Here is a 57671-nt window from a genome sequence, read left to right as displayed (position 1 = left end):
TTACCGTTCCGGAAGCTTCGTGCGCTGCGATGATGATGTCTTTGCCGTTAGGACTGTCTTCTCGTGATACCGTGATCAGACCTTCCGGAGCCACATCGGTGTCGCGTTGCAACCATTGCAGGAATACCGGGGCAGCCGGGTTGGTCACATCATACACCATCAGGGCGCTTACCCGCTCCAGGCCTATGATTGCGATCTGGCGCTCGCCGGCTATATCCAATATTGCCGTTGACTCCGGCTCGGCACCCTTGTCGTCGCTTCTGCCGTCTTTTTCACCGTCCTGAAGATTGGTTGCGTTGTCTTCATTGTCCAGGTTAAAATACTGGGGTGCAAACTCCAGGTTTTTACGGGCGATGTCATCGCCGCTGTCGTAAACCAAAGTTCCGTTAGTATCCCAGATTGAGAACGAGCGCGCACCGTAGCTGTATAAAGCATCAAAATTCCCGTCGCCATTGGTATCTCCGTTTGCCGTTGTGATTTTTAGACGGCCCAGGTTTTCATTTTCCTGTAGCATCGCAATATCAAAAGCAGCAAAGGCATTAGGATCAAGGGTGATGTCTTTAATACGCTCCTCTTCGCTATACCCGTCGTAATCGCGGGAGTCGCCCTCGTTAGCGGTGATCAGATAGCTCATTCCGTTTGCGGTGAAATGCGATATCGCATCGGGCATATAAATCCCGAACACCGGCCAGTTTTTGAGTTCGTCAACATCATCGCGATTGCTGGCGTCAAGCATGTTTCCGCTTTGCGAAAAGTCTTTAAAGCCTAACGGATAAATGTCTGTAATGCTTGCCGTGGCGATATCGAGTTTGGCTATGCCGTTGTTTTCCTGAAGCGTGATCCAGGCGGTAGCCGAGTCGTCTGAGACTGCGATGTATTCAGGTTCTATATCCTGTGTAAAAGATGCGCCCGGGCCAAAAATACGGAAGCCTTCTGCTTCCAGACTGGCTTGTTGCCCGCTAAATGCGCTAAAACCGGCATTACGCACCGTACCTGTCGCCAGGTCGATCACGCTTACCGATCCTTCCGGATCTACGGTATAGGCATCGTTGGGTTCGCCTTCATTGGCTACCAGAATGTAGTTGCCGTCTGGCGTAAAGGTTACCATATCGGGCAGGGCGCCCACGGTATATTCGGCATCCAGGCTGAGGTCTGCGGTGTTGTACACGGCAATTTTCCCGTTGTTTTGTTTCACCGCATTTTCAATGGCGATGGCCAGTTTGCCGTCTTTTACGGCTACGCTGTTTACCGTTCCCACAGCCAAAAAGGAAGCTTCAAGAAGTACCGGATTTGCAGGGTCTGAAAGATCAACCACCGAAACCCCGTTTTTCTCGGAGTTGGTTACAAACAAACGCTGGGTTTGCGGGTCGTAGGCACTGATTTCGGCAGCGGCCTCGCCACCCAGATCCACAGAAGCGAGGTAGGTAAAATTAACCGTGGTATCTACCACCGGTTGTGTGGTGTCGTCGTCATTTTCACAGCCTGTAAATGCCAGCGCCGCCACGACTAAAGCGGAAAGTATTCTTTTTTTCATGTCTTGTTTGGTTTGAGGACGTGAAAATAGCGCGGTCGCAGGCAAGTATGGGTTTATACAGGATTACGGCTTTGCTAAATAAGCGTTACGCCGGGGCGTAAGTGCCGGTTGGGATAAAGTTTTGGTAACCTTGGGGTAAAGAAGGAGGGGAAGTTAAAGTTGTTTTTGGGCGTGCCCCCGCAAAAGGCGGGGTCGGGCTTTCCGTTTCAAGTCCTCACCCCGATCCCGATAACTATCGGGACGGGACTGCGGGCTTTACACTACAATCCCTCACGCGGGTAATTGTTTAAGATTTAAAGCACTCTTCATTATGGTACTTTAGGAAGTTTTCGTCAGGAAGGAATTTGGAAGGTAAAATGATTTCCTTATTATCATATTTTAAAAAATAGGTGTCAACTAATTTTTGCTCGTGATCATTAAAAATATGGCTAGAAATTTTTATCCTGTAATTAGGTAATATTGTTAGCAGTCCATTTTCAAAAGCTTTATCGTGTAAAGCATTTATAGCTATGCCATTTCTCGGATTTAATCTATTTCTTTCATCAACACTCCATTTCTTTATATGGCCAGCGATGAGCAGTTCAGGTATTTTTAATCCTGTTATACAGCACGTATTGTTATAAGAAGCCAAGACTGCGTTTCGAAAGAATGATTGATTTACTCTGGCTTTAACAAGCTGTTCTCTTACTTTTCCTTCTTTCGGAAGCCATTTTTCTTCTATATTATTTAGAGTTTCAATTGATTTGTTTTCGAGTTTTGCTCTCAGCCTTTCGCTTTCAAAAGCCAACTCGTCCCAATCATAATAGAATTCTCCCCAGATTTCCTTATCTAGTTTACTGGAGTTTGATGCTCCTTTAATTCCCCTTGCTTTTAAACTTGGATCAAGACTTGCAAAATTAACCAATTTATAAGCTACAGAACTTGCAGTTCTATCAATGAGTTCAGCAAGATGAATCACTTCTGGATTTGAGTTGTGCAATCTTCCAAATGGCAATTTGCAATACAGATTTATTGCTAAAATCAATTCATTTCGTGTCCAAAGTCTTTGTCCCTTTTTCATAATCTTATTTGGTAATCAGATTGGGTGACAAACTCTTTAGAACAGGAGATATTAATACAGGCATGAACTTGTGTAGAATATTTTGTGTGGGAGAGGTCTAATAAAATTTTAGTCCTAACTCCACAACGAGGACAGGTGGTAGGCTGGTCACCGTAAATAATTACATCTTCGTAGTTAGGCATAAAGTTTTCTAATAGAACTCATTGAGCATAAAAATACTTAATTCTCATCCAGTTCTATGATGTACATAGTTTCTTTATTTTAAATCTTCGATACCCAGCCTCAAGTAAACTTGGCATAACGTAAATACGTCAAAAAATGCGTTAGGGATAGCAGCGTAAATCCTGTCCCGATCACGATAATTATCGGGATCGGGACAGATTGCAGCGAATAGCCTGACCCCGCCCAAAGCGGGGGAACGCCCAAATTATCTTTACAGTTAATTCAATTTAAAACTAAAGCGTTGCGCATTTAGCTCGTGCAACAGGGCGCTGCTTATTTTTACCTTTTTCTTTCTGCTGGGCATTTGCAAGGCGATTTTTTCGTCGCTTTCAAACACGTAAAAATGCAAATTATGATCGCCGCGGTGGTTAAAAAGGGTTTCGCGAAGCTGCTCTATACGGGCACTTTGCACTTCTTTTAAATCAAGGTTGATCGTGAGTTTTTTGCTAAAGGTCTCCATCACATCCTGCAGCTGCATAAAGTTGTTGAACTGCAAACGCGGTTCACCTTTTTTGCCGGTATCGCGGTTCGTCCATCCCTCGCGTACAAACACACGCATATGCACAAAGGAGTTGGGGATTAGGAAATGCCTGAACTTAAGGTACTCCTCGCCAAACATCCTAAACTCAAAAGACTCGTCAAAATCTTCTACCGTAAAGGCGGCCCAGCCTTTGCCGTTTTTGGAAACCCGGTGCTGCACGTCGCTAATCACCCCGCCAATGGTGAGTTCGCGGTTGAGGTGCTGCTCCAGATTGTTAAAATCACTGATTTTACCGTTGCAAAAGTTTTCCATTTCCAGTTTAAAATCATCGAGCGGGTGGCCCGAAATGTAGATACCCACCACTTCTTTCTCGCGGCGCAGTTTTTCCATCGTGCCCCATTCTTCGCAGGGCGGCACAAGGGGCTCGGGGATCTGCACTTCGCTGGCTTCGCCAAAAAGACTTACCTGAGCCGAGTTTTCATTTTCCTGAAACTTGGCTCCGTATTTTACCGCTTTCTCCAAAAAGGTGATACCGTCGCCCTCATCTTTAAAATACTGTGCGCGGTGGGTCGCGGTAAAGCTGTCAAAGCCCCCGGCAAGCGCGAGGCTTTCAAAGGCTTTTTTATTGGCTGCCCGCAGGTCAATGCGTTTCGCAAGGTCAAAAACCGAGCGATACGGACCGTCTTTCCGGTTTTCAACAATGGTTTGTACGGCATTACCGCCCACACCTTTAACGGCTCCCATCCCAAAACGGATGGCGCCGCGGTCGTTTACGGTAAATTTTCTAAAGGATTCGTTGACATCAGGTCCCAAAACCTCGAGCCCCATACGCTTACATTCTTCCATAAAGAAGGTGACCTGCTTGATGTCGTTCATATTGTTTGACAGTACCGCCGCCATATATTCGGCAGGGTAGTGGGCCTTGCAATAGGCGGTCTGGTAGGCAATCCACGCGTAGCAGGTAGAGTGCGACTTGTTAAAAGCGTAGGCTGCAAAAGCTTCCCAGTCTTTCCAGATTTTCTCGAGGATTTCACGCGGATGCCCGTTTTTCTCCCCACCATCGAGAAACTGGGGTTTTAATTTTTCAAGCAGGGCGAAAATCTTTTTACCCATCGCCTTCCGCAACACGTCGGCATCACCTTTACTGAAGCCTGCCAGACTCTGCGACAGGAGCATCACCTGCTCCTGGTATACCGTGATCCCGTAGGTTTCTTCCAGATATTCCTGCATCGCGGGCAGGTCGTACTGAATCTCTTCTTCCCCGTGTTTCCGCGCGATAAAGCTGGGGATGTATTCCATAGGTCCCGGGCGGTACAGCGCGTTCATCGCAATAAGATCTTCAAACACGGTGGGCTTTAAAGCCTGCATGTGTTTCTGCATTCCGGGCGATTCGTATTGGAATATACCTACCGTATCCCCGCGTTGAAAGAGTTCGTAGGTCTTTTGATCATCAAGCGGGAAGTTATCGGGATCGAGGTCGATGCCGTGCTTGTGCTTCACCAGTTTTACGGTGTCTTTAATCAGCGTAAGGGTCTTCAGACCCAGGAAGTCCATTTTTAGTAGACCCGCTTCTTCCACGACCGAGTTGTCAAACTGGGTGACGTAGAGGTCTGAATCTTTTGCGGTAGAAACGGGAACGAAATTGGTAATATCATCGGGTGTGATGATCACCCCGCAGGCGTGAATCCCCGTGTTACGCACCGAACCTTCCAGTTGGCGCGCCTGGCGCAGGGTTTGCCCCTCCAGGTCATCACCTTCGGCAAGGTTGAGCAGTTCGTTTACTTTGACCAGATCGTCTGAACGGAATTTCTTCTTAAGGTCAGCCTCACTTTGCCCGAATATTTTCGCCAGCTTAGACATATTAGGGATCAGCTTGGCGATGCGGTCTGCATCACCCAGTGGCAGATCGAGAACCCTTGCGGTATCGCGAATAGACGACTTGGCCGCCATGGTACCGTAGGTGATGATCTGCGCCACCTGATTGGCCCCGTACTTATTGATCACATAATCCATAACCCGGCTGCGGCCCTCGTCATCAAAATCGATATCAATATCGGGCATACTCACCCGGTCCGGATTGAGGAAACGCTCAAACAGCAGGTCGTACTTGATCGGGTCAATGTTTGTAATCCCCAGACAGTAGGCCACGGCAGAACCGGCAGCCGAACCCCGGCCGGGACCTACCGATACATCCATATTACGCGCCTCGCGGATAAAGTCTTCCACGATAAGGAAATATCCCGGGTAACCCGTGTTTTCGATAACGCTCAGCTCAAAGTCAAGACGTTCCCTGATTTCGGGGGTGATTTCTTTATAGCGTTTTTTGGCACCTTCATAGGTGATGTGCGCCAGGTATTTGTTTTCCCCGCGCTTGCCGCCATCCAGTTTATCTTCTTCAAACTGAAATTCTTCGGGAATCTTAAAGGCAGGTAAGAGTACGTCGCGCGCCAGTTCAAAGGCTTCGATCTTATCAACCACTTCCGAAACATTGCTGATGGCTTCGGGCAAATCGGTAAACAGGGCTTTCATCTCGTCTGCCGATTTGAAGTAATATTCTTCATTATCAAGCCCAAAACGATAGCCGCGCCCACGACCTTTTGGTGTTGCCACCTTTTCACCATCCTTTACGCAAAGCAGAATATCGTGCGCCGTAGCGTCTTCCTTACTGATGTAGAAGGTGTTGTTTGTAGCAACCAGTTTGACGTTGTGTTTTTTGGAAAACTCCACCAAAGTCAGATTTACCCGGTCTTCATCTTCCTGACCATGGCGCATCACCTCGATGTAGAGGTCGTCGCCAAAGGTTTCCTTCCACCAAAGCAGGGCTTCTTCGGCTTGTTTTTCGCCCACATTCAGCACTTTGCCCGGTACTTCCCCATAAAGGTTACCGGTAAGTACGATGAGGTCCTCTTTATAACGCTCTACAATGCTTCGGTCTATACGCGGCACGTAGTAAAACCCGTCTGTGTAGGCGATAGAGGCCATTTTGGCCAGATTGTGATAGCCTTTTTTGTTTTTGGCCAAAAATACAATCTGATAGCCGTTGTCTTTTTGACTTTTATTGGTGTGGTCTTCGCAGACGTTAAGCTCAATCCCTACAATGGGTTTGATGATGGTTTCGGTGGGTGTTTCGCCCGCTTCTTCCAGTTGTTTGTTTTTTGCAACGGCAGCCTTGTTATGGGCACTGAGTGCTTTCACAAAGTGGAAAGCCCCCATCATATTGCCCATATCGCTCAGGGCAACTGCAGGCATTTTTTGGCTTTTGGCCGCTGCCACCAGATCGTGAACGCTGGAGGTAGACTGAAGGATGGAAAACTGGGAATGGTTGTGCAGGTGTACAAAATCTACCTTGGCCAGCTGCTCCTTGTTTTCCTTAATTTCTTCCCTCGAAATATCGGCCTGATCTGCTTTTTGTAGGGTTTTGCGTATTTCTTTGGAAGCTTTTTTCAGGTTGATGTGCTTCAGCCCGATGAATTCTATAGGCTGTGGATTCTCCCTGTCAAACTTCTCAAAGTATCCCGCAGGAACATCAAGTTGTTCCTGGGTGAAAATGCGACGGCGTACCAGTTCAAAGAAGCAACGCGTGGTTGCCTCAACGTCTGCGGTGGCGTTGTGCGCTTCAGCAAAAGGCTGATTAAACAGGTACTGGTGCAGTTCGGTTAGGGTAGGGAGTTTAAAACGGCCCCCACGCCCGCCGGGAATCTGGCAAAGTTGTGCGGTGGTTTCGGTACAGGTGTCGAGAACCGGCAATTCCTGCAGCTGGTTAGCCACGTCAAGCCGGTGAAACTCTGCACCCATGATATTCACGTCAAAGCCTACATTCTGACCTACCACAAATTTGGTTTTTTCTAAGGCTGTTTTAAATTTTCCCAGGACTTCTCCTAAAGGCAAGCCGTCGCGCTGGGCGAGCTCGGTAGAAATACCGTGTATACGCTCGGCATCAAAGGGAATGTCAAAACCATCGGGACGAATTAAGTAATCCTGATGCTCGATACAGTTACCCATATCGTCGTGCAGTTGCCATGCGATCTGTATGGCGCGGGGCCAGTTATCAGAATCGGTGATGGGCGCATTCCAGTCTTTGGGTAAGCCGGTGGTTTCAGTATCAAATATGAGGTACATCGCTGATTGTGTTTGAGTTGTCCCGATGTTTCGGGGATGAAATTTTTTCGCGAAAGCGAAAACTGCTAAACGTTTAAAATTATAGAAATGCCTTCGCTTTATAAAGGAATCTTCTCAGCAGTTATCAACGGATTTAGACGAAACAAAAAAACAGCCCTGACAAAACTGTCAGAGCTGTTTTTCTGGCGAATTAATCGCCGGCTAATTCAAATATTGGGGCTTTTACGCCATAATCTCAAATGCTTTTACTTCTTCTAAAGCACTCTTGATGTGATCGCGCTGCACCTTTAAAATGGACTCAGTCGTGGGCGGTAAGTTTGGCTCTTCGAGAATGTTATTATATTCTTCGATTGCCATTTTCTCACCTCTGATAGTTTCTTCTAAAATAGCTTCTTCACTATCGTTAGATAAGGTCGACTTTACATTCATCCACACGCGGTGCGCATCGCCGGCTAAGCTGGTTTCCTTATCGGGAGTCTCGCCATATACTTTGATTTCATTTTTCAGCTGATGGCCAAAATCATAACGTTCTTTGGCTCTCGCATTAAAATATTCTTTCAAAGTATTATTCTTTACGTTTTCGGAAGCTAATTTATATCCGGCTTCTGAATCGTAATTCTTGGTTAATAATTCATTTAGTTTATTCGAAATTTTCTCGGTATACTTCATCTTCAATCGTCTTTTAAATTATCGAAACATTTTTGGTTAGTAGTGAACGTGTTTCGTTAACGTTCATAATTAATATAAGGGATTAAGTGTCTGATTCCAAATTAATTAAGAAGCTTTAACGTTATAGCTGAAGCTTTAACATCAATTGGGAAAACACACCTGAAAGTTCTTATTATGCAGTTACTTCCAGAGCTTTGGCTTCGTTTAGTGCCATTTTCACACTGTTGCGTTGGGTAGCCAAAATGGTAGCAGTAGAAGTTGGTAATTCGGTATCTTCAATGATCGCGTTGTATTCTTCTAAGGCTGCTTTTTCACCTCTAATGGCTTCTTCCAAAACAGCTTCATCCTTATCTGAAGAAAGTGCGGTTTTCAGGTCCATCCATAAACGGTGAGCGTCACCGGCAAGACTGGTACCCTTATCCGGTTCCTGACCAAAACCTTTGAGTTCTGCTTTTAGTTCGTGTCCAAAATCGTAACGATCCTGTGCGCGGCTCAGGAGGTAGGATTTAAGCGCTGCGTTTTTTACTTTTTCGGCCGCTTTCTTATATCCGGCTTCTGCATCGTAATTTTTTTCTAACAATTCGTTGAGCTTTTTGCCCATTTCTTCTGAATAACTCATAGCTTGATTTTTTAAATTTCTTCGCCCGATTCTCTCGAACTTTTCATCAAGTTACATTTGATTGGGATTGCTAAAATCATCATTAACAGGATTTAACCCGTTTTAAGGGGAATTAACAGCAGGTTTAAGAGTATTTCTGTTAAAAAAATAACGCGCTGCAAAAGCTGCAGCGCGTTAGGTTTAGTGTACTTAATATTTTGGTATAAATCCTTTTCTAAAATAAATGCATTAGTCAAAAGAATTTCTTTTCTAATATCTATTTGAATTATAAAGGGAAATCCATTGGGTTAGAATACGAATAGTTAGTGATAATTTTCTTTACTTTTCTTTGCTTGTCCAAAGAAAAGTAACAAAAGAAAGGACACTTTTTCTTAGGCATTTTTGCCTTATCAGGCAAAACCGCAAGAAGCCTCTTAAATTTTCTCCAGGGCTTCGAAAATTTTCAACGGAGACTTCTTGCTATGCTGAAGAAAAAGAATGCTAAAGAAGAAAATTAGCCCATCGATTCAAATTTAATTACCAGCATTAGTATTTACAGGTGCTAGCCAGGCAAATCCAAAATTTAGAATGTCATTGATTTTGTTTTAATTATTCTCAAAAGCCAGATCGATACGGGCGATCAAGTCTTCATAATGCAGGCGGGTCATCCCGTCTGAAGTCGCGTTTTTGCGATTTCTTAAATCATTTCGCAGTCGCGAAAGCGTACCGCGCATCAGGGCGCTTACATCTGATTTCAGGATTTCATCATCATTAGCTTTTTCTTTATTGATAAAGTCTGAAGCGATATCGATAAAACTGCGTTGCAGGTTTCGTCGGTAGGCATCGGTCTTTTGACCACGATACAACTCGCTAAAAATTCCTGTACGCAGATCGGTCATCAACTCTAATGGAGTATAAGCAACAGCGCCGTTGTTTTCGGTGTTTTCAGCCATACGGTTTAGGCGGCTTGTGCTCAACAGACCACTAAGTGCCCGCGATTGAAGACTTTCTACTCGCTCAATGGCACCGGTTGATTCAATTCGGTTTAAAAGTTCTTCGTGTAATAGCCATTCCGGAGTGCTAAATGCGTGATCGTTTAAAAAACGCACGGCTCGCTCCTGAATTTCTTTAGGCACCGGCTCATAAACCGCTCCATCCTGATCTGCAGTTTTGATGGTCTCGTAGTAACCGCCCACATTGGTAATGACGTGAAAGATATATCCGCGCCATAAGCCGGTGAGTTCGCCATAGACTTCATCAAGGCTGTCGTAGCCGTAGCCGTCCTTAGTTGTCCAGTCAATCAGGTTAGGCACCACTTTTTTGAGATTAGCCAGGCCGTATTCGCTGGCTTTGATGTTGTCGTCGCCCAGACTTTCGGTTTGGGAGCGCGGGTCAATACCGTCTGCACTGCCAAACTGATACCAGGGGTTGTCTGCCTTGTCCAGAATCCATTGGTCCAGAGTTTCTTTTTCTGTTTCAGGAGAATCCGCTGCGGGTAAGTAGCGGTATCCCCAGTTTACGGCATACATATCGTAAGGTCCCATCATACGGATGTAGCGCACACCGTCGTCACCGGGTTGCGCCACGTAGTTCACCCGGGCATAATCCATAATAGAAGGGGTTAGACCGTACTTTTGAGTAAACGAAGCCACACGCAATGAATCGGTAGGATAGGCCGAGCTGGCTTTCATATTGTGCGGAAGGCCAATGGCGTGGCCTACTTCATGAGCGATCACCATACGCATCATTTCGCCAATTTCCTCTTCGGGAGTGTTTAGCGTGCGGGCATCGGGATTTTGAGCGCCGGCTTCTATCATAAAACGGTTGCGATAGGAGCGCAGGTGATTGTGGTACCAGATTACATCGCTTTCCAGAATTTCACCCGTTCGCGGGTCTGCTACAGAAGGCCCCACGGCATTACGTGTGGTGCTGGCTACATAACGTATAACCGAGTAGCGCACGTCTTCCGGACTAAACTCAGGGTCTTCTTCAGCAGTTGGCGGATCTTTGGCAATGATGGCATTTTTAAAACCGGCACCTTCAAAGGCTTTATTCCAGTCTTCAATACCCTGCTTAAAATAGGGGCGCCACTTCATCGGAGTTGCGGGATCCAGATAATATACAATAGGTTTTACGGGTTCAACGAGTTCGCCGCGCTTATAGGCCTCTATATCTTTTGGGACCAGCCTCCAGCGTTTCAGGATGCGGTAATCGTCAGATTTGAGTTCGTCTGAATCGTAATCGTATTTTCTAAGGGTAAACCAGCCTACGCGGGGATCTGCCAGTCGCGGTTGCATTTTGTCTTCGGGAAGAAGAATCATCGACTGATTCATTAAAAAGGTCAACGTTCCGGCCTGATCACGAGATGGTGGATCTTCGGCCTCATAGGTCATTACGTGTTTAACTTCGATATTCATAGGATAGGCATTTGCCGATTCGATATACGAACGGTCGCTGTCCAGCCTTTTGATGCCGTATTGTTTGCGGCTTCGGGAAGATACCGGGTTGATCGCACTGATATCTTTACTGAAGAAATCGGTGATGTCTACTACGGCAGAAGAATCTTTGGAAAAGGTTTTAATATCTGCGCTAAACAAAATAGGGTAGAAGTTGTTAGCCAAAACCGATTTGGTAATGGGGCTTTCGGCATCGCTTTCATTTTCAAAACTGATGACTTTTATATCAACTTTGTTGCCTCTGCGTTCCCAGCGAACAACCTGCTCATTTACTTTAGAACCGGCATTCACATAACCGCCGCCATATTCTGAAGGTACTTTAGCAATACGGCTTACAAGCAGCATATCTTTATTAAGTAGCGAGTCGGGAATCTCGAAGTACAACTTCTCGTCTACCCGGTGGGTGGTAAAGAGTCCGGCATCAGAAACTGCCTCTTTGGTAATTACCTCACTATAAGGTTTAAATTTTGCGTCTTTCGCTTTAGGCTTTGCGGCATCGGCAGATGCAGCGGCTTTTTGTTGTGTTTTGCAGCCAAAGGTAAGCATGGCGGCAAAACCTATAAGAGTAATACGTTTCAGCATAAATTAATTTTTGCTGCTGAAGTTACTCAATTCGTGTTTAAAATGCCCTTAAAATAAAGGCTAAAGGAGTAATTAGTAGTAGTGTCTCAGGCAAAATGCGTAAGTCTGGGAAAGTTCTCTCAGCTTTCGGCTGAAGTCTTTGTCTAATTCGGACTCGCCCAATTCTTTACCATCACTCTTTTTCGCGCTGTAGCTGTGGACTAGTCGGCTTTTAAAAAGTTCAACTTCTTCCGGTGAGATTTGTGCACGCAGGTTGCAGGCGTATTTTTTGGATTCACCGAAATTTTCAGAGGGTAACTCCAATTTTAGATGGAGCTCCTCTTCATTTTTAAAGCTGAAAGTGATCTGGTCTCCGGGCTGAAGAGCTGTAAGTTCCTGCCGCAGGCCAAAAATGATATAGTGCTGGTCTTTGATCGATTGAAACCCGATATGAATTTGGTTATCGGTTTCGGGGGTAAATTTATTTGATTTTGAAGTACGGCTGCGTACAAAGTAAAGTCCCTTTCCTTCTGATGTTTCTTCGATAACAAGTATAGAATGCCCTCCAAAAATATAGCGCTTTGCCCTGGTAAGTTCTTCGGTGGTGATCAGATAATTAGGAGCAAACAGGAGATGGCGCTCCATGTTTTTATCTAAGGTATCATTTCGTTTAAACAGTTTTGAAAAAAACATAAAAGGAGATTGGATTTAGGATATGCAATTTAGAGACTTTTAAAGTTCTACAGTGCCGGCAATTGAAATTGAATGACATGTCTAAATCCGGAATTTGGCAGGGGCGATCCGGTCTTTAAATTAATTTTTCTCAGTTTTAAGCATTTATTTTTACAAATATACAAAAGCTAGATTTCACGCTAAGTTGTAAACTTTTACATATTTGATAATTTTTAAAACATTAACAAATAGAACAACAAAAAAACCCTCACAATCAGATGATTAAGAGGGTTTTAAGTACTCGGGACGGGACTTGAACCCGTACGAACTAATGTTCATTGGATTTTAAGTCCAACGTGTCTACCAATTCCACCACCCGAGCCGGGCTTTTAAAAAAAAACTCCATTTCAAATGGAGTTTCTACTGGAGCGAAAGACGGGATTTGAACCCGCGACCCTCACCTTGGCAAGGTGATGCTCTACCCCTGAGCTACTTTCGCATATGTGCTAGACCAATTGTCTAATGCGGATGCAAATTTACAAGATTTCTTCAATCTGCAAAGCAAAATTCCTAAAAAAATAAAATTGATTACGAAACCTTGTTTTTTGAATTGCGCACGAGCATACGTTTGATCTCATTGAGTTTCATCAGGGCCTCAACCGGGGTGAGCGTATCTATATCAGTATGAAGTATTTCGTCTTTTATTTCCTCCAAAAGCGGATCGTCAAGATTGAAGAAGCTCAGTTGCATTTCATCATCGGCTGCTTTTTGAAGCGCAGATTTTTGATCTTCTTTCCGGTTTGAATTCTCGAGCTGAAGGAGCATTTTATTGGCGCGGTGTAAAACCTGCTGGGGCATTCCGGCCATTTTGGCCACGTGAATCCCAAAGCTGTGCGCGCTGCCTCCCGGAACAAGTTTTCGCAGAAAGAGCACGTTGTCTTTAAGCTCTTTTACTGAAACATTGAAGTTTTTGATGCGCTCAAAGGTCTTGCACATGTCATTGAGTTCATGATAATGCGTGGCAAAAAGGGTCTTTGGTCTTCCCGGATGCTCGTGCAGGTACTCGCTTATCGCCCAGGCAATGGAAATTCCGTCATAGGTGCTGGTACCCCGGCCAATCTCATCAAGCAGAACCAGGCTGCGCTCGGAAAGGTTGTTTAGAATACTGGCTGTCTCGTTCATTTCTACCATAAAGGTAGATTCACCCATAGAGATGTTGTCGCTGGCTCCCACCCGCGTAAATATGCGGTCTACCACGCCTATGCGTGCAGATTGTGCGGGAACAAAGCTTCCCATCTGAGCCAGGAGTACGATCAATGCCGTTTGCCTCAGGATAGCCGATTTACCAGACATGTTTGGTCCTGTAATCATAATCATCTGCTGCTCCTTACGGTCTAAGTAGGTGTCGTTTGCAATATAGGGTTCTCCCAGTGGGAGCTGCTTTTCGATAACCGGATGACGGCCTTCCTTGATTTCCAGATCAAACGATTCGTCAATTTCGGGTCTGACATAGTTGTTTTCTTTTGCCAGACAGGCATAGGAACGCAGGCAATCCAGGCGGGCGATGGTATTGGCATTGGTTTGTACCGGCTCTATAAACTGGGTAATCCAGGATACGAGCTGCCCAAAAAGTTGTTGTTCTATGCTGAGAATGCGCTCTTCGGCTCCCAGAATTTTAGCTTCATATTCCTTGAGTTCTTCGGTGATATAGCGCTCGGCATTTACTAAAGTCTGCTTGCGGATCCATTCTTCGGGAACCTTGTCTTTATGGGTGTTGCGAACTTCGATATAATAACCAAATACGTTGTTTGATGCGATTTTTAACGAAGTAATTCCGGTGCGTTCGGTTTCGCGCTGAAGCATTTGATCCAGGTAATCCTTTCCGCTGGTGGCAAGACCGCGTAATTCATCAAGTTCAGCGTGAAATCCGGTGGCAATGGTGTCTCCTTTAAGCACATTTACGGGCGCTTCTTCATTAAGGGTTTCCTTGATTTTAGAGCGCAAATGCTCCAGATTGTTTATTTTGTCTCCAAGTGTTTTAAGCGCATCATTTTGAGCCTGAGACGCCAGAGCTTTGATGGGGACCATAGCTTCAAGCGAATTCTTAAGCTGTATCACTTCTCTGGGCGACACTTTCGCAGTAGCAACTTTTGAAATAAGCCGTTCGACATCGCCTATCTTTTTAATGTGCTGCGAAAGCTTTTCGTAGAAATCGGGCTGCTTCAGCATATAGTCTACTACTTCGAGGCGCTCTTCTATTGCGGGTATCGATTTAAGCGGAAGGGCCAGCCAGCGTTTGAGCAGGCGTGATCCCATAGGAGAGATGGTCTTGTCAATAACATCCAGCAGGGTAATGGCTTTTGCCGAAGTGCCCTGATAGAGCTCCAGATTTCTTATCGTAAACCGGTCCATCCAGATGTAGGCGTCTTCTGCAATACGGCTTATGCGGGCAATATGCTGCAGTTTGTGATGCTGGGTTTCACTCAGGTAATGCAGTGCAGCCCCTGCTGCGATAATACCTTCCTCAAGATGCTCAATACCAAAGCCTTTAAGTGTTTTGGTATTGAAGTGCTTGTTGAGACTTTCGTAAGCAAAGTCGGTTTGAAAAATCCAGTCTTCCTGATAAAACAAATGGTAATCTGTGCCAAAATCTTCTTTAAAATCTGCTTTACGCTTTTTGCTGATGAGCAATTCGCTGGGGTTAAAATTTTGAAGCAGTTTATCAATATAGGCTATGTCGCCCTGAGTCGTTAAAAATTCACCGGTTGAGACATCCAGAAACGATAGTCCCAGCAGTCTTTTGCCGTAATGAAGGGCTCCCAGGAAGTTGTTGCTTTTGGCCTGAAGTACCTCGTCGTTTAAAGCAACTCCGGGAGTTACGAGTTCGGTAACGCCCCGTTTTACGATGGTTTTAGTGGTTTTTGGGTCTTCAAGCTGGTCGCATATGGCAACCCGGCAACCGGCTTTTACCAGTTTGGGTAAATAGGTGTTGAGCGAATGATGCGGAAAACCGGCCAGTTCGGTGCGTTCACTGCCGTTATTTCTGTTGGTAAGTATGATGCCTAAAATTCCGGCAGCTTTAACTGCATCTTCACCAAAGGTCTCATAAAAATCACCTACTCTAAACAAAAGCAAGGCATCCGGGTATTTTTGTTTTATCCCGTTGTATTGTTTCATCAAAGGCGTTACCCCTTTGTCTTTGCTTTTTTTAGTCATAAAAACTGCGTGTTTTCCCCGTTAGCGAATGTGCTAAAATTAAAAAATCGGCTTGTTACAACAGGCTTAAGTAGACGTGAGTTATTGTTTTTTTTCAACAATGTAAAGGCTTTAAGCTGTTCTTCTTTTCACTCCTGTATTGTAAACGCGAATAGCTATTTTTGCAGCATGAATCGAAAATTAAAAAACAGCGAACTCGAGCGTAAAACGGTTGCCGAGTTTAAGTCTTCGCGAAAAAGTCCGGTAGTGGTGGTTCTTGACAATATTCGAAGCCTCAATAATATAGGTTCGGTATTTAGAACCGCAGATGCCTTTTTGATCGAAGCCATTTACTTATGCGGTATTTGTGCACAGCCGCCGCATAAGGATATTTCTAAAACCGCTTTGGGAGCTACCGAATCTGTAGCGTGGAAGTATTTTAAAACCACGGCAGAGGCTGTAGCGGAACTCAAAGAGCGGGCTTATACTGTGATTTCGGTCGAGCAGGCTGAAGAAGCCGTTATGCTGAATGAATTTAAGATTGAGCCCGAAAAGCACTATGCTATTATTTTTGGTAATGAGGTAAAAGGTGTTGGGCAGGAGGTCGTAAATCAATCTGATTATGTCATTGAAATACCGCAATCAGGGACTAAACACTCACTCAATATCGCGGTAAGCGCAGGGATAGTGCTGTGGGATTTTTACGTTAACACCGTGCTGAAAGAATAGAGAATAGGTAAATTATTGTTAATAATCATAAAGCTTTGCTAAAGTTTCTTTAAAAACCGTGTAAGTCACAATTTTAAGCCTAAGATTTGCGTTACCAACTTAAATACCCGACTTATGAAAGCTAATGATTTTCACTATGCCTCCTACCAAAGAGGCAGCAAGGATGGCCGCAAGCTGGGCATTGCTGTGGGCGTGCTTATCGCAACTGCGGTAATGATCGTTTTATTGGCCATATTGTATTACAAATAGCAGCTAAATAAATTGCTTCAGGACGCTGAGATAGTCCGCGCGATTTTTTACAAAATCAAGTTCAGAAATGTCAATGATTCTAACGTTGTTTTGAGCTTTGTTTTTTATCCAGTTTAGATAGCCCTGATTTATTTTGAGGAGGTAGTCTTCAGAGATGTTCTGCTCGTAATCTCTTCCTCTTTTTTTAATGTTTTCCAGAAGGCGTTCTGTGTTTTGGTACAGATACACATACAGATCTGGTTTTACCAGTTCTTTATACATGATCTGGTGCAGCTTTTTATAAAGTGCATACTCTTCTTCCCCAAGGGTTACCCGTGCAAAGATGAGTGACTTATAGCTGTCATAATCGGCGATCATAAAATCTTTAAACAAATCGTACTGGCCTATATCGTCAAGCAATTGCTGATAGCGGTCTGCTAGGAATGACATTTCGAGTGGAAATGCATAACGTGCCTGATCTTCATAGAATTTGGGTAAAAAGGGATTGTCTTTAAAGCGCTCCAGAATCAATTTGGCATTAAAATCCTGAGCAATCATCGTAGACAGTGTGGTTTTCCCTGCGCCGATATTTCCTTCTATTGTTATGTAATTAAAAGTATTTAGGCTGTAGTCATCCTGCGGATTTTTGAGCCTTCGGGATTGCTTCTCAGGGTGAGCGGGGTCTGGCGATGCTTTAAGCAAGTCTTCCATACTTTGGCCCAAAACAGGATGTTTCAGTTCTTTGTCTATGTCGCAAAGCGGAAGTAAAACAAAATTACGTAAATGCATTCGGGGATGCGGAAGAATCAGCGAGGGAGTATTGAGTTGCTGGTCTTCGTAAAAAATAAGATCAATATCTATACTGCGATCTGCGTAGCCCGAGTTTTTTTCTCGTTCGCGTCCCAATTCCTTTTCAATCTTAAGGCATGTCTTGATGACTTCTGCTGCTGTAAGGCGGGTTCCCAGATGAAGTGCGCAGTTGAGGTAATCTGCCCCGTCATAGCCCCAGGATTGCGATTGGTAAACCGGTGAAATCTGTTTTATGCTGCCTATTTCCGCAAATAGAGCATCAACGGCTTTTTGAAGGTTTTCAAAGGGATCTCCCTGATTGCTTCCCAGCGATAAATAGATGTTTTGTAGTGAGTTAATAGGAATGGGTGCTTAATATATTTTAAGAGCAATTTAAGTAAAAGCCCTTTACATTCTGCTAATTTTGAACAGAACCAATACGCAAATACGAAGAGATTCATGCAAGAGACCTTAAACCAGCGCGATGCACTTGCAGCTTATCGAATCTATTTTATACTGGGAGCTTTATTTATTTGTTCTCTGGTAGTTTCTAACCTCATATTTCAAAAGTTTTTTTACTGGGATTTTTTCGGCCTGTATACCTTCGAAATATCTGTGGGCATCCTGCCTTATCCCATTACGTTTCTAATAACCGATCTCATAAGTGAAATCTACGGTCAGAAAAAGGCTAATCAGGTCGTGACAGCCGGGATTTTTGCTTCAGTCTTTTCGCTGCTTATCGTGTATACCTCTGCAATAGTGCCCGCAACCGAGTGGTCGCCTGTAGATAATGCGTTGTTTGATAAAGTTTTTGGAGCTACGGTTGTCGCTGTACTGGCTTCTATGATGGCTTATCTTTTTGCTCAGTACATTGACATACAGCTGTTTCACTTCTGGAAAAGGCTCACTAAAGGTAAGCACTTGTGGTTGCGAAATAATTTTTCAACCTTCTTCAGTCAATTTATCGATACGGCTACGGTATTACTCTTGTTGTGTAGCTTTGGTAAAATAGACTGGGCTCTTTTTGGGACACTGCTGCTTAGCGGTTTTCTGTTTAAAGTGCTGATAGCTGTTTGTGATACGCCCTTTTTATACCTGGGTGTTTATTTATTTAGAAAGCGGTTTAAACTGGCGCCCGGTGAGGAGATAGGAAATGATATAAAATACCATCAGCAGATCGAAAACCTTTAAGGCAGAGCCTGGCAAAGGGAGTGTAGATCGTGCAATTTTAATTTAAAACTTATGAAAAAAATACTGAAAATAGTGGCCATTGTTTTGGGTGTACTTATTATCGCCCTTATTGCCGCTCCGTTTTTGTTTAGAAGTCAGCTTGAAGACTTATTAAAACGGTCTATCAATCAAAACCTCAATGCGACGGTTGACTGGGAAGAGTTTGATCTCACTTTGTTTAGCAGTTTTCCCGATGCGACGGTGCAGGTAAAAAACTTTACGGTAATCAACAGGGAGCCTTTTGCAGGCGATACGCTGGCAGCGGGTGAGTTGCTTGAGCTGGAAATGGGCGTAAAGCAACTGTTTAAGACTTCAACCGATAAGCCTATTGCGGTAGATGCGATTGCGCTGGAGCGCGCTTTTATAAATATCAAAATCGACAGTCTGGGTAATGCAAATTATGATATTGCCAAAGAGAACCCAAATGCGGTTAATGATACCCTTTCAGATCAATCTGGGGCTTTTACTTTTGAAGTGCAGGAATATGCAATCACCAACTCGCGTATAAATTATCTCGACGAAAGCACAAAAACCTACCTGCGGCTTAGCGAAGTGAACCACGAGGGGAGTGGTGATTTTTCGGCTGATGTCTCTAATTTGAACACTACTACCAATGCTTTGGCGTCCTTCGATTTTGACGGCGTAAATTATTTAAACCAAAACAAGATCGCTTTAGATGCTGTGATCGAAATGAATTTGTCTCAGCAGCGTTACACGTTTAAAGAAAATGAAGCTTTGGTCAATCAGCTTCCTTTAGTATTTGAAGGCTGGGTGCAGGTAAATGAGAACAACAATGAACTTGACCTGTCGTTTAAAACCCCCTCAAGTGATTTTAAAAACTTCTTACAGGTCATTCCTGAGGTTTACGCGAAAAACCTGGATGGGGTTACTACTACCGGAGATTTTGTGGTAAATGGCCGTATTAATGGAATTGTTGATGAAGAACGTATCCCGATGCTTAATATTGAGATTCAGTCAAACAACGCCTCGTTTAAATATCCTAACCTGCCCAAAACCGTTCAGGACATCATCATCGACGCCCGCATTGTCAATGAAACCGGCAACGTTGACGACACCTATTTAGGCCTTAATAATCTTAATTTCAGAATAGATCAGGATGTTTTTAATGCTAAGGGAACCATTAAACGGCTTACCACAAATCCGCTTATAGACCTTGCTCTTAAAGGCAAACTCAATCTTGCCAATCTGGAACAGGCCTATCCGTTGGAATTGGAGCAGGATATCAATGGGTTACTCACCGTAGATATGACCACGTCTTTTGATATGGAAAGTGTAGATAAAGAGCAGTACCAAAACATCAAGAGCAACGGGACAGCCAGTCTGAAGGATTTTAGATATGTTTCTCCAGAGTTGCCCAATGCGCTTAATGTAGCCGAGGCTAACCTGAGTTTTAATCCCGGGACTATAAGCCTTCAGAATTTGGAAGCACAAACAGGTAAAACCGATCTCAAAGCTAAGGGTAGCATTGAAAACCTGATACCTTTTTTACTGTCTAAGCAGAAGCTTAAAGGCCGTTTTACGGTTAATTCAAACACCGTTGATCTGGCTGATTTCAGCGTGGTTGAAACATCTCCTGCAAACGCTGAAAAGCCTGCTGCAACAACCGCGGCTTCGGCACAGACGGCTATCAAAATCCCATCCTTTTTAGATGCAGGAATTGATTTTTCGGCGGGTAAAGTGATTTACGATAATATTACGCTTAGCAATGTTAAGGGGAATATATCGCTCGCTGACGAAACCGCCCGTTTGAATAACATTCAGTCAGATGTTTTTGGCGGAAGAATTGCACTTACCGGAAATGTAAGTACAAAAACCACAACCCCAACTTTTGGGATGGATTTGAGCCTGAACAGTGTAAATATAAGTGAATCTTTTGAAGGTTTAGAGATGTTTCAGCAACTGGCGCCTATAGCAAGGGCGCTTCAGGGCGCTTTGAATACTAACATAACCTTAAATGGAAACCTGAATGATGACCTTACCCCGGTTATATCGAGTCTTGCAGGTAACGCTTTGGCACAATTGCTAACGGTAGAAGTTGATCCGGATAAGATGAAACTGCTGCAAATGCTTGATACCAATCTCGAATTTATAAATCTCGACAGGCTTGATCTCAGCAATTTAAAAACACAATTCAGCTTTAAGGATGGTCTGGTGACCGTTAAGCCTTTCGATTTTAATATTAAAGGTATACGGGTTGGGGTGAGCGGTACCCATAGTTTAGAAAATACGATGAATTATACCTTAGATCTTGGAGTGCCCGGTACGTATCTGGGCTCAAAACTGGGAGGCGCCCTGGCTGGACTTAGCAATCAAAATCTGGAGCAATACACGGTAGATTTACCCGTAAAACTCACCGGAACTTTTACTAATCCGCAGGTGGTGATTAACACTCAGCAAGCCGTATCCAGTCTTACGCAACAAATTGTTGCGACCCAAAAAGATAAATTGGGGCAGCAGGCCGAATCTAAAATCAAAGATGTTTTAGGCGGAGTGTTGGGCGGTGCTGCAAAACCGGGAGACACAACCCGGAACACCGGTAAGACCACAACGCAAAGGGATTCGGTAATTCAAAATGCAACTTCCAAAGCGGTTAAAGACGTACTGGGTGGTTTGTTTGGAAAAAAGAAAACAGCACAGGACACTACAAAATCAAACAATTAAGCCGTAAGGTTTTAGTTGAAGTAAAAAACGCTTCAGGTTTTATAGCCTGAAGCGTTTTTTTTTAATAATCGATTACGATAAATTCTGAGCGTCTGTTGAGTTGATGTTCTTCTTCGGTACATTCGACGCCGTTAGAACATTCATTTTTAAGTTGTGTTTCACCGAAGCCCTGTCCGCTAATCCGTGAAGGATCAATCCCCCTGCTTACGATATAATTTGCAGTAGCTTTAGCCCGCTTATCTGAAAGAGTCAGGTTATAGGCATCGGGGCCACGACTGTCTGTATGTGCCCGTACTTCGACCACAAGAGTTGGGTTAGATTCCATCACAGCTAAAACCTTCACCAGTTCGAGAGCGGCATCAGGTCTGATGTTGAAGCGGTCAAAATCAAAATAAATAGGATTTAGTTTAAGCAATTTTGCCAGGTCATCACCAGGGTTGATACGCGTTATGCGCGGCTCCAGATTGAGATCAACCGTTATGCTTTTATTTTCCATAGGAGAGGTGACCAGTTCTTCAGCAGAGTAATACTCAGGCTCCTCGGCTCTGATTAAGATTTCGGTATTGCAAAGTGGGTTTAGCTCGTATTTGCCGTTTTTATCTACCTCGGTAGTTTGAAGTACATTGCCATCCAGATCAAGCGCACTCACTGTAGCTGTGGGGATTGGTAAAAGCGTCTGTGCATCACGAATGGTACCAACGATGCTTGTACGGCATTCAGGTATCGGTTTTATAGTGCGGGTGAATCTGAAAATATCATCGCCTCCCATACCAAAATAACGGTTGGTAGAAAAATACCCCACGTTATTAAACTCGTCTACGATAAAGGCAAAATCATCCTGCGGACTGTTTATGGGCTTTCCGAGGTTGATAATGTAAGCGATATCTCCGTTTTTACGGGTTGCTGCAACGTAAATGTCAAGTCCGCCAAGACCCGGTCTGCCGTCAGAAGAGAAGTATAAATTTCCTTTTTTACTGATATAAGGGAAGTTTTCACGACCTTCGGTATTTACTTTAGGACCCAGATTGCGGGGTTCACTGTAGTTGTTGTCTCCCAAAATGTCAACCACCCAAAGGTCAGAAAATCCGGTAGTTCCGGGCATATCTGATGCGAAATAAAGCTTCTTGTTATCGGGGCTTAAGGCCGGGTGAGAAACCGAGTAATTGTCACTGTTGAAGGGTAGTTCTACAGGATCAGACCAGCTGTCGCCGCGCTTTTCAGACCTGTATACTTTAAGTCTGATAGTTCCGTTTTTATCGGTGCGCTTAACGCCCTGGGCATAGTTGTTTCGGGTAAAGTAAATGGTTCTTCCGTCACTGGTAAATGTGGGTGAAGACTCGTGATAGCGGGTATTGAGTTTTTCCGCAAATTTTTCGACCGTACCCAGATCTCCGGTTTCCACATCAATAGGAGCCTGGTAGAAATCTAAAAAAGGCTCGTTATTCCATTTATGCACATATTTTTTGGTAGTTCCGGTATCTCTGGATGATGCAAAAATGAGCTTGTTCTCATAGAACATAGGACCAAAATCAGAATATCTGGAGTTGGTTCTTCGTAGATTTTCAACATCATAATCACTGTCTGAATAACTGATGTCCTCCAGATAATCGGGTTCTTCCTCAAAAAGCTCAGCGCGGCTGTCGCCTCCTTTTGCAATTCTGAAGGCCTCCATGATCTCGTCCGATTTACTGTAATTCTGTAATGCCTTTAGAGCCTGTGCATATCTGAATAAATGTTCGGGAGAGACGGCTTCAGGAAATTTGCTGACCAGTTTGCCGTACCATTGGGCACTTTCTTCGTATTTGGCATTGAAATAATAGGAATCGCCTAACTTTTGAAAAAGTTCGGGAGATTCATAGCCTTCGCCTGCAAGACGTAAATAAATCTTCTGTGCGTCTATAAAGGCGTAGCTTTCGAATTTTTTATCTGCTTTACTTAATTCTTTCTCTTGCGCACTAAGAGTATGTAATCCGCTGAAAATTAACAGCGTAATCAGCAGTATTTTGAAGTTGACCTGCATAGCATTTAAATAGATTCAATTTTAGATTTAGGGGCTGTAAATATCACGAAATTAATGGAATTAATGAGATTTTACACGTAAAAAACGTCTATATGTTAAGGGGGTTTTTCCTGTTTATCATTGTTTTAGACTGAAACAGGAAGACTTTAGAAGCTTTGAATGTAGCATTTAGTAATTTTGACCTAATTATTTAAACCTTTTGAATATTGAAACTTTCTGAGACAATTAAAAATCGCCGTTCTGTTTTTCCAAACCAATTTACGGGCCAAACTGTAAGCAAAGAGCAAATAATAGAGTTGCTCGAGGCTGCAAACTGGGCACCCAGTCATCGCCAGACCAATCCCTGGCGTTTTAAGGTTTTTCAAGATGAGTCTTTAGGGCTTCTTGCGGAAAAAATGAGCGCTGCCTATACCAGAACTACTCCAGAAAAGGCATACTCTGCTTTTAAACTGAAGAAAAGTGTTGAAAAAGTGATGAGCAGCGGTGCTGTAATCGCCATTTGTATGCAGCGTGATCTCAAAGATCGGGTGCCGGAATGGGAAGAGATCGCCGCAACGGCCATGGCAGTACAAAATATGTGGCTGATGACCGGCCAGTTAGGTCTGGGTGGGTATTGGAGTTCACCGGGCTACATCAGCGATATGAAAGAAGAATTGCAGTTGGCCGAAGGAGAACGCTGCCTTGGTTTTTTCTATTTAGGTGCCTACGATGCGCCGATGCCCGATGGGGACCGGGAACCGGTTGAAGAGAAAATCACCTGGTTTTAAAAGGGTTATTGTTTTACAACCTCTCCGTTTTTCATCACAAAGCTTACCTCGTTAAGCGTATTGATGTCCTCCAGCGGGTTTGATTTAACAGCAATCAGATCTGCTTTAAAGCCCGGGGCTATTTGTCCTAAATCATTTTCAGCCTGCAACACCAGCGCGCTGATGGTGGTTGCACTTTGAATAGCTTCCAGCGGAGTCATCCCGGCCTCGACCATATAGCCAAATTCCTTAGCATTTTCCCCGTGAGGGAAAACTCCGGCATCGGTACCGAAGGCAATAGGGACTCCTTTTTTATAGGCCATCGCAAATGTTTTCTGAAGTTGCGGGCCTATTTCAAGAGCTTTTGGAACGATCACTTCCGGGTAATAGCCTTTTATGAGCGCTTTGTCTGCCACAAACTTACCGGCGCTTAACGTAGGGACATAATAAGTGTTGTATTTGATCATCAGGTCTGCCGTTTCTTCACTCATAAGGGTACCGTGCTCAATAGTTTTAACACCGGCTTTAATGGCGCGCTGCATACCTTCGTCGCCGTGCGCGTGCGCAGCAACCTGTAGACCATAATCTTTCCCCGTTTTAACTATGGTTTCAATTTCTTCCGGGGTAAACTGTGGGTTTTGCCCATTTTTAGCGACACTGAGTACCCCGCCGGTAGCCGTAATTTTGATCCAGTCTGCTCCGTTTTTATAGCGTTGGCGTACAGCCTTTCGGGCATCGTCTGCATTATTAACCACGCCTTCCTTCGGGCCGGGATCACTCATCAGCTCTTTTTTATAGCCGTTTGTAGGATCTGCATGGCCACCGGTAGTGCCTAGTGCTTTTTCGGCAGTAAAAATGCGCGGCCCAATCACTTTACCCATATTAATCGCGTTGCGAAGCGAAACATTAACACCGCTGCCACCCAAATCTCTAACCGATGTAAAACCGGCCATTAAGGTCTTTTGAGCATACAGCTGCGCATTGTAAGCCACATCGGCATCGTTAAGGGTAAAGGTTTCCAGATATTTTGTGGGGCTGGTTTCGCTTTCAATATGCACGTGCATATCGATAAGACCGGGCAAAAGTGTTTGATTCTGAAGATTTACAACTCTGCCCTCCCCAGACCTGTAACCGTCAAGTATTTGCGCAATCGTATCTGCTGTTACTACAATCGTTTTTCCGCTCAGCATTTTACCGGACTTTACATCCAGAATGTTGCCGGCCTGAATGTAAGTGGTTTGTGCCAAAACATTCAAGCAGACTAATAGAAGAGCTGAAAAAACAAGTACGTTGCGCATCATTTCAGGTGTTAGGAATTGAGGTATTCGATGATGCTGTCGCAGATGTATGCAATCTGATCATCGTCCAGTTCGGTATGCATCGGCAATGAAATAACTTCTTTTGCAAGCTGATTGGTCACACTAAAATCGGCTTCATTATAACGCGGGTCTGTATATGCCTTTTGCCTGTGCAGCGGTATGGGATAGTAGACACCGCAAGGGATGTCTTTTGAATTCAGATGCTTTACAAGACCATCGCGGTCGCAATCCTTCAGTCTAAGGGTGTATTGATGAAAAACATGGCAATCACAGGTCTCACAAATAAGCGGAGTTGTTATTTTGGCGTGATCCCTTAGCCTTTCGGTATATTTTCGCGCAGCTGCACGACGTTTGGTATTATAGGTATCCAGATGCGGCAATTTAGCCCGAAGCACTGCAGCCTGAATTGAATCTAGTCGTGAGTTGACGCCTACCACATCGTGATGGTAGCGCTCGTACATCCCGTGATTTACAATACCTCTAAGTGTATGAGCCAGATCATCGTCGTTTGTAAATATTGCCCCACCGTCGCCGTAGCATCCCAGATTTTTTGAGGGGAAGAACGAAGTGCTGCCTACGTGACCTATGGTTCCTGTTTTGACTTTTGAACCATCTCTGCGGGTGTAATTTGCGCCAATACCCTGAGCGTTATCTTCAATAACAAAAAGGTTGTGCTCGTTTGCAATTTCCATAATGGCGTCCATATCGGCAACCTGACCAAAAAGATGAACCGGTACAATAGCTTTTGTTTTGGGTGTGATCGCTCGTTTAATAGCTTCGACATCAATATTAAAACCGTAAGGATTCACATCAACGAGTACGGGTGTAAGTTGCAAAAGGGCAATAACCTCTACCGTGGCGGCAAACGTAAAGTCGGCCGTGATTACCTCGTCGCCGGGTTTAAGCCCCAGACCCATCATCGCAATCTGCAGCGCATCGGTACCGTTTGCGCAGGGGATGACGTGTTTCACATTTAAATACTCCTCAAGTTCTTTTTGAAAACCGTGAACCTCAGGGCCATTTATAAATGCGGTGGTATCAATAACTTCTTGAATAGAGCGGTTTACCTGCTCTTTTATGGGTTCGTACTGACCTTTAAGGTCAACCATTTGAATTTTTTTCATCGAGTCAAAATTTTGCCATCCCCTTTAAAAGCATAAGCTGATTCGGGCTGGTCTTGGTCAATAATTTAGAGGCCTTTTAGAGGCTGGTATAGATTTATCTGGTGCCGAAAAAATAGTATTCAGAATAGCAATTATGCCTGTAAGTAAGAAAATCTTCGGTTTACGAAAGTACGAAATCTGCACCCTATACCCAACGGCTTTTTTTGTGGAAATGGCTACTTTTACGCCGGTATGCGACAGCTCTATTCTTTTTTTATACAGGTCTTTGAATGGCTTTTGCCGGTTTTGGGATTATTTAGTGCTAAGCTGAAGGAATTCAGGCAGGTGCGCCGGGATGTTTTTTCTAAACTGAGGTCAGATCTTCATTCCGATGATCAGGTGATATGGGTTCACGCTGCGTCCCTCGGGGAATATGAACAGGCGGTGCCCGTACTTGAGGGATTGCGCGAAAACTATCCTGCTGCGAAGATCGTTCTTACCTTTTTCTCCCCATCGGGATATAGTGTGCGCAAAAACACTCCTTTGGCCGATGTGGTGACCTATCTGCCTCTGGATACGCTTGCAAATGCCCGGGAATTTGTAGGTCTCGTTAAGCCCATACTTGCGATTTTTGTCAAATATGAGTTTTGGCCTAATTACCTTCACGCCCTGCAAAGACAAAAGGTGCAAACGCTATTGATTTCAGGAGTTTTTAGAGAAAGTCAGCCGTTTTTCAAATGGTACGGCAGCTGGATGAAATCTTCTTTAAGCGCATTTAACTATTTTTTTCTGCAAAATGAAGAATCGCTAAGGGCACTAAATAAGTTAGGTTATTCCAATGCCGCAGTGAGTGGAGACACGCGTTTTGACCGCGTCGCCCGCCAGCGCACCTACGATAACAGGCTTGAATTTATTGAGGAGTTCAGGCAGAATCAAGTGCTTTTGGTTTGTGGAAGTACCTGGCCTGAAGATGAAAAGCTGTTGATCGATTTTATTAACAATACTGCGGCTAAGGTCGTAGTCGCTCCACATAAAATTGAAGCAGAAAAAGTAGATCGATTTATCAAACAACTTAAGCGTAAGACGCAGAAGTATTCCGGTTACGACAAAGACCAGCTGAGATCTGCAGGTGTTTTGGTATTGGACCATGTGGGGCTTTTGAGCAAAGTTTACTACTATGCAGATGTGGCCTATGTAGGCGGGGCTGCCGGTAACACAGGTCTGCATAATATACTCGAACCGGCAACCTTTGGTATTCCCATCGTTACCGGAATGCATATCGAAAAGTTTCAGGAGGCTCAGGATCTGCGGAAATTGGCAGGATTATTTACAGTGTCAAATCCTGACGAAGCAAATTCTGTTTTAAATAAACTAATAGCTGATAAAGCCTTCCGGGAACAAACCGGGATGATAGCCGGGCACTTTATATCAAGCCAAACTGGGGCAACCAAAACAATTTTAGATTATCTCAACTCTCAGACACTCACCGCCTGATTAAGGTAGTTGCGAAAGGGCAGCATTTCTTTATAAACATCGATCACAATTTTTTCAAAATCGTCACCGGTTACAATTTTCTGAGTAAGGTCATACTGTACGGCAAAGGACTTCATGCGCAATAATTCAATATACCTGTGTTCCTGAGAAAAACCCTTGGGAGCTGTTTTCAGACTGTCGCCGTCATCAATTAAACTGCCAAATTTTTCTTTAAACGAGGGTTTTTCAAGAATTTCAATAAACTCTTCTCCATTGTAATCGAATGCTTGCCTTATACTATGCAGTAATTCACTCTTCGGTTTATAAAACCCGCCTGCTATAAAACTTTCTGAAGTGCCCAAATGAATGTAAAAATCCCCGTGATTGGGAGCCACATCAAGACCGGCACCAAAATGATCTTTATAGATGGGTTTATTAGGATGGTATAGTAAGTTATTATTGATGCGGTTTATGGCTTTTTTGCCCGTTGTAGGATGATAATCAGGGTCCACATCAGCGAGTTTCATATCCATTTGGTTCAGCCAGTCGATGTAAAAATCACGTACCTCGTGATAGTAGCTACGGTGTTCATCCATCCATTCTTTTGAATTGTTTTTCTGTAACTCCCGTAGAAAATCATACAATTTGTAAAAGCTCATTTTTGCTTTAAAAATACTGGGAATACCTCTGGAAAAGCCTTAAAACACTCGTATTTAACGCATTGTTAGGCTAGTTTTGGCAATCATTTATAATTGTTGCAAACCAACACAATTAAAATCCTGCTACTTTTGAACATTGAATTAAACCTAATTAATTATGAAAAAAGCAATTTTATTCTTGACTTTAAGCCTTTCTGCTTTAGTAACTTTTTCATGTAGGGAAGCCGAAGAAAAGGAAAAAGAAACGGTTATAGTAAAAGAAGTTGAAGTTGAGAAACCCGCAGAACGTGAAGGCATTCTGGAGCGTACTGCCAAGAAAGTAGATGAGGAAGTCAATAAAGAAATTGATCAGGAAATCGATAACATCGGAGACGATAACAAATAATAAGATTATGAAACGTTATAGCTATTTAGCAGTAGTTCTTCTCGGTTTAACTTTGTCAGTAACATCCTGTCGCGAAAAAAGTGAAAAGGAAAAACTGATTGAAGAAATGAAAGAGGATGGGGCTACCATCAAAGAAAAATCAGACGACGGGGATTACAAACTCAAGATGGAAACTGATGACAAAGAGGTTAAAATCAAGGAGGATGCCGACGGCGAAACCAAAATAAAGATAGACAACTAGTCGCAATCACCATCACTTAGTACTAAAACCACCGGATTTCCGGTGGTTTTTTTATGGGTATCGCAAGAAGGCTATACTGCTGCTTGCCTTGAAATTCAAAAAGCATGCCCCTACGGACTTCTATTAGTGGGTTATTGCAGGTTGCGCATTTGGTTTTTCAATTCTTCCATTCCCTGTTGTAATTCGCGCAACAAACTGCTTTCTGAAGGGGCATCAAGATTAAAGGTAAGTTTGCTGTTTACCTGCCACAATTCCTGAATATCACTCACCTGCACCTCGTAAGGCACGTATTCCTGATTAATAGAAATCAAAAGAACTTTTGAAGGATCGGGTAGTTTCTGAAGTTTTTTAACTACAACGGCATCGGGCATGACCACCACATATACCTTGTTGGACGTTACCTCGTTCATGCTGGCAACGGCTTTGCCCAGCACCCAGTCATCAGGCATAAAATTTGGCAACATACTGTCTCCCTCAACCTGAAAACCGCGATAGGTGGCGTTTCTGTATTGCGGAAGCGGTAAATCAAAGGCAGGTAACTGCTGGTACCACTCCACATCCTGAACATTCTGCGGGTATCCGGCAGCAGCTTTTTGGTTAACCATAACCAGATTTTCCTGATCTGCAGAGTCTACCGTTACCACTTTTGGGCTTACATCCCCTTTACCGGCGTGAAGCAGCTTTTGATTGCTGTAACCAAAAAGCCATAACGGATTTACATTGTACAGGCGCAACAACTCGGTTACTACCTGACCGGAAAGTTTTGTTCTTCCGCGCTCTATGTCTGCGGTAGAATTTTTAATGCCTAAAGCCTCGGCAAACTCGGTTTGCGTAAGGTTTTGTTCTTCCCGTATTTGTTTAAATCGGCGAATATCGCCGGTTACATCGTTGATTCCCATAACGTAAAAATAGTATTATTTGGAAAAAATCCTATTTAAAGTTAGGAAAAAATCCGTAATACGGAAAAATTCTTTATTTTCGTAAATATTCCGAATCGATTGCAGGCACAATGGTATTTGATTTTTACAATGCCTGAAAGCCAAAACCTTAATCTGCCAGACTTTTAAATTATGAATTTTGAACGCCTTCGCGAAAAACTGAATATCCTTGCAGATGCTGCCAAGTACGACGTGTCCTGTTCCAGCAGCGGCAGCAAGCGCACCAATACAAATAAAGGTTTGGGCGACAGTAGTGGAATGGGCATTTGCCACAGCTACACCGAAGATGGTCGCTGTATCTCACTGCTCAAAATTTTACTGACCAATCATTGTATTTTTGATTGCGCCTATTGCGTAAGCCGAAAGAGTAATGACATCAAACGTGCAGGATTTAAAATTCAGGAAGTTGTAGATCTTACCATCAATTTTTACCGGCGTAACTATATAGAAGGTTTGTTTTTAAGCAGCGGAATTTTTTCAAGTCCTGATTATACGATGGAGCGGCTTATTGCAGTAGCCAAAAAACTGCGCCTCGAAGAAAATTTCAACGGGTATATTCACCTGAAATCCATACCCGGATGCAGTGATGAGTTGATGCAGGAGGCTGGTCTTTATGCAGACCGACTTTCCATAAATATAGAAATCCCTACGGTCTCCGGGCTTAAATTATTAGCTCCCGAGAAAGATCATAAGGATTTTATAAGACCTATGGAAACGGTAAAGAATAGCATTTCCATTTATCAGGCCGAGAAAAAACTATTCGGGAAAACACCGGTTTATGCTCCTGCGGGTCAAAGCACCCAGATGATTGTGGGGGCAACCGGGGAGAGTGACAAAGACATTATGTACAGTGCCGTGCATTATTACAGCACCTACAAGATGAAAAGGGTCTATTATTCGGGTTATGTTCCTGTTTTGGAAGATAATAGGCTACCGGCATTGGGAACCGAAGTGCCGATGCTTCGGGAAAACCGCTTGTATCAAACAGATTGGCTGTTGCGGTTCTACGGGTTTGATGTGCGCGAACTTTTAAATAAAGACCATCCCAATCTGGATGTGGATATAGACCCTAAACTCAGCTGGGCACTGCGCAACCTGCAGCATTTTCCGGTGGATGTTAACAAGGCAGATAAGCACATGCTTGCCCGCATTCCGGGACTGGGGATGAAATCGGTTTATAAAATTATTAATGCACGCAGATACCGAAAGCTCAATTGGGAACATCTCAAGACAATAGGTATTGCGATGAACCGGGCCAAGTATTTTATGGTGTGTGATTCTAAAGACTGGGAGCGCAGGGATCTCGAGCCGCAACGCATCAAAAGCATGATTTTACAAAGCAGTCAAAGCAAATATCAGAAAATGTATAACCAGCAATTGCAATTATTTTAAAGCAATTATGACCAGACTCATTTATGACGGAAGTTTTGAGGGTTTGTTAACCGCAATTTTTCAGGTGTATGAAGAGCGCCTGCAGGACGTTGCTATAATTCCTGTAAGTAGTTTGCAACCCGATTTTTTTAGTGAAGATCTTAGGGTGTATACCGACGCAAATAAGGCAGATCGCGTATGGCAGGGATTGAAACCGTTCAGCCTTCTCAGGCAAATGATTTATAAAGCCTATCTGAGAGAGGCGGCAGGAGCCGAAAAGAGTATTCTGGAAGCCGTGCGCTATGTGCTCAAAACCAAAAATGAAAAAGATTACGGGCATCCTGCGATTCTGCAATTGGCAAACTGGACCAAAGAGGTAGGCCGTGAGAAGCATCGCACGGAGGCTTTTGTGCGTTTTAAACGGGCTAAAGATGATACCTATATCGCAGTCATAGAACCTGATTTTAATGTGTTGCCGCTTATTGCAAAACATTTTAAAAACAGATATGCAGATCAGGTTTTTGTGATTTATGATCTGAAGCGTGACTACGGCATCTTTTACGATCTTCACAAAACCGAATTTATAAGTCTTGATGCTGCCCGCCTAAGTAATTTAAACACCATCATCCACGAAGAAGAACGCGGCTATGATGCGATGTGGCAGGATTACTTTAAAAGTACCGGGATTAAAAGCAGGGTGAATAAGAAACTGCACCTAAGGCACGTTCCCAAACGCTATTGGAAATATTTAAATGAAAAAAATCCCGATTAAAGAGAAATGAGTAATTTTAGTTTAAACAATAAACCATTATTATGAAACGTATTTTTTTAAGTTTTGCGATGCTTGCAATCCTGGCCACAACCTATTCGTGTAGAGAAACCACTCAGGAAAAAACCGAAGATGCGGTAGAAGCCATAGGAGAGGATATTGAGGATGCGGCCGAAGAAACAGGGGAAGCAATTAAGGAAGGAGCAGATGAACTCAACGATGAGATTCAGGGCAACGATGATATGTAATTAATATTAGAAAGCCTTTTTCTACGCAATTAAACCGTAAAAAAGCATCTTAAAATTCAATTTTAAGATGCTTTTTAGTTTGGGTAATACTTCGGAATTTTGAAAAAATAAAATTCAACCCACTTATAATCATTAAATTAATTTATGTGTTGCACAATTTTTATCAAAAATATAATTCGTTAAAAAATTTAATAAAAATTAAGAATAAGCCTCATTAATTTATATACATTTGACAGCAATTAACGCTAATTAAATTTAATACGATTATGAAAAAATTTATGTTTAGTGCTTTCGCACTTTTACTAATGGTTTCTGTTTCTGCTTGTCGCGAAACAACTGAAGAAAAAGCTGAAGATGCAATGGAAAGCGCTGCTGACGACATGGGTGATGCTATGGATGATGCAGGTGATGCTGTTGAAGAAGCTGCTGAAGATACCGGAGATGCAATCGAAGAAGGTGCTCAGGAAGTAGAAGATGAAGTTGAAGGAAACGACGACAACATGTAATCTCTTCTTAGAGAAATATATTAAAAGCCCGGTTTTACCGGGCTTTTTTTAGTTTTAAAATAATGCTATTTAACCGGCCATACACTCTTCCGTGTTACACCGAAGCGCTGCTGGTCTCTGCATTGCGATCTACTTTTTTGACCAGACCCTGCAACACTTTACCTGGGCCAACTTCTATAAATTGAGTAGCACCGTCCTTAAGCATATTTTCAACGCTTTGAGTCCATTTTACCGGAGCGGTTAATTGGAATAAAAGGTTCTTTTTAATTTCAGCAGGATCGGTTACTGCAGTGGTGCTTACATTTTGATAAATAGGGCAGCTGGGTTCGCTAAAGGTGGTTTTCTCAATTGCAGCAGCAAGTTCTTCACGCGCAGGCTCCATAAGAGGCGAGTGAAATGCACCGCCTACAGGAAGCAGAAGTGCGCGTTTTGCCCCACGCTCTTTTAGTCTTTCGCAGGCCTCTTCAACCGCTTTAATTTCTCCTGATATGATGAGCTGGCCGGGGCAATTGTAATTTGCAGCGACTACAACTCCGTTTACGTCTGCGCATACCGCTTCAACAAGTGCGTCTTCAAGACCTAAAATTGCTGCCATAGTCGAAGGTACGTGGTCACAGGCTTTTTGCATAGCCTGCGCTCTTTGGGCTACAAGACGTAGACCGTCTTCAAAACCTAAAACCCCATTGGCAACAAGCGCCGAAATTTCACCAAGCGAATGCCCGGCAACCATTTGTGGAGTGGCTTCTGATCCCAATGCTTTAAAAAGAGCTACCGAATGTAAAAAAATAGCAGGCTGCGTAACTTTTGTTTCCTTAAGTTCATCGGCGGTGCCTTCAAACATAATTTTGGTAAGGTCAAAACCCAGAATTTCATTAGCTTTTTCAAACAATTCACGGGCTGTGGCAGAGGCTTCATAAACGTCTTTACCCATTCCTGTAAATTGTGCTCCCTGTCCGGGGAAAATATATGCTTTCATAATTTGATTTTTCTAGTTAATGCAAAAATACACATACCATTAGGTATTTAGAAATTTAAAAGCTTCTTCAAAATCCCTACATTTAAATCTGAAATCTGTATTATGAAATTTACACCGCTCATTTTTTTCCTCAGTTTTTCTCTGGCTGTTTGCGCACAAACAGAAAAGCCAGACGAATTGATGCTCTCTACCACTGCGCCCAAAGATACCTGGTATTATCAGGGTAAAAAGGCTGCGCTTAAGGAGGCAACAATGCAGTTAGAATACGCACTTACGCGCCCAGATTCGCTTAGCTATCTATTTGTAGTAGATGGCCAGTATTTGTCACTACAGAAGTTTAAAGATTATAAAACGAGTATTCTGCAGCAGCTGCGTAGCCTGCATTTTGTAAAATCTATAGACAGCCTTATGGGCTATCCTTCACCTGGAAATCGTACGCTGGTTTTAATCACAACGGAAGATTAGCAGCCTAAACTTGTAATGATCCGGTTTCTCCTAAATCTGTTTTTTCTCCGGTAACGGCTCCGTAGGCCATTTTTAAAAGGCTTACGAGTTTATTGGATTTTGAATCCCAATACTGAGCGCTGATGGGTCTAAATTTAATCGCAGTTAAATTAGGATCGTCTTTCCCATCAAACCAGGCGTCATCACTCTTACCATACAATTCATCTAAAATAGTGCGATCACGCGTAATCTCAGCCTCACCGTACACGCTTAAAAATTCAAAATCTCCGGGCTTTGAGTAAAATAGCTGGGCTTTAGGGTCTTTTTGAATATTTGCGTTGTGATCACTATTTGCGTTGCTCAAAAACCAAATGCTTCCATCATCACCAATCCTTTTTGTAGACATGGGTATCGCATCAATGGGCTGGTTTTTAAGGTCTGTTGCCAAGAAGGCAAAGTCAATTGAGGTTGCGAGTTTTTTTAATTTCTTAAGGGCTTCGGTATTCTTTAAATTTTCGGTACTCATGATTTTTTCTTTTAAAGGTACAGCGAAGGCGTATTTGGAAACTTTAATTTGAAGCCAATTATTTCGGTCAAAAAACTAAAGTTTGTTAAGGCTACAAATACTGCTTAAGTATCGCTTTCGCGGAAGCGTAATAAGGACCGCCAAAAAGATTTACGTGAACCAGAATGTAGTAGAGTTGCCAGAGTTTAATACGGCTTTCCCAACCTTCGGTTAATGGGTGGGAAGAATTATAAGCTTCAAAAGTAAGGGAAGAAAAACCGCCGAAGAGCTGCATCAGGGCTAAATCCATCTCGCGGGGTGCATAGCAGGTAGCGGGATCAATGAGTGTGGGTTTACCTGCTTCGCTTACCATATAATTACCGGACCACAAATCGCCGTGAATTAGCGCAGCGGGTTCCCTTGGAATCAGGCTTTCGATGTTTTTGTAAAAAGGATCTAATTTCTCGAACGAATAGCCGCGTTCGCGGGCCATTTTAAACTGAGGTTCAAGACGTTGATTGATGTAAAACGAAACCGCATCGGGCTCCTCGGTGTTAGCTTGTGGTAAACTGCCTATATAATTATCTTTTACAAAGCCAAAGGCCGCCGTGTTGTGATGCATTGCAGCAAGCTGTTCGCCAAAGCTTTGGTCAAAGGTTTCGGCCTTGGGCGCAGCGTCTATATATTCCAGAATCAGAAAACTTTGATCTTCAAAAGTGCCGGTATGCAATACTTCGGGGATTCGAAAGGTTTTGGTTTTTGCAAGCTCTTCAAGCCCCAGTTTCTCCAACTCAAACATATTGGGGAAGGCTGTGGCATCATTTACTTTAACCACAAAACTTTTGGTAACCGTATCTATTTTGTAGACATCATTGATATCACCTCCTGTCAATGCTGCGGTGTTTGTGATGTTTTGGTCTAAATGGTCTGAAAGGTGTTTTTTAAGATTTTCGTTTAGCATAAGTGAGGTACGTAAATGCGTAGTCGTGTCGCTCATCGGTATCGTGAAACGCGCTTGAAACCAGTTCCCACTTGTCGGGATCAATTTCAGGAAAAAAAGCGTCTGCTTCAAAGCTGCCGTGAACGCGGGTGAGTTCTATATGCGTTGCCTGTTCCAGGGCAAGTTTATAAATCTCTCCACCGCCAATTATCCAGATTTGCTCCTCTTTTTCAGCCATTTTGAGTGCTTCTTCCAGATTTTTGGCCACAAGAACGCCTTCAAATTTTGGCTGATAATTTTCCTGTCTGGTGATGACGATGTGGGTTCGGTTGGGTAATGGAGTTGGAAAAGACTCCAGTGTTTTTCTACCCATAATGATGTAATGATGGGAGGTAAGCTTTTTAAAGCGTTTGAAATCATCGGGCAAATGCCAGATCATTTGATTGTCTTTACCAAGGGCGTTATTTTCGGCTGCTGCAGCAATAAGGGTAATCATAGGGGTTCAGGAATTAAAGGGTCGGTCTGTTGCAGAGGTAATGCCCGGGTTGCTTTTAGGAAGCGGATGATCGTTTTCTACTTTTGTCTGAAGTTTGGCAATTTTGGCTTTTTGTTTGGCTACCAGTTTGTCTAATTGCTCATTTTCCCATTTTTTAGTCATAAAAGAATTGAGCAAAAACACATTTAAGGCGTGTATAAGAAACAGGAAGAACCAAATCAACACTGCCCATACAAACCAGTCTACCGAAGCCGGCCGGAATGCCGAACCAAAATCAAGAAACTTATTGAGAATAATAAAGAGCACACCGCCTGCCAGAAAAACAATAAAATGTCTGAAGAGGTTTTTTTTCTGTTTAACCCGTTTTTGCGCATACTCGATGAGTTCGCGCTGCTCCGGATCAATTTTGGAACTTTCCTGTTTTTTTGAGAACATAGTTATAGGGTAAATGTATTTGTATAAATAGATTTTGCAGATTAACAGCAAATTGTAAAGTAATGCGCTATCTGGGCTTTACCTTTACTGGAACTGGTTAAATTTACAAGAAATACTTATGCTTTTACCTTATGAAAAACCTAAAAAAGGAATTTCCCCTTACATCAAGTTACGTACATCTTAATACTGCCGGGTCTGGATTATTGTCCGAAACGGTTTTAGACTTCAGACAAAATCACGATCTTGACTATCTCGTGCTGGGTAGTATTTTGAAAGATGAGCAGGGGGCATTTATTGATAAGGTGCGCGAGGATGTTGCCCGTTTTTTTCACCATACCCCGCAATATACCTCGCTGCATCCCAGCTTTTCGATTGGTTTTAATGCCTTGCTGGAAGCATTTGACGCCAACACCCGTTTTTTGCTGCTTGATGTAGATTACCCATCTATAAACTGGGCGGTAGAGCAGCGTGGTTTTGATATCCAGTATGCGCGAATTGATGAATGGCTCGAAGATAATATAGAGCAGGCCGTTATAAAACACAAACCCGATGTACTTTGCCTGAGTCTGATTCAATATTTGAATGGAATACGCATTGATTTTGAATTTCTGAAGCAATTAAAGGAGAATAACCCCGGCCTGCTGATTATTGCAGACGGTACCCAATATGTGGGGATAGAAGATTTTGATTTTGGCCAAAGCGGAATAGACATCCTTGGGGCCAGCGCTTATAAATGGTTGAATGCTGGTTATGGGAATGCTTTTTTCCTCTTTAAACCCGAAGTAGAAGAACGCCTGAAGCCCAAAAATCTGGGTTTTGGCTCAGATAAAGGTAAGTATAAGTCTGAAGATTTTAATTTATTAAGCCGAATGGAGCCCGGTCATCTGGACACCTTAAATATGGGTAGCCTACAGGCGGCACTAGGTTTGGTAAGAAAAATAGGTTTTGCTTCGATCACCGATCAAATTCAAAAATTACAGCAGTTTGCATTTGAAGCTTTCGCAGAACGCAATTTACTTAGTGACGAAGTGCTCAAGCGAAAAATTCACGGGCCTTTTTACACGATTAAAGGCGATGAGAAAACCTTTGAAAAGCTTCGGGCTAATGATGTCATCTGTTCTTTGCGCGGATCGGGAATTCGGGTTAGTTTCCATTATTTTAATACAGAATCAGACATACAGAAGCTTTTGAAGTTAATTTAGCATTATCGATAAGGTTTTGAGCGTTAATATATTATGGATTTATTTTTCAAAAACGATTTCGTAATCAGGAATATAAGATAGTTATCCGCTCTGACTGAGATATTCGAAAAAATGAGCATAAATACCTGATTTTTTGGGTTTTATGCGATTTCAGTTTTAAATTTGAACCAACTTAAATGAATTTGTTATGCCAATTACGAAACAATTTTTAAAATCGAAACCCGAGTGTAAAGTTACTTTTACCGTGCTTGATGCTGATGCAAATGCAGTGGCTGTTGCCGGTGATTTTAACGACTGGGAAAAGACTGAACTTAAAAAACTAAAAAACGGTTCTTTTAAAGGACAACTCAATATACCTGTTGATGCTACTTACGAATTTCGTTATTCTGTAGATGGAGAATGGGTAAATGAGCCTGAAGCAGACGGCTATAAGTTTAATGAATTTGCCGGAGCCGAAAACAGTCTTTTGACGCTTTAGCAGAAAGTGTTGTACACCTCAAAAGCCGTCAAAACCATTAGGTCCTGACGGCTTTTTTAGTTACCGCTTTTTTAAAAGGAGTTCTGTGTTTTAAAGTTTTTTAAACACGTAGTCTGTAAAATAGCGTTTTGAATCTTCAAATTGTTGAATAACCCGAAGACCAGATTGGCGTGCAAGCCAGTCAACAATGTGGTCGTCATACTTTTGGGATATTTCGGTATGAATGCTTTCCCAGGGCGATAGGTTAATCTCGAGGTTCAACTTATTCAGATTTACTTTTTGGGCTTTGGTGCTAACCAAAAAGCTCTTTGTTGTACCCGTCTCGGGATCGTAAGTGGGCCAGTGTTTAAAGGCTTCGCAATCAAAATTAGCGTCTAGGCTTTTATTGATGCGTTTCAGTACATTTTTATTAAATGCTTCGGTCACACCCTGACTGTCATTATAGGCATTTAGAATAACCGTGGGATCTTTTTTCTGATCAAAGCCCATAAACAGCAAGTCATCTGCCGTCATGCATTTTTGAATGTCTGAAAGGAAACTCACGGCGTGCTCGTGATTGAGATTACCTATGTTAGAACCCAAAACCATTATTACGGTCTTCTTTTGACCAGATCGCTTGCACAGTTTTTCTAAAACCTCAAAGTAAGTTCCCTGTTGGGTTACAACCTGTAAATCCGGTAAGCTTATCTGTAAATCCTGCTCCAGATTGTCTAGAGCATTTTGACTGATGTCAATAGGCTTGTAGGTTACGGGAATGTTTTTGGCTACGAGATGGTTTAGTAAAACCTTTGTTTTTTTACCGTCACCGGCGCCCAGTTCTACCAGTTCAAAGCCATCTTTTCCTGAAAATAAAGAAGCAATCTCGGCAGTGTGGGTATCTAAAATCTCATACTCACAACCGGTAAGGTAATATTCCGGAAGATGCATGATTTGCTGAAAAAGATGATCTCCTTCCTTATCGTAGAACCATTTGGAAGAAATGTATTTCGGGAAGGCAGTAAGGCCCTCGTAAATTTCCTTATAAAAGGTAGTGTCGAACTGCTGTCCGGTTTTTTTCGTCTTCATAATGCTGTTATTTCGCTAAACGAATCCCGGTGAATTGCCAGCGTAGATGGGGATGGAAAAAATTGCGGTAGGTAGGACGGGTATGATTTGCTGAAGTGGCTACCGAACCACCGCGAAGCGTTTTTTGATTAACCATAAATTTGCCGTTGTATTCACCCAATGCTCCCGGAGCTTTGGTGTAACCGGGGTAAGGCAAATAAGCACTTTCGGTCCATTCCCAACGCTCTCCCCAATTGAAATGCTCCTGAGCAGCTTCCCACTCATACTCGGTAGGAAGGCGCAGACCGCGCCACTGGGCATAGGCGAAAGCTTCGTAATAGGAGATGTGCGTCACGGGTGCTTTGAGGTTAAGGGGTTTATAACCGCCGAGGGTATAATGCATGCTCACACCGTCTGCGGTATGCCAGTATTGAGGTGCTTTAATGGTGTTTGCACAAACCCAGGCCCAGCCTTCACTATGCCAGAGCAGGGCATCCTCGTAGCCGCCTGCCTCTATGAATTCAAGATATTCTGCATTGGTGACCAGTGTGTTTGAAATCTCAAATGGGTTGAGATATACCTTGTGCTTGCTCAATTCATTATCGTAACAGAAATCTGGGCCCTCGTGGCCTATTTCATAAATTCCGGCGTCGAGCTGAATCCATTTTTGAGAATCAGAAACAGGCTTATTTTCCTGAAAACTTTCAGAATAGGTGGGCAGCAGCGGATTATTTCCCAGAATGTATTTGATGTCGGTAAGCAACAGTTCCTGATGCTGTTTTTCGTGATGAATGCCTATTTCTACGAGGCTCTCAATTTCGGGCGTCAGGTTTTTTTCATCGCTCAGCCAATCTTTCAATTGTGCAGTGACGTAGTTGCGGTAGTCGTAAATCTCATTAACTGTGGGGCGTGAAAGGTTTCCGCGATCGGTGCGCACCACGCGGGCACCCATACTTTCGTAGTAACTGTTGAAAACAAAGGAAAATTGCGAATTGTATTCTTTGTAACCGGGTTTGTGTTTTTTCAGAATAAAATCTTCAAAAAACCAGGTGGTGTGACCCAAATGCCATTTTGGGGGCGATACATCTTCGATAGGCTGCACCACGTAATCCTCGATCTGTAAAGGTTTACATAGGGTTTCGCTATGCTTGCGGGTTTCCAATAAAAAGTCGAGAAGAGCAGTTGTGCTAACAATCATACCAATGAATTATAACTAAGAGTTATTCTCAAAGTTACAATTTAAAAAGTATAGCTCCTGATTGCTAGAAGTTAAGCCCGCGTTAAAAGGTAAAGGGCATCGAGTATTTTATAGCCCGGGGTTTACCGCCTGCCTGTCCCGGTGTCATTTGAGGGATGGCCATTATGTTGCGCTTGGCTTCTTCCTGAAGGGGTTTAGTGCCTCCTTTAACACCTAGGATTTGCGGTTTCCCCTCTTCATTGATCACAAAATCAACGATTACCGGTTCTTTAACCGTTCCTTTTTTGTAACCTTCCGGAAATTTGAAATTGGTAACTACGTGATTGACCAGTTGTTTTTTGAAGCAGGCTTTTTTGTCTGCATCAGAACCTGAGCAACCCGGCCACACCGGTGGAACTTCACGGATGCTAATGGCATTTCCCGATACGGTGATTCCTTCCTGTGCATAGGTGTTGCCAAAAAAGGCCAGAAGGGCGATAATTAAGAATTTTTTCATGACTTGAAGATTTGGGGTTATACAGCGACTGCTCCTTTAATATGGGGATGCGGGTCGTAATTTTCTAAAGTAAAGTCCTCAAACGTAAAACTAAATAAGTCTTTTACTTCAGGATTTAATTTAATCGTCGGTAAGTTGCGTATTTCCCGGCTCAATTGCAAATTTAATTGCTCGATGTGGTTGTTGTAGATGTGGGCATCGCCAAAGGTGTGTACAAAATCACCGGGAGCATAATCGCAAACCTGAGCAACCATCATCGTAAAAAGTGCGTAGGAAGCGATATTGAAGGGCACTCCCAGAAATACATCTGCACTGCGCTGATAAAGCTGGCAGGATAAGCGGGGGCGTTTGTCTTCGGCATCGGGATTACCGGGTGCCACATAGAACTGAAAAAACGCGTGGCAGGGAGGCAGCGCCGCTTTGCCGTTAGCCACATTTTCTGCAAACGATTTGCGGGTATCTGGCATTACACTGGGATTCCAAGCCGAAACGAGCATGCGTCTGCTGTTGGGGTTGGTTTTTAGCGTTTTAACAACTTCGGTGATCTGGTCGATCTCCTCACTGTTCCAGTTGCGCCATTGATGGCCGTAAACAGGGCCCAGGTCTCCATTTTCATCGGCCCATTCGTTCCAGATGCGAACCCCATTTTCCTGTAGATAGGCAATATTGGTGTCTCCTTTTAAAAACCAGAGCAATTCGTAAATAATCGATTTCAGATGCAGTTTTTTAGTGGTTACCATCGGGAAACCTTCACTTAAGTCAAAGCGCATTTGATAGCCAAAAACGCTCAGGGTTCCTGTACCGGTGCGGTCTCCCTTTTGAACGCCTTCGTTCAGAATATGTTTTACTAAGTCGTGATATTGCTTCATAGTTTGAAAATTTTCAGCCTTTAAAATTAAATATAAGCTCTGCTTTGAAACTCCAATTTTGGAATTTTTACTAAATACTTATTAACGTATATTCGCTCACTCGTTTTTACAATAATTTGTTACTTTTATTCGATGCTGTTAAAAACCATTACCTATTCCTTCGGAGAGGCAAAATATTACGCCAAGTTCATTCATTTCAAGTTTAATGAAGACTTGAAGGAGGTTGTACTCGAAAATTCTAAACAAATTTTTGCCGATGTTGAAAGCTTTTACGGCTCTGATAAGTACGTATTTATTTCTGAAAGAGGTCTGGGAACCTCACTAGATCCCAGTTTTATTAAATCGCTGAATCTTTCTAAAATGAAAGCGGTAGCGGTTGTTTCTCCGGATGTGGCTAAAAGGCGCGATGAATTGATTAAAGAGCAGAATTACATCAAAGGCTCTTTTGCTTTTTTTACAAGCTACGAAGCTGCAGAGCACTGGGCACGAACCTTCGATTAACGCTTCCGGCTTCTTTATCCTATAATCATACCTGCTATAGTTGCAGATAGCAAGGACGCAAGCGTACCACCAATCACGGCTTTTAAACCAAATTCAGACAAGGTTTTTCGTTGTTTAGGTGCCAAAGAACCAATGCCGCCTATTTGTATTCCGATAGAGGCGAAATTGGCAAATCCACAGAGCATATAGGTAGCCATAATCACCGACTTTTGATAGGTAAAGCTCAATTCGTTAAGCGGATTTTTAAGCTCGGCCAGCTGAATGTATCCTACAAACTCACTCGCAGCGAGTTTGATACCCAGCAATTGTCCCATAAGCATCACATCTTCTGAAGCCACACCTATAAGCCACATGAGTGGGGCAAATAAAGTTCCCAAAACAGACTCTAAGGAGAATTTGGGATACGGGGTGTTTTCCGCTAGGAAGCTGTTGAGTGTGGTGACTTCGCCTATTTTTTCGAAGCCGTAGTTGATCATCGCTATAAATGCTACAAAAACCAGTAACATCGCACCAACGTTTGCGGCAAGTTTTAGACCCTCGGTTGTACCTGTAGCAATAGCGTCAAGAATATTTGCGCCAATTTTATCCTGCGAAACTTCCACACGGGAATCAATAGGCTCCTGTTGCGGATATAAAAGTTTTGAAATCACGATTGCTCCGGGTGCTGCCATTACCGAAGCAGCAAGCAAATGCCTGGCAAACTCGAGTCTTAAGGCGTTGTCATCTCCTCCTAAAAAACCTATGTATGCAGCGAGCACGCCCCCGGCCACAGTTGCCATCCCACCAATCATGACCAACAGGATTTCAGAACGCGTCATACGCTCCAGATAGGCTTTAATCATCAGTGGGGCTTCGGTTTGTCCCAGAAATATGTTTCCGGCAACCGATAAACTTTCGGCACCTGAGATATTCATTAATTTGGTAAGTACCCAGGCCATTCCCTTTACAACGATCTGCACAACGCCCAGGTAAAAAAGAACTGAAGTAAGTGCTGAGAAAAAGATGATTGTGGGCAATACCTGAAAAATAAAAATAAAGCCATAACTGTTAACGTCCATCATTCCGCCTAAAAGAAACTCACTTCCTGCTGCGGTAAAATCAAGGATTTTGACGAATATTTTGCCTACAAATTCAAATGCTCTCTGCACAAACGGGACGCGCAAAACGCCAATGGCCAGTAAAAGCTGTGCTGCAAGCCCAACCCCAATGGTTTTCCAGTTTATCGCTTTCCTGTTGTTGCTCAATAAGTAGGCGATCACCAATAGGCAAAGCATTCCCAAAACCCCGCGCCAAAGGCTGTCAAATGAAAAACCGGCGTTTGGGATAATTTCTTTAGAAGCGGCTACCGGTAAGGTTTCCTGCAGACTTTGCGCAAATGAACTAACTGTACTTAAAAGAAGGATGAGTAACGGGAGTAATTTTCGCATCAAGTTTAATTGCGTTTAGAAATTTCGTCCCTGATTTTAGCTGCGGCTTCGTAGTCTTCAGCCGCAACGGCTTGCTCGAGCAGGGAATTGAGTTCGCTAAGCGAAAGCTTTTTGTAATCGCTTCTTGGCTCTGCTTCTTCAGGATCGTCAACAACGAGCTGATCTACCAGTACATCATCTTCGGGTCTGGAATCACTTTCAGAACCCTTTAAATAGATACCGGCTTTTTCCAGAATATTTTTATAGGTAAAAATAGGAGCGTTAAAACGCAGCGCCAGCGAGATTGCGTCACTGGTGCGGGCATCGATGATCTCTTCGGTGCCCTCGCGCTCGCAGATAATGCTGCTGTAAAACACCCCGTCTACAAGCTTGTGAATAATCACCTGCTTTACCTGAATGTCAAACCGGTCTGCAAAATTTTTAAAAAGATCGTGGGTAAGCGGCCGTGGAGGCTTGATCTCTTTCTCTAAAGCGATAGCGATAGATTGAGCTTCAAAGGCTCCTATGACAATAGGCAACTTACGGTCACCTTCTACTTCACTCAGGATTAATGCGTACGCGCCGTTTTGCGTCTGGCTGTACGATATCCCTTTTATATTTAAGCGCACTAAACTCATAGGGTGTAAAAATATAAAAAAGGCTGTTTAAAACCGGATTAACATCACAATTTAAACAGCCTTTAAACTTTTATGCTTTTAAAACTAGGAGTTGTTTGCTTTAAACTCTTTTAATTTTTCGTTTAAACGGGGCACCACATCAAAAGCATCACCTACAATCCCGTAGTCTGCGGCCTTGAAAAAGGGAGCTTCAGGATCGGTATTGATGACTACTTTGGTTTTAGAGGCATTGATTCCTGCAAGGTGCTGTATCGCTCCGGAAATACCAATGGCAATGTATAGGTTAGAGGCTACAGGCTTACCGGTTTGCCCCACGTGCTCGCCGTGCGGTCTCCAGCCCATATCTGATACGGGTTTAGAACAAGCGGTAGCTGCACCCAGAATATCAGCCATTTCTTCAATCATTCCCCAATTTTCAGGGCCTTTAAGTCCGCGACCACCGCTAACTACGATTTCTGCATCGGCAATGGTAACCTTGTCTTTGGCCTTGTCAACAGATTTTACTTCAATATTGAAATGTTTATCATCAAGACCGGGTTCAAAAGCTGCTTCCGAAGCTTCTTTTTGAGACTCTTTAAGGCCAAAACTGTTTTTAGAAAGACCTACGATTTTCACATCGGTTTTAATTTCGGTATGATTGAACGCTTTATTGGTAAACGCCGTACGTTTTACTTTAAAAGGAGATTCGCTTTCCGGTAGCGCCACTACGTTTGAAGCATAGCCTGCTTGCAGGTCAATAGCGAGCAATGGAGCGAGGTATTTGGCATTAGCACTGCTGCTTACCACGATTACTTTAGCGCTTTCCTGTTGTGCTGCCTGAGTAATGGCTGCTGCGTAGGCATTGGCGTTAAATTTGCCGAGCTTGTCATTTTTAACGTGCATGACCTTGTCTGCACCATAAGTGCCCAGCGAAGCGGTTTCATCTGCATTAAACGCCACAGCGGTTACGGTGGTGCCCAGCATATCTGCAATACCACGGGCATAGCTTACTACTTCGTAAGCGGTCTTTTTAAATTTTCCTTCTTCTGATTCTGTATATACTAAAACTGACATATTCTTTATTTTTTAGGATTTCGCAATTGCGAAAAAAATTCGTTCCTGATTATTGAGGTTGATCTTAGATGGCCTTGGCCTCGTTGTGAAGCAAATCAATAAGTTGATCCAGATTATCAGGATCTATGAGTTTTACTTCGCCTTTTGGAGCAGGCTTTTCAAAAGATACTGCTGCGGTTTCTGCGGAAGCACCAGCAGGTTCTTTAACCGTAAGCGGTTTTTTACGGGCCATCATAATTCCGCGCATATTGGGGATGCGTAGATCGCTTTCTTCCACCAAACCTTTCTGACCACCTATAACAAGAGGCAGTTTTGCAGAAACGGTTTCCTTACCACCGTCTATTTCGCGAATGGCAGTAGCAGTATCTCCTTCTACTTCAAGGCTGATGCAGGTGTTTACAAAGCTGGCACCGATAAGGTTAGCCAACATTCCGGGAACCATCCCGCCGTTATAGTCAATAGACTCACGACCGGCGATGATTAGATCGTAGTCGCCTTCTTTAGCTACAACACTCAGTTCTTTAGCAATCTGAAAACCATCAAGAGCTTCGGTGTCTATACGTATCGCAGTATCTGCGCCAATGGCCAGGGCCTTACGCAGGGTAGGCTCGGTTTCAGGACCACCAACATTTACAATATCTACAGTCGCACCCTGCTTTTCTTTAAACCACATAGCGCGGGTAAGGCCAAACTCGTCATTAGGATTTATCACAAACTGTACTCCGTTTGTGTCAAATTTGGTATTATTGTCTGTGAAATTGATTTTCGAGGTCGTATCAGGCACGTGACTGATGCACACTAAAATTTTCATATATATTGCTTTAAAAAGTAACTATTTCGTTTTCGCTACGAAAATAAGCATTAATATCTGAAATTTCCTATGCACGCATAACAAAATTTAGTTAAATGCAATTCCTTGCCGACGATTTAATTCCTATTTTTGCTTTCCCTGTTTAAAATGGGGTTTTTCCTCAGAATGCAGTTATATATATGTCGTTCTAATGCGGTTGTTAGTTTCAGCATTAAAGGTATATCACATTAAAAATTAGTTGAAAGAAAAGACACGTTACATCCATTTTTATTTATGAAAACAATACAATTTAGGGAAGCCGTTTGCGAGGCTATGAGCGAAGAAATGCGTCGTGATGAGGCTGTTTACCTTATGGGTGAGGAAGTGGCAGAATACAACGGTGCCTATAAGGCTTCAAAAGGCATGCTCGATGAGTTTGGCCCAGACCGTGTGATCGACACTCCCATCTCTGAGCTTGGTTTTGCCGGGATTGCGATAGGTAGTGCTATGAACGGATGCCGCCCTATTGTAGAGTATATGACCTTTAACTTCTCTCTGGTAGGTATTGATCAGATCATCAATAACGCTGCAAAAATACGCCAGATGTCAGGAGGTCAGTTTAACTGCCCAATCGTTTTTAGAGGTCCTACGGCTTCTGCCGGTCAGTTAGGTGCCACGCACTCTCAGGCTTTTGAAAACTGGTTTGCAAATACTCCGGGTCTAAAAGTTATCGTGCCTTCTAACCCTGCTGATGCTAAAGGATTGCTTAAATCTGCCATCCGTGATGACGATCCGGTTATCTTTATGGAAAGTGAGCAGATGTATGGGGATAAAGGTGAAGTGCCCGAAGGTGAGTACCTGATTCCAATAGGTGTAGCACACATCAAGCGTGAAGGTACCGATGTGACTATCGTTTCCTTTGGTAAAATCATCAAGGAAGCTTACACCGCTGCTGAAGAACTTGAAAAAGACGGAATCTCCTGCGAGATTATCGACCTGAGAACCGTTAGACCACTGGATATTGATACCGTACTTAAGTCGGTAAAGAAAACAAACCGTCTGGTGATTCTTGAGGAGGCCTGGCCATTTGGTAACGTATCTACCGAGATCACGTATCAGGTTCAGGAAAAGGCATTTGATTTTCTGGATGCCCCAATCGTAAAAATAAATACTGCAGATACACCTGCACCGTATTCTCCGGTACTGCTAAAAGAATGGTTGCCTAATAGCAATGATGTTGTTAAAGCGGTTAAAAAAGTACTGTACAGGTAGTCTGAGACTACTATCTTTGAAGCTTCATTTGATCATTCAGATGAAGCTTTTTTTATTACTAGCGGTTTCTAATCAAAATAGTTTAGACCTTAGCGTAAGGAATTCCCCAAAAGCCTACTTAGCCTTTATGAAGTATTTAATTCTTGTTTTGCTGCTTTTTACAACTCCTTTAATGCTAAACGCGCAGACCAAAGCAGGTGGACTCGTTTTAGATCAGGGTGGAAATGCCATACCTTTTGCAAATGTGGTTTTTGCAGGTTCTACTGAAGGTACCATAACAAATGAGGACGGAAGGTTTTACATTCAGTCTGATGCTACTTACAATCAATTGAAAGTTTCCTTTGTAGGTTTTGAGTCTCTCGTGGTCGATCTGCCCCAAAAGGTGAATTACAATCTCGAAGTCACGCTTAAAGAAGAAACCGAAAGCTTAAGCGAAGTAGTTATTTATACCGGAAAGCAATCTAAAAAGAACAACCCGGCGATTGATATCCTGCGAAAAATATGGGCAAACAAACGCTCTAACGGACTCAGCCAGTTTAAGCAGTATGAGTACGATAAATACGAGAAGGTAGAGTTTGACCTCAATACGATTGACAGTTCGCTTATAAACAGCAAGATTTTTAATAAAATGGAATTCATCTTTGACCAGATGGATACCTCCCGAATTACCGGAAAAACCTACCTGCCCATCTTTATAAACGAGCGCAGCAGTAAGGTGTATGGAGATAATGTTTTGGGCAAGGAAAAAGAAGAGCTTGAAGGAAACCGAAACAGCGGTTTCAATACCAATCAAACCTTGATAGCTTTCATTCAGGAATTGTACAACGACTTCAATGTATATGACAATTACCTGAAGTTTTTTGATAAAAGTTTTGTGAGTCCGCTTTCTACAACCGGTATTGACACCTATAATTATGTGCTGGCAGACAGTGCTTTCATCAAAAATAAATGGTGTTACAACATCATCTACTACCCGCGAAGACCGGCTGAACTCACCTTTAAGGGAGATTTTTGGGTAAATGATACCACCTGGGCGATTAAAGAAATCAACCTGCAGGTTAATAAAAGTGCCAATATCAACTGGGTTAAGGAGATTTATATTGAGCAGGAGTTTGAGGTGCTAAACGATTCGGTTTTCCTGATCACACGGGATTATTTCCTTTCCGATTTCGCTTTGCGAAAAAAAGAAGGAAGCCGTGGTGTTTACGGGAAGCGTACCACGCTTTTTGACGATTATAAGTTTGATCAAAAGCGCGAAGAAGATTTTTACGATGAGCGCGTCACGCAGTACGATGAAACGGTCTATACCAAGCCCGATGATTTTTGGGAAGAGAAGCGCCTTGAGCCCTTAAGCAAGGACGAAAAGGGAGTTTATGTGATGCTCGATTCCCTTAAAAAAGTGCCTAAGTTTCAGCGGTTTTATGATGCCGGAGCCATGCTGGTAAGCGGTTATTATGAGTGGGATCGTGCCAATCTGGATATAGGCCCTATCTTTTCGGTATTTGGTTTTAATGATGTGGAAGGTTTGCGCTTGCGTCTGGGCGCCCGCACCTATTTTGGGCAAAATGATCCCTGGCGACTGGAAGGTTTTGGAGCTTACGGCTTTAAAGATGAGAAATTTAAGTTTGGTATTTCGGGTAAGGTATTGCTCGATGCTAAATCCCGACTCATTTTGAGTGGCGGTTACCGCCAGGATGTGGAGCAAATTGCCGCAAGTCTCACGACTTCTACCGATGTTTTGGGCAGAAACCTGGCCTCGTCTTCGCTCGTGACGGTGGGGAATAACGACCAGCTAACGAGTATTAAGTTGGCCAACTTTGCCATTGAAGCTGAATTTTTAAAGAACCTGAAAGTGCGTTATGATTTGTCGTATCGCACGCTTGAATCTGCTTCGCCTACCTTCAATCTGGATTATTATACCGATTTTACGCAAAGCGAAATCAAATCACAGGTAAAGCAAACCGAGATGGTGGTAAGCACCATTTTTGAGCCGGGTAAGCGCACCTCGGGATACGGAGTAGAGCGTACCACGAGCAACGAGTGGTTTCCTACCATTTTTGTGGGGTATACCAAAGGCGTTGAAGGACTTTTTGAAAGCGATTTTGATTACGAAAAAATTCAGCTTTCCTATAGACAACCCTGGCGAATGGGAGGTTTGGGGACCTTTAGTTCGGTCATTGAAGCCGGTAGGACTTTTGGTGAAGTGCCTTTGGGACTTATGAGTGTGATTCCCGGTAACCAAAACCTGTTTTCCATTTACGGCACGTTTCCGCAGTTGAACTTTTATGAGTTTGTGACAGATACCTATCTCACCGCGCATTTAGAGCATAATTTCGGCGGAAGAATCTTTGGTCGCATTCCCTTCTTGAGAAAACTGAATCTTCGGGAGATTGTGGGCATCAAGGGTGCCTGGGGATCGGTATCCGATGAAAACCGCCTCATCAATGCTTCGGGCGTTGAATACCTCGCTCCTGATGATAAACCCTATTATGAATACAGTTTTGGGGTAGGCAATATTCTTAAGGTTTTACGTATAGATTTCAACTTCAGAGGTAATTATCTGGATTTGCCTGAGGCGCGTAAATTTGGAATAACCGGGGCTTTAGAATTTTCATTTTAAAAATCAAGCTTCTGTAAATCAGTATTTAAAGAATTTCGTTTTACGAAAACGATATAAAAAACCTGATGCTTTTCTTTTAACCTGTTTTACTTGTGACAGCCTGAGTTTTGGCCTATTTTTGCAGCCCTTTTAAGGCGAAAAGAAAATTTAACCAGAAATAAAATGACAGCAGATAAAATTACCACTTTTGATGTCCTGATCGAGATTCCAAAAGGAAGCCGCAATAAGTACGAGTACGACTTCAAGCTGAAAAAAATACGTTACGATCGTATGATTTTCTCTTCAATGATGTATCCTGCAGATTACGGTTTTATACCTAAAACACTTGCGTTAGATGGAGATCCACTTGACGTTTTGGTATTAGTGACAGAGCCTACTTTCCCCGGTTGTGTTATGGAGGTGAAGCCTATTGGTGTTTTTCATATGACCGACGAGAAAGGTCCTGATGAGAAAATTATCTGTGTACCTGTGAGCGATCCTATCGCAAGCAGCACTACAGATTTAAGTGAACTAAATCCACACCTTATCAAAGAAATCGAGCATTTCTTTCAGGTTTATAAAGATCTTGAAAAGAAAAAGGTAGATGTAGGAGGTTTTGGAGACGTGGCTGAAGCTAAGGAAATCATCGGTCAATGCATAGACCGTTACCGCACCAGTGATGTACCCAAAGAAGAAGTGAGTATCGATTAATTAGGATACCTTCAATAAATTTATAAAGGCCGCAATTTGCGGCCTTTTTTTGTTATATATTCTCGGTGAATTAAGCTTAAGTTTATATTTATCGCATTTTTGTTACATTAGCACTTCATTTTTAACAATCAAATACATATTTATGGAACAAAATATCATCTACGTGCCTATTGCACTGGCCGTTTTAGGACTGGTTTTTATGTTTATCAAAATGGCCTGGGTCAAGAAGCAGGCTGCCGGTAATGAGCGTATGCAAAGCATTTCAAAAAGTATTAAGGAAGGTGCACTTGCGTTTCTGGCTGCAGAATATCGCCTGTTACTCATCTTCGTGGTGATCGCTTCAGCCTTGTTATTTGGGATCTCGTATGTGGTAGATACCACCAGCTGGATGATTGTGCCCGCTTTTATCATCGGTGCATTTTTCTCTGCACTTGCCGGGAACATCGGGATGCGTATTGCTACAGATGCTAACGCCCGTACTGCAGAAGCTGCCAAAACCAGTTTGCCACAGGCGCTTAAAGTAAGTTTTGGTGGTGGTACCGTAATGGGGCTGGGTGTTGCCGGTCTTGCGGTTTTAGGTTTGAGTCTGATATTTTTATTCCTAATGGGAAGCTTCCTTACCGAAGGTGGAAACTTCTATAACGAAATGACTGTTGTTCTCGAAACCCTCGCCGGTTTCTCTCTGGGAGCAGAGTCTATTGCACTATTCGCCCGTGTGGGTGGCGGTATTTATACCAAGGCTGCCGACGTAGGTGCAGACCTTGTAGGTAAGGTAGAAGCAGGTATTCCTGAAGATGATCCACGTAACCCGGCTACTATTGCCGATAACGTTGGAGATAACGTAGGGGATGTTGCGGGAATGGGTGCCGACCTTTTTGGCAGCTACGTGGCAACCGTACTTGCCGCAATGGTTTTGGGTAACTATCTGGTACAGGATATGTCTCAGGGCGCACAGTTCACAGATGCCTTTAACAATATGGGGCCTATTTTACTCCCGATAGTGATTGCGGGAGTTGGAATTTTAGCTTCCATCATTGGTACATTCCTCGTAAGCATTAAAAATAATGAAGCTAAAGAACCTCAGGTTCAGCGAGCGCTTGATTTAGGTAACTGGGTTGCGATCATCCTGACCCTGATCGCGAGTTATTTCCTCATCGACTGGATGCTTCCCGAAATGATGTCTATGCAATTCTTTGGCGAAGGCTATAAAGATATTCCGTCTCTAAATGTGTTCTGGTCTGCGTGTATTGGCCTTGCTGTGGGCGCTTTAATTTCGGTGGTGACCGCACATTACACCAGTCTGGGTAAAGGTCCGGTTCTCGATATTGTGAAAAACTCGTCTACCGGAGCGGCGACTAACATCATCGCCGGTCTTGCGGTTGGGATGAAATCGACGTTCCTTTCCGTTTTACTTTTTGCTGCTGCGATCTACGGTTCGTATGAACTGGCCGGCTTTTATGGTGTTGCACTTGCCGCTTCAGCGATGATGGCGACCACAGCGATGCAATTGGCTATTGACGCTTTTGGACCTATTGCAGATAATGCCGGTGGAGTTGCCGAGATGAGTGAACTCGACGATCACGTGCGTGAGCGTACCGATATTCTGGATTCGGTAGGAAATACGACTGCTGCGGTAGGTAAAGGTTTTGCGATTGCTTCAGCAGCTCTTACGGCTTTGGCACTTTTTGCCGCCTACGTAACCTTTACGGGAATTGATGGGATCAATATTTTTAAAGCCGATGTACTCGCCGCGCTGTTTGTAGGGGGAATGATTCCGGTTATATTCTCGGCTTTAGCGATGCAATCTGTAGGTAAAGCTGCGATGCAAATGGTGCAGGAAGTACGCAGACAGTTCCGTGAAATCCCCGGAATACTGGAAGGTACCGGTAAGCCGGAATACGGTAAGTGTGTGGCTATTTCTACGCAGGCTGCGCTGCGCGAAATGATTCTGCCCGGTTTGATAACCATCATCACGCCTATATTGATGGGATTGATTTTTGGTGCGGAGCCTCTTGGTGGTTATATGGCAGGTGTTTGTGTTTCGGGAGTAATGTGGGCAATTTTTCAAAACAATGCCGGTGGTGCCTGGGATAATGCCAAGAAGTCATTTGAAGCCGGAGTAGAAATCAATGGTAAAATGACTTACAAAGGTAGTGATGCGCACAAAGCAGCTGTTACCGGAGATACGGTAGGGGATCCCTTTAAAGATACTTCAGGGCCTTCGATGAACATCTTAATCAAGCTGACCTGTCTGGTAGGCCTTGTAATTGCTCCGATTTTAGGTGGGCATTCAGAAGAAATAACCGCTTCAAATGAAAATGATGTTCAAGTGGAGATGAGTGTTGTAGTCACTGGTGATGATGATGCCGTTGCTACTATTACAGAAACCAGAATTCTTGAAGGTGGTATAACTTCATCTATAAAAAAGGAAATTGAGGGAACTGAAGCTGAAGTAATGGCTGAACTCGCAAGAATTCAAAAAGAAAAACAATAACGAGAAGTTATTTTTAAGAATAAAGTTCTTCAGAAATCCCGGATTTACGTCCGGGATTTTTTCTTTTTAATCGATTGACTGCGCGGTTTTGGTAAGTTAAAAAAGGATTAATCTTTCGTAGGTTGTGTAAGAAGTGACTAACTTATAGTATGCTTAAAGATATACTACAACGCCTGAGATTACGGGCGAAAGACCCCCTGCAAATTCACGGTTACCAAAGTTATGGTACTGATGAACATTTATATCTTTTAGGTCGCGCACTTGAGGATGAAGGTGTTGATCTGGATAAAACAGGAGTGGCCAGTGTTTTTAAAAATGCCTGGCATCAGTTTCGCAGTGATGAACTGCCGCACGCAAAAATTAAAATTCGTCTGCCTGATGATCAGGTTTTATATACCAAAACCGATGCAGAGGGTTATTTTAAAGTAGATCAAAAGCTCAAGGGCCTTAGAACACTTACCAATGAAGAGGGTTGGTTGCAGGTGGAACTGGCTTATGATGATGAAAATCAAAAACGCCTCATCAAAAACAACAATCGCTTTTCGGGGCAGATGCTTATTCCTTCTGAAAAAGCAGAATATGGTGTGATCAGCGATATTGACGATACCATTTTAAAAACCGGTGTCACCTCGCTTTTAAAATGGCGTGTCATTTTAAATACGCTTTTTACCGGAGTGCAAAAGCGCTCCCCGTTTAAAGGAGCTTCCAGCTTTTATACCAAACTGCATCAGGGCAAATCAGGTAAAGCGGCAAATCCTATGTTTTATGTAAGTAACAGTCCGTGGAATCTATACAAATACCTGGAAGCCTTTATTAAGCACAATGACTTTCCGAAAGGAGCAATTCTGCTTCGTGATTTTAGAACGCCATTTGACCGCATTCCAAAACCCGAAAAACCCCATAAACAACACGAAATACGCAATATTTTAAAAACCTATCCCAATATGCAATTTGTTCTTATTGGGGATAGCGGCGAGCACGATGCTGATATTTATATTGAGATCGCCGAGGAGTACCCCGAGCGAATCAAGGCGATTTATCTGCGTAGTGTAAATCACGAAAAGCGGGTTTTTCGCGTACGCGGACTTATAGAAAGTTTTGAGCTTACTCCTGCATTGCTGGTTAAAGACAGCCAGACTGCTGAAGAACATGCAAGGGAGATTGGCCTTATTCAGTAGGAATGGAATAGTTTTTTGCGTCAAAAAACTCAAAAACCGGTAACGCCCCATTGCTTTGTGAAGCGTCAAAAAACGTGGCATTATCCCAATGCGAACCGGTGCCCCAGGGCGTGGAACACGATGAAGTTACCCAGGCAGGCTCCCAATAAATAACTCCAAGGCCGCCGGCATCCAAGACATTTTGAGTTAGCTGCAGCATGTAGTTTTTTTGACCTTCGGGTGTTGCAGTGTAGCCTTCAATCAACGCGTCTTCACCCAGAATATTTCCGGCTGCATCGGCATTATTAAGACTATGAGGATAAGCGGTTTCCACAATCACTACCTCTTTTTTAAACCGGGTCTTTAACGAATCAATCGCAATTGACAACTCTTCAATAGGATACGTCGACCATTTGGAGTAATACGAAAGACCGATGATATCAAAATCAGTCACCCGGTATTCTTCCGCTTTGCGGAACCAGTTCAGGGCATTTTCCGGCTGAGCGATGTGTAACACGCTTTTGATTTCGCTTGCAAAAGCCTTTTCTGCATCGCTTACGGCTTTCAAACCGCTGTTAAGCAGCATCGCGTTGCGTGACCAGTTAATCGTGTCAGTAATGATGGTATCAAGTGGCTGAAGGATTTCAATATTTGTTTCATTACCTACCTGAACCCATTGCGGTAACAGGTTTTCTTCAGCAAGACTGACCAGAGTTTCAAAAGTGTAGTTGTAAATACTATCTGCCAAAATACGATCATCGGTAATACCTGCCCAGGCTTTGGGTCGCACCTGTTTATGCGGGTCTGCCCAAAAATCTGAATAATGAAAATCAAGCAGCACAGCGACTCCAGCCTCGTGCGCCCGTCTGATTGATTTTTTGACATCCTTAAAGTTAGAATAGGGCGAGTGCTCGGGAGCGTTCCACAAGCGTAACCGAATCACATTCGCTCCCCGCTCAGCAAAATAGGAGTAGGGATCAATCGTATCTCCTTCTGCTGTGTAATAGGCGCCACAGTCTTCAACCTCATTGACGTAAGAGAGGTCGGCTCCTAAAATGGGTATTTGCGGTTGGGCAATGGTTTTGGATGTAGGTTTTTCACTCTGGCAAGCTGTAATCAGGCCTAGCAGCATTATAAAAACCCGGAAATAGTTCAAAGTGATACTGTTTTGGTTAAAAAAGTCCGTTGATCTCGGCGTCAATCTTATTGATAATATTCCCCAAATCTTCGGGATTGTCTACAAAGTTTACGTTGTCCACATCGATAATGAGAAGGTTCCCTTTGTTATAATCGTGAATCCAGGCTTCGTAACGCTCGTTGAGTCGGCTTAAATAGTCAATAGAAATCGAATTTTCATACTCGCGGCCGCGTTTGTGAATCTGTGCTACCAGATTGGGGATGCTGCTGCGCAGGTAGATCAGCAAATCAGGACCTGCGACCACACTCTCCATCAGTTCAAAGAGGGAACGGTAGTTATTAAAATCCCGGTTGGTAAGCAAGCCCATCGCGTGCAGGTTAGGGGCAAAAATATAGGCATCTTCATAGATCGTACGATCCTGAATCACGTCTTTGCCGCTGTCTTTAATCTCCAAAAGCTGTCTGAAACGGCTGTTTAAAAAGTATACCTGCAGGTTAAAAGACCAGCGTTCCATCGCGTTGTAAAAGTCATCGAGATAGGGATTGTCTACTACATCTTCAAACTGCGGCTGCCAGTTGTAATGTTTTGCAAGAAGTCTTGTAAGGGTTGTTTTTCCTGCGCCTATATTCCCGGCAATGGCTACGTGCATGAGTATTTTATTTAGGTAGATTAAGGTTATAGTAGCTTATAAAAGCAGAACGGTAAAGATAGAGGATTCCGCCCTTGTAATAAAACTGAAAACCCGATTCAGGGATGTTTTTTACAGGGTATAGGCTGTTTTGAGTTTTAGCTTTCGCGAAAAGTTCCCCGTTTTGAAGCACGAAGAGCTGTTCATCATAAAGCGCGATGCTGTCAAAATCTGCTATTGCCTGTTTGGAGATCAAACTTCCGTAGGCATTGTATTGATAGAGCCAATTTGCTGTAAGCACCCAGCAAGTATTAAAATCACTGGCCAGATCAAGCGCGTTATCGGGTTGCGGAAGAAAATCGCTTAGGATCCGTTTTTTTCGGTAATCAAAAAGCTCTAGGCGTTGCAAGTCGGTATTGAAAATCCAAAGTTGACCATCACGTGCGGTCAGGGCGTGGCTTATATTTCTGAAGTTTTCGAGTTCGCTAAAAGTAACGCGGGTAATCTCATTCAAGGTGTTATCAAGAATAACGGCGGTCTGGGTTTCGGCATAAAAGACGGTAATCTTTAACGGATTTAAAATATCTACTGTGCTGATTTCTCCCAGTCTCAAATCGCTAAATTGAATGCTTTGATTCATTCCGGCTTTAAAAAGCGCCCGTCCTTTCAGGTAATAGATGTTGTTATAGGGATCAATACCTATAAATTGATCTGCCTTTAGCGGTGTTAGAGTATCCAGCACACTTGCCGTAACAGCAGTGGCTTCCTGAGCAAAGGATAAACCGGGAAGCATAAGTAGTAAAAAGACCAGTAGCCGCATTTCGGAAAAATACAAAAAAGGTGCTAAGCGCCCTCTAAAAAGTAACTCTGAAGATTAAACAGCCATACAGTTGTTTTGGTGCTGCTTCTAGCAGGTTAATTTATACCCGTAACCGCGTACGTTGATGATTTGGATGCTTTCATCCTGAGCCAGTTTTTTACGCAGTTTTGAGATAAAAACATCCATACTGCGGGCTGCAAAAAAATCGTCTGAATTCCACAGTTTATTGAGGATGAGGCTACGGTCAAGCACCTGATTTTTATTTTTGATGAGGTGAAATAACAAATGCGCCTCCCGGTGGGTGAGCAAGACGAGTTCATCATCCTGATACTGCAGTGTTTGTTTGGGAAAATTGAAAAGGTAGCCACCTATCTCGAG

General features: G+C 43.2%; 52 protein-coding genes and 2 tRNA genes (2 of these 54 cut by a window edge). 21 read left to right on the top strand and 33 right to left on the bottom strand.

Annotation, left to right across the window (positions count from 1 at the left end; translation table 11 throughout):
* The 10 genes from LLW17_RS04585 to mutS all read right to left on the bottom strand — a co-directional run.
* On the bottom strand, window positions 1-1534 hold the 5' portion of the coding sequence (locus LLW17_RS04585) for a choice-of-anchor I family protein (RefSeq protein ID WP_228229086.1). Its footprint begins 20 nt before the window's first position; the window shows 1534 of its 1554 coding nt (coding positions 1-1534); the start codon lies at window positions 1532-1534; the stop codon falls past the left edge of the window.
* Window positions 1535-1820: 286 nt separating this feature from the next.
* The gene (locus tag LLW17_RS04580) at window positions 1821-2594 is read right to left on the bottom strand and encodes an HNH endonuclease (RefSeq protein ID WP_228229085.1); all 774 of its coding nucleotides are present in this window, start codon (window positions 2592-2594) and stop codon (window positions 1821-1823) included.
* A gap of 439 nt (window positions 2595-3033) precedes the next feature.
* Window positions 3034-7416 (bottom strand): DNA polymerase III subunit alpha, encoded by a 4383-nt coding sequence (gene dnaE / locus LLW17_RS04575; protein WP_228229084.1) that lies wholly within the window; start codon window positions 7414-7416, stop codon window positions 3034-3036.
* A gap of 222 nt (window positions 7417-7638) precedes the next feature.
* Complete coding sequence (locus tag LLW17_RS04570) at window positions 7639-8085, bottom strand: ferritin-like domain-containing protein (protein WP_228229083.1); 447 nt, start codon at window positions 8083-8085, stop codon at window positions 7639-7641.
* A gap of 172 nt (window positions 8086-8257) precedes the next feature.
* Window positions 8258-8704 carry a ferritin-like domain-containing protein gene (locus LLW17_RS04565; RefSeq protein WP_228229082.1) on the bottom strand — a complete coding sequence of 149 codons (447 nt, stop codon included), beginning with the start codon at window positions 8702-8704 and terminating at the stop codon, window positions 8258-8260.
* A 584-nt stretch (window positions 8705-9288) separates the two neighbouring features.
* Window positions 9289-11721: a zinc-dependent metalloprotease gene (locus LLW17_RS04560; RefSeq protein WP_228229081.1), complete on the bottom strand. Its 2433-nt coding sequence runs from the start codon at window positions 11719-11721 to the stop codon at window positions 9289-9291.
* A 72-nt stretch (window positions 11722-11793) separates the two neighbouring features.
* The gene (locus LLW17_RS04555) at window positions 11794-12393 is read right to left on the bottom strand and encodes a hypothetical protein (RefSeq protein WP_228229080.1); all 600 of its coding nucleotides are present in this window, start codon (window positions 12391-12393) and stop codon (window positions 11794-11796) included.
* A 277-nt stretch (window positions 12394-12670) separates the two neighbouring features.
* Window positions 12671-12754 (bottom strand) — tRNA-Leu (locus tag LLW17_RS04550).
* A gap of 42 nt (window positions 12755-12796) precedes the next feature.
* Window positions 12797-12871, bottom strand: a tRNA-Gly gene (locus LLW17_RS04545).
* Between the two features lie 89 nt (window positions 12872-12960).
* The gene (gene mutS, locus LLW17_RS04540) at window positions 12961-15588 is read right to left on the bottom strand and encodes a DNA mismatch repair protein MutS (RefSeq protein ID WP_228229079.1); all 2628 of its coding nucleotides are present in this window, start codon (window positions 15586-15588) and stop codon (window positions 12961-12963) included.
* Window positions 15589-15756: 168 nt separating this feature from the next.
* On the opposite strand from mutS, the gene LLW17_RS04535 reads away from it, so the two are divergent.
* Both LLW17_RS04535 and LLW17_RS18845 read left to right on the top strand, forming a co-directional pair.
* Entirely contained in the window at window positions 15757-16296 is a 540-nt protein-coding gene (locus LLW17_RS04535; protein WP_228229078.1) for an RNA methyltransferase, read from the top strand.
* Window positions 16297-16410: 114 nt separating this feature from the next.
* Window positions 16411-16545 (top strand): hypothetical protein, encoded by a 135-nt coding sequence (locus LLW17_RS18845; protein ID WP_262908928.1) that lies wholly within the window; start codon window positions 16411-16413, stop codon window positions 16543-16545.
* Window positions 16546-16548: 3 nt separating this feature from the next.
* On the opposite strand, the gene folK is transcribed toward LLW17_RS18845, so the two are convergent.
* A complete protein-coding gene (gene folK, locus LLW17_RS04530; protein WP_262908932.1) occupies window positions 16549-17643 on the bottom strand; it encodes a 2-amino-4-hydroxy-6-hydroxymethyldihydropteridine diphosphokinase in 1095 nt (364 codons plus the stop codon).
* A 129-nt stretch (window positions 17644-17772) separates the two neighbouring features.
* Here folK and LLW17_RS04525 point away from each other — a divergent pair, with 129 nt between their 5' ends.
* Together LLW17_RS04525 and LLW17_RS04520 are read left to right on the top strand one after the other, a co-directional pair.
* On the top strand, window positions 17773-18504 hold the full coding sequence (locus LLW17_RS04525; RefSeq protein WP_228229077.1) for a queuosine precursor transporter: 732 nt from the start codon (window positions 17773-17775) through the stop codon (window positions 18502-18504).
* 51 nt (window positions 18505-18555) lie between these two features.
* A complete protein-coding gene (locus LLW17_RS04520) occupies window positions 18556-21225 on the top strand; it encodes an AsmA family protein (RefSeq protein ID WP_228229076.1) in 2670 nt (889 codons plus the stop codon).
* Between the two features lie 61 nt (window positions 21226-21286).
* Here LLW17_RS04520 and LLW17_RS04515 read toward each other — a convergent pair whose 3' ends face one another.
* Window positions 21287-23245, bottom strand: coding sequence for an OmpA family protein (locus LLW17_RS04515; protein WP_228229075.1), 1959 nt, complete (start codon window positions 23243-23245; stop codon window positions 21287-21289).
* 206 nt (window positions 23246-23451) lie between these two features.
* Between LLW17_RS04515 and LLW17_RS04510 the strand changes: the two genes are divergently transcribed.
* Window positions 23452-24012, top strand: coding sequence for a nitroreductase family protein (locus tag LLW17_RS04510; protein ID WP_228229074.1), 561 nt, complete (start codon window positions 23452-23454; stop codon window positions 24010-24012).
* Between the two features lie 5 nt (window positions 24013-24017).
* Here LLW17_RS04510 and LLW17_RS04505 read toward each other — a convergent pair whose 3' ends face one another.
* Together LLW17_RS04505 and LLW17_RS04500 are read right to left on the bottom strand one after the other, a co-directional pair.
* Window positions 24018-25289 (bottom strand): metal-dependent hydrolase family protein, encoded by a 1272-nt coding sequence (locus LLW17_RS04505; protein WP_228229172.1) that lies wholly within the window; start codon window positions 25287-25289, stop codon window positions 24018-24020.
* Window positions 25290-25300: 11 nt separating this feature from the next.
* Window positions 25301-26434 carry a DegT/DnrJ/EryC1/StrS family aminotransferase gene (locus tag LLW17_RS04500; RefSeq protein ID WP_228229073.1) on the bottom strand — a complete coding sequence of 378 codons (1134 nt, stop codon included), beginning with the start codon at window positions 26432-26434 and terminating at the stop codon, window positions 25301-25303.
* A 231-nt stretch (window positions 26435-26665) separates the two neighbouring features.
* On the opposite strand from LLW17_RS04500, the gene LLW17_RS04495 reads away from it, so the two are divergent.
* Window positions 26666-27907, top strand: coding sequence for a 3-deoxy-D-manno-octulosonic acid transferase (locus LLW17_RS04495; protein ID WP_228229072.1), 1242 nt, complete (start codon window positions 26666-26668; stop codon window positions 27905-27907).
* Here LLW17_RS04495 and LLW17_RS04490 read toward each other — a convergent pair.
* Window positions 27889-28545, bottom strand: a complete 657-nt coding sequence (locus LLW17_RS04490; RefSeq protein ID WP_228229071.1) for a DUF2461 domain-containing protein — start codon at window positions 28543-28545, stop codon at window positions 27889-27891. The genes LLW17_RS04495 and LLW17_RS04490 overlap by 19 nt on opposite strands.
* Before the next feature lie 157 nt (window positions 28546-28702).
* On the opposite strand from LLW17_RS04490, the gene LLW17_RS04485 reads away from it, so the two are divergent.
* Together LLW17_RS04485 and LLW17_RS04480 are read left to right on the top strand one after the other, a co-directional pair.
* Complete coding sequence (locus tag LLW17_RS04485) at window positions 28703-28930, top strand: hypothetical protein (protein WP_228229070.1); 228 nt, start codon at window positions 28703-28705, stop codon at window positions 28928-28930.
* A 7-nt stretch (window positions 28931-28937) separates the two neighbouring features.
* Window positions 28938-29171, top strand: coding sequence for a hypothetical protein (locus LLW17_RS04480; RefSeq protein WP_228229069.1), 234 nt, complete (start codon window positions 28938-28940; stop codon window positions 29169-29171).
* Window positions 29172-29302: 131 nt separating this feature from the next.
* Here the strand turns inward: LLW17_RS04480 and LLW17_RS04475 are convergent, their stop codons facing one another.
* Window positions 29303-30070 carry a LexA family transcriptional regulator gene (locus LLW17_RS04475; RefSeq protein WP_228229068.1) on the bottom strand — a complete coding sequence of 256 codons (768 nt, stop codon included), beginning with the start codon at window positions 30068-30070 and terminating at the stop codon, window positions 29303-29305.
* Window positions 30071-30241: 171 nt separating this feature from the next.
* Here LLW17_RS04475 and LLW17_RS04470 point away from each other — a divergent pair, with 171 nt between their 5' ends.
* The 4 genes from LLW17_RS04470 to LLW17_RS04455 all read left to right on the top strand — a co-directional run bounded on the left by LLW17_RS04470 (window position 30242) and on the right by LLW17_RS04455 (window position 33003).
* Entirely contained in the window at window positions 30242-31501 is a 1260-nt protein-coding gene (locus tag LLW17_RS04470) for a putative DNA modification/repair radical SAM protein (RefSeq protein ID WP_228229067.1), read from the top strand.
* Window positions 31502-31508: 7 nt separating this feature from the next.
* Window positions 31509-32252, top strand: coding sequence for a TIGR03915 family putative DNA repair protein (locus LLW17_RS04465; protein ID WP_228229066.1), 744 nt, complete (start codon window positions 31509-31511; stop codon window positions 32250-32252).
* Window positions 32253-32293: 41 nt separating this feature from the next.
* Window positions 32294-32497: a hypothetical protein gene (locus LLW17_RS04460; protein ID WP_228229065.1), complete on the top strand. Its 204-nt coding sequence runs from the start codon at window positions 32294-32296 to the stop codon at window positions 32495-32497.
* 278 nt (window positions 32498-32775) lie between these two features.
* The gene (locus tag LLW17_RS04455) at window positions 32776-33003 is read left to right on the top strand and encodes a hypothetical protein (RefSeq protein WP_350355195.1); all 228 of its coding nucleotides are present in this window, start codon (window positions 32776-32778) and stop codon (window positions 33001-33003) included.
* 94 nt (window positions 33004-33097) lie between these two features.
* Here the strand turns inward: LLW17_RS04455 and fabD are convergent, their stop codons facing one another.
* A complete protein-coding gene (gene fabD, locus LLW17_RS04450; protein ID WP_228229063.1) occupies window positions 33098-33979 on the bottom strand; it encodes an ACP S-malonyltransferase in 882 nt (293 codons plus the stop codon).
* Window positions 33980-34081: 102 nt separating this feature from the next.
* Between fabD and LLW17_RS04445 the strand changes: the two genes are divergently transcribed.
* Complete coding sequence (locus tag LLW17_RS04445; RefSeq protein WP_228229062.1) at window positions 34082-34444, top strand: hypothetical protein; 363 nt, start codon at window positions 34082-34084, stop codon at window positions 34442-34444.
* A 4-nt stretch (window positions 34445-34448) separates the two neighbouring features.
* Here the strand turns inward: LLW17_RS04445 and LLW17_RS04440 are convergent, their stop codons facing one another.
* The 4 genes from LLW17_RS04440 to LLW17_RS04425 form a co-directional block, all read right to left on the bottom strand.
* Window positions 34449-34949: a pyridoxamine 5'-phosphate oxidase family protein gene (locus LLW17_RS04440; protein WP_228229061.1), complete on the bottom strand. Its 501-nt coding sequence runs from the start codon at window positions 34947-34949 to the stop codon at window positions 34449-34451.
* 91 nt (window positions 34950-35040) lie between these two features.
* Window positions 35041-35925, bottom strand: coding sequence for a fructosamine kinase family protein (locus LLW17_RS04435; RefSeq protein ID WP_228229060.1), 885 nt, complete (start codon window positions 35923-35925; stop codon window positions 35041-35043).
* Window positions 35870-36364, bottom strand: a complete 495-nt coding sequence (locus LLW17_RS04430) for a dihydrofolate reductase (RefSeq protein WP_228229059.1) — start codon at window positions 36362-36364, stop codon at window positions 35870-35872. Before LLW17_RS04430 ends, LLW17_RS04435 begins: the two co-directional genes overlap by 56 nt.
* A 6-nt stretch (window positions 36365-36370) precedes the next feature.
* Window positions 36371-36799, bottom strand: coding sequence for a 2TM domain-containing protein (locus LLW17_RS04425; protein ID WP_228229058.1), 429 nt, complete (start codon window positions 36797-36799; stop codon window positions 36371-36373).
* A gap of 131 nt (window positions 36800-36930) precedes the next feature.
* On the opposite strand from LLW17_RS04425, the gene LLW17_RS04420 reads away from it, so the two are divergent.
* Both LLW17_RS04420 and LLW17_RS04415 read left to right on the top strand, forming a co-directional pair.
* The gene (locus LLW17_RS04420) at window positions 36931-38001 is read left to right on the top strand and encodes an aminotransferase class V-fold PLP-dependent enzyme (RefSeq protein ID WP_228229057.1); all 1071 of its coding nucleotides are present in this window, start codon (window positions 36931-36933) and stop codon (window positions 37999-38001) included.
* Between the two features lie 187 nt (window positions 38002-38188).
* Entirely contained in the window at window positions 38189-38479 is a 291-nt protein-coding gene (locus LLW17_RS04415; protein ID WP_228229056.1) for an isoamylase early set domain-containing protein, read from the top strand.
* Between the two features lie 90 nt (window positions 38480-38569).
* Here the strand turns inward: LLW17_RS04415 and LLW17_RS04410 are convergent, their stop codons facing one another.
* The 4 genes from LLW17_RS04410 to LLW17_RS04395 all read right to left on the bottom strand — a co-directional run bounded on the left by LLW17_RS04410 (window position 38570) and on the right by LLW17_RS04395 (window position 42086).
* A complete protein-coding gene (locus LLW17_RS04410; RefSeq protein ID WP_228229055.1) occupies window positions 38570-39544 on the bottom strand; it encodes an L-histidine N(alpha)-methyltransferase in 975 nt (324 codons plus the stop codon).
* A gap of 7 nt (window positions 39545-39551) precedes the next feature.
* Window positions 39552-40718, bottom strand: coding sequence for an ergothioneine biosynthesis protein EgtB (egtB, locus tag LLW17_RS04405; protein ID WP_434084770.1), 1167 nt, complete (start codon window positions 40716-40718; stop codon window positions 39552-39554).
* Window positions 40719-40803: 85 nt separating this feature from the next.
* Window positions 40804-41217: an energy transducer TonB gene (locus LLW17_RS04400; protein ID WP_228229053.1), complete on the bottom strand. Its 414-nt coding sequence runs from the start codon at window positions 41215-41217 to the stop codon at window positions 40804-40806.
* Window positions 41218-41234: 17 nt separating this feature from the next.
* The gene (locus tag LLW17_RS04395) at window positions 41235-42086 is read right to left on the bottom strand and encodes a thymidylate synthase (protein WP_228229052.1); all 852 of its coding nucleotides are present in this window, start codon (window positions 42084-42086) and stop codon (window positions 41235-41237) included.
* A gap of 132 nt (window positions 42087-42218) precedes the next feature.
* Between LLW17_RS04395 and LLW17_RS04390 the strand changes: the two genes are divergently transcribed.
* Complete coding sequence (locus LLW17_RS04390; RefSeq protein WP_228229051.1) at window positions 42219-42587, top strand: hypothetical protein; 369 nt, start codon at window positions 42219-42221, stop codon at window positions 42585-42587.
* Between the two features lie 14 nt (window positions 42588-42601).
* On the opposite strand, the gene LLW17_RS04385 is transcribed toward LLW17_RS04390, so the two are convergent.
* The 4 genes from LLW17_RS04385 to LLW17_RS04370 form a co-directional block, all read right to left on the bottom strand.
* Window positions 42602-44014, bottom strand: a complete 1413-nt coding sequence (locus LLW17_RS04385) for a NupC/NupG family nucleoside CNT transporter (RefSeq protein WP_228229050.1) — start codon at window positions 44012-44014, stop codon at window positions 42602-42604.
* A gap of 5 nt (window positions 44015-44019) precedes the next feature.
* Window positions 44020-44631 (bottom strand): bifunctional nuclease family protein, encoded by a 612-nt coding sequence (locus LLW17_RS04380; protein WP_228229049.1) that lies wholly within the window; start codon window positions 44629-44631, stop codon window positions 44020-44022.
* 84 nt (window positions 44632-44715) lie between these two features.
* Window positions 44716-45684 carry an electron transfer flavoprotein subunit alpha/FixB family protein gene (locus LLW17_RS04375; RefSeq protein ID WP_228229048.1) on the bottom strand — a complete coding sequence of 323 codons (969 nt, stop codon included), beginning with the start codon at window positions 45682-45684 and terminating at the stop codon, window positions 44716-44718.
* 64 nt (window positions 45685-45748) lie between these two features.
* Window positions 45749-46495, bottom strand: coding sequence for an electron transfer flavoprotein subunit beta/FixA family protein (locus tag LLW17_RS04370; protein WP_228229047.1), 747 nt, complete (start codon window positions 46493-46495; stop codon window positions 45749-45751).
* 273 nt (window positions 46496-46768) lie between these two features.
* Here LLW17_RS04370 and LLW17_RS04365 point away from each other — a divergent pair, with 273 nt between their 5' ends.
* The 5 genes from LLW17_RS04365 (at window position 46769) to LLW17_RS04345 (ending at window position 54728) form a co-directional block, all read left to right on the top strand.
* Window positions 46769-47746, top strand: coding sequence for a pyruvate dehydrogenase complex E1 component subunit beta (locus LLW17_RS04365; protein WP_228229046.1), 978 nt, complete (start codon window positions 46769-46771; stop codon window positions 47744-47746).
* Window positions 47747-47873: 127 nt separating this feature from the next.
* Complete coding sequence (locus tag LLW17_RS04360; protein ID WP_228229045.1) at window positions 47874-50366, top strand: DUF5686 and carboxypeptidase-like regulatory domain-containing protein; 2493 nt, start codon at window positions 47874-47876, stop codon at window positions 50364-50366.
* A gap of 162 nt (window positions 50367-50528) precedes the next feature.
* Window positions 50529-51056, top strand: a complete 528-nt coding sequence (locus LLW17_RS04355) for an inorganic diphosphatase (RefSeq protein WP_228229044.1) — start codon at window positions 50529-50531, stop codon at window positions 51054-51056.
* A gap of 142 nt (window positions 51057-51198) precedes the next feature.
* Complete coding sequence (locus LLW17_RS04350) at window positions 51199-53550, top strand: sodium-translocating pyrophosphatase (protein WP_228229043.1); 2352 nt, start codon at window positions 51199-51201, stop codon at window positions 53548-53550.
* Window positions 53551-53699: 149 nt separating this feature from the next.
* Window positions 53700-54728 carry an App1 family protein phosphatidate phosphatase gene (locus LLW17_RS04345; protein WP_228229042.1) on the top strand — a complete coding sequence of 343 codons (1029 nt, stop codon included), beginning with the start codon at window positions 53700-53702 and terminating at the stop codon, window positions 54726-54728.
* On the opposite strand, the gene LLW17_RS04340 is transcribed toward LLW17_RS04345, so the two are convergent.
* The 4 genes from LLW17_RS04340 to LLW17_RS04325 all read right to left on the bottom strand — a co-directional run.
* Window positions 54718-55863: a glycoside hydrolase family 53 protein gene (locus tag LLW17_RS04340; RefSeq protein WP_228229041.1), complete on the bottom strand. Its 1146-nt coding sequence runs from the start codon at window positions 55861-55863 to the stop codon at window positions 54718-54720. The two genes, LLW17_RS04345 and LLW17_RS04340, sit on opposite strands and share 11 nt — an antisense overlap.
* A gap of 16 nt (window positions 55864-55879) precedes the next feature.
* Window positions 55880-56494, bottom strand: a complete 615-nt coding sequence (locus LLW17_RS04335; protein WP_099645817.1) for a deoxynucleoside kinase — start codon at window positions 56492-56494, stop codon at window positions 55880-55882.
* A 7-nt stretch (window positions 56495-56501) separates the two neighbouring features.
* Window positions 56502-57293, bottom strand: coding sequence for a hypothetical protein (locus LLW17_RS04330; RefSeq protein ID WP_228229040.1), 792 nt, complete (start codon window positions 57291-57293; stop codon window positions 56502-56504).
* 87 nt (window positions 57294-57380) lie between these two features.
* Window positions 57381-57671: the end of a response regulator transcription factor gene (locus tag LLW17_RS04325; RefSeq protein WP_228229039.1), read on the bottom strand. The gene runs 393 nt beyond the window's last position; 291 of the gene's 684 nt are visible here — the last part of the coding sequence; the start codon falls outside the window, past its right edge; its stop codon occupies window positions 57381-57383.

The sequence above is a fragment of the Leeuwenhoekiella parthenopeia genome (assembly GCF_020782115.1).
GTDB classification, from domain to species: domain Bacteria; phylum Bacteroidota; class Bacteroidia; order Flavobacteriales; family Flavobacteriaceae; genus Leeuwenhoekiella; species Leeuwenhoekiella parthenopeia.
The sequence above is the reverse complement of the archived record's forward strand: the minus strand, read 5'-3'. Positions and strand labels throughout refer to the sequence as shown.

Coding starts and splice junctions, on each gene's coding strand:
- LLW17_RS04580 (WP_228229085.1), bottom strand. CDS start 2,594: ATGAAAAAGGGACAAAGACTTTGGACACGAAATGAATTGATTTTAGCA.
- dnaE (WP_228229084.1), bottom strand. CDS start 7,416: ATGTACCTCATATTTGATACTGAAACCACCGGCTTACCCAAAGACTGG.
- LLW17_RS04570 (WP_228229083.1), bottom strand. CDS start 8,085: ATGAAGTATACCGAGAAAATTTCGAATAAACTAAATGAATTATTAACC.
- LLW17_RS04565 (WP_228229082.1), bottom strand. CDS start 8,704: ATGAGTTATTCAGAAGAAATGGGCAAAAAGCTCAACGAATTGTTAGAA.
- LLW17_RS04560 (WP_228229081.1), bottom strand. CDS start 11,721: ATGCTGAAACGTATTACTCTTATAGGTTTTGCCGCCATGCTTACCTTT.
- LLW17_RS04555 (WP_228229080.1), bottom strand. CDS start 12,393: ATGTTTTTTTCAAAACTGTTTAAACGAAATGATACCTTAGATAAAAAC.
- mutS (WP_228229079.1), bottom strand. CDS start 15,588: ATGACTAAAAAAAGCAAAGACAAAGGGGTAACGCCTTTGATGAAACAA.
- LLW17_RS04535 (WP_228229078.1), top strand. CDS start 15,757: ATGAATCGAAAATTAAAAAACAGCGAACTCGAGCGTAAAACGGTTGCC.
- LLW17_RS18845 (WP_262908928.1), top strand. CDS start 16,411: ATGAAAGCTAATGATTTTCACTATGCCTCCTACCAAAGAGGCAGCAAG.
- LLW17_RS04525 (WP_228229077.1), top strand. CDS start 17,773: ATGCAAGAGACCTTAAACCAGCGCGATGCACTTGCAGCTTATCGAATC.
- LLW17_RS04520 (WP_228229076.1), top strand. CDS start 18,556: ATGAAAAAAATACTGAAAATAGTGGCCATTGTTTTGGGTGTACTTATT.
- LLW17_RS04515 (WP_228229075.1), bottom strand. CDS start 23,245: ATGCAGGTCAACTTCAAAATACTGCTGATTACGCTGTTAATTTTCAGC.
- LLW17_RS04505 (WP_228229172.1), bottom strand. CDS start 25,289: ATGCGCAACGTACTTGTTTTTTCAGCTCTTCTATTAGTCTGCTTGAAT.
- LLW17_RS04500 (WP_228229073.1), bottom strand. CDS start 26,434: ATGAAAAAAATTCAAATGGTTGACCTTAAAGGTCAGTACGAACCCATA.
- LLW17_RS04495 (WP_228229072.1), top strand. CDS start 26,666: ATGCGACAGCTCTATTCTTTTTTTATACAGGTCTTTGAATGGCTTTTG.
- LLW17_RS04490 (WP_228229071.1), bottom strand. CDS start 28,545: ATGAGCTTTTACAAATTGTATGATTTTCTACGGGAGTTACAGAAAAAC.
- LLW17_RS04485 (WP_228229070.1), top strand. CDS start 28,703: ATGAAAAAAGCAATTTTATTCTTGACTTTAAGCCTTTCTGCTTTAGTA.
- LLW17_RS04480 (WP_228229069.1), top strand. CDS start 28,938: ATGAAACGTTATAGCTATTTAGCAGTAGTTCTTCTCGGTTTAACTTTG.
- LLW17_RS04475 (WP_228229068.1), bottom strand. CDS start 30,070: ATGGGAATCAACGATGTAACCGGCGATATTCGCCGATTTAAACAAATA.
- LLW17_RS04470 (WP_228229067.1), top strand. CDS start 30,242: ATGAATTTTGAACGCCTTCGCGAAAAACTGAATATCCTTGCAGATGCT.
- LLW17_RS04465 (WP_228229066.1), top strand. CDS start 31,509: ATGACCAGACTCATTTATGACGGAAGTTTTGAGGGTTTGTTAACCGCA.
- LLW17_RS04460 (WP_228229065.1), top strand. CDS start 32,294: ATGAAACGTATTTTTTTAAGTTTTGCGATGCTTGCAATCCTGGCCACA.
- LLW17_RS04455 (WP_350355195.1), top strand. CDS start 32,776: ATGTTTAGTGCTTTCGCACTTTTACTAATGGTTTCTGTTTCTGCTTGT.
- fabD (WP_228229063.1), bottom strand. CDS start 33,979: ATGAAAGCATATATTTTCCCCGGACAGGGAGCACAATTTACAGGAATG.
- LLW17_RS04445 (WP_228229062.1), top strand. CDS start 34,082: ATGAAATTTACACCGCTCATTTTTTTCCTCAGTTTTTCTCTGGCTGTT.
- LLW17_RS04440 (WP_228229061.1), bottom strand. CDS start 34,949: ATGAGTACCGAAAATTTAAAGAATACCGAAGCCCTTAAGAAATTAAAA.
- LLW17_RS04435 (WP_228229060.1), bottom strand. CDS start 35,925: ATGAGCGACACGACTACGCATTTACGTACCTCACTTATGCTAAACGAA.
- LLW17_RS04430 (WP_228229059.1), bottom strand. CDS start 36,364: ATGATTACCCTTATTGCTGCAGCAGCCGAAAATAACGCCCTTGGTAAA.
- LLW17_RS04425 (WP_228229058.1), bottom strand. CDS start 36,799: ATGTTCTCAAAAAAACAGGAAAGTTCCAAAATTGATCCGGAGCAGCGC.
- LLW17_RS04420 (WP_228229057.1), top strand. CDS start 36,931: ATGAAAAACCTAAAAAAGGAATTTCCCCTTACATCAAGTTACGTACAT.
- LLW17_RS04415 (WP_228229056.1), top strand. CDS start 38,189: ATGCCAATTACGAAACAATTTTTAAAATCGAAACCCGAGTGTAAAGTT.
- LLW17_RS04410 (WP_228229055.1), bottom strand. CDS start 39,544: ATGAAGACGAAAAAAACCGGACAGCAGTTCGACACTACCTTTTATAAG.
- LLW17_RS04400 (WP_228229053.1), bottom strand. CDS start 41,217: ATGAAAAAATTCTTAATTATCGCCCTTCTGGCCTTTTTTGGCAACACC.
- LLW17_RS04395 (WP_228229052.1), bottom strand. CDS start 42,086: ATGAAGCAATATCACGACTTAGTAAAACATATTCTGAACGAAGGCGTT.
- LLW17_RS04390 (WP_228229051.1), top strand. CDS start 42,219: ATGCTGTTAAAAACCATTACCTATTCCTTCGGAGAGGCAAAATATTAC.
- LLW17_RS04385 (WP_228229050.1), bottom strand. CDS start 44,014: ATGCGAAAATTACTCCCGTTACTCATCCTTCTTTTAAGTACAGTTAGT.
- LLW17_RS04380 (WP_228229049.1), bottom strand. CDS start 44,631: ATGAGTTTAGTGCGCTTAAATATAAAAGGGATATCGTACAGCCAGACG.
- LLW17_RS04375 (WP_228229048.1), bottom strand. CDS start 45,684: ATGTCAGTTTTAGTATATACAGAATCAGAAGAAGGAAAATTTAAAAAG.
- LLW17_RS04370 (WP_228229047.1), bottom strand. CDS start 46,495: ATGAAAATTTTAGTGTGCATCAGTCACGTGCCTGATACGACCTCGAAA.
- LLW17_RS04365 (WP_228229046.1), top strand. CDS start 46,769: ATGAAAACAATACAATTTAGGGAAGCCGTTTGCGAGGCTATGAGCGAA.
- LLW17_RS04360 (WP_228229045.1), top strand. CDS start 47,874: ATGAAGTATTTAATTCTTGTTTTGCTGCTTTTTACAACTCCTTTAATG.
- LLW17_RS04355 (WP_228229044.1), top strand. CDS start 50,529: ATGACAGCAGATAAAATTACCACTTTTGATGTCCTGATCGAGATTCCA.
- LLW17_RS04350 (WP_228229043.1), top strand. CDS start 51,199: ATGGAACAAAATATCATCTACGTGCCTATTGCACTGGCCGTTTTAGGA.
- LLW17_RS04345 (WP_228229042.1), top strand. CDS start 53,700: ATGCTTAAAGATATACTACAACGCCTGAGATTACGGGCGAAAGACCCC.
- LLW17_RS04335 (WP_099645817.1), bottom strand. CDS start 56,494: ATGCACGTAGCCATTGCCGGGAATATAGGCGCAGGAAAAACAACCCTT.
- LLW17_RS04330 (WP_228229040.1), bottom strand. CDS start 57,293: ATGCGGCTACTGGTCTTTTTACTACTTATGCTTCCCGGTTTATCCTTT.